Here is a 42473-nt window from a genome sequence, read left to right on the forward strand (position 1 = left end):
CGCGCGGCGCAGCAGCGCGAAGGGGACGTCCGGCGCGCAGGAGTGCACCGCCACCCGCCCCGGGGTGTGGACGCCGATCACCTCGCGCAGGGTGCCCTCGACCAGCTGGCGGTCGACCGCGCGGTGGGTGCGGTAGCCGCTCGCGGTACGCACCTGCCCGCGCAGCACCGCGGTCAGCGAGGGCTCGTCGAGCTGGAGCACCAACTCGGCGCCGGGGACGCGGCGTCGCACCTCCGCGAGGTGGCCGCGCAGCCCCTCGGCGAGGGAGGCCGCGAGGTCCCGGCAGGCGCCGGGGTCGGAGAGCGCCGCCTCGCCGCCGCGCAGCTCCAGGGCGGCGGCCAGCGTCCAGGGCCCGACGGCCTGCACCTTCAGCGGCCCCTGGTAGCCCTGGGTGAACTCCTCCAGGGCGTCGAGGTCCTCGCCGAGCCAGGAGCGGGCCCGGCGGGTGTCGGCGCCGGGGTGGTCACCGATCCGCCAGCCGCTCGGCTCGACCCGGGCGTACAGCTCGACCAGGAGGCCCGCGGTCCGGCCGATCATGTCGGCTCCGGGGCCCCGGGCGGGCAGTTCGGGCAGGTGCGGCATGCCCCGGCCGGACTCGAAACTACCGGTCACGGTCTTGGCCGCCTCCCGGGCGTCGCCGCCGGGCAGGGATCCGATGCCGGTGGCGGGGACCACCGGGAACTCGTTCTTCTCGCTCACGCTCACGCCCGAAGCGTACGTAACCCCGCTCAGCGCCCGGGCCGCACCGTCAGGTCGTTGACCTCGGCGTCGCGCGGCAGGTCGAGGGCGGCGAGCACCGCGGTGGCCACCGACTCGGGGTCGATCCAGCGGGCGGGGTCGTACTCCTTGCCCTCCTGCTGGTGGACCTTGGCCTGCATGGGGCTCGCGGTGCGCCCCGGGTAGACGGAGGTGACGCGCACCCCGTTGCCGTGCTCCTCGCCGCGCAGCGAGTCGGCGAGGGCCTTGAGGCCGTGCTTGGAGGCGGCGTAGGCGGACCAGTCGGGGTGGGCGTTGAGTCCCGCCCCGGAGTTGACGAAGACCACCTGGCCCTGGGCGAGGCGGAGTTGGGGCAGGAAGTGCCGGGTGAGCTCGGCGGGGGCGATGAGGTTGACGTTGAGCTGGTGGCGCCAGGTCCTGGGGGTGAGTTCGCCGACCGGGCCGAGGTCGACGACGCCCGCGACATGCAGCAGGGAGTCGACGCGGTCGGGCAGCGACTGGTGCGAGAAGGCCCAGGACAGCTTGTCGGGGTCGGCCAGGTCCCCGACCAGGGTGCGGGCCCCCGGGTGCGCGGCGGCGAGTTCCTTGGCGCGGCCCGCGTCCCGGGCGAGCAGGACGAGGTCGTCGCCCCGCGCGTGCAGGCGGCGGGCGAGGGCGGCGCCGATGCCGGAACCGGCGCCGGTGATCACATGAGTAGGCATGGGGCCATGCTCGCACCCGGCGCGCGCGGACCCGCCCTCCCTTCCGCCGGGCCCGCGGCGGGGGCAGCCGCCGTCACTGCTGCCCCGCCCCTTCCTCCAGGTAGGCGAGGGCGCCGACCGGTTCCTCGGCGAAGAAGACCAGCTCGGTCAGCGGCCGGTGCAGGAAGCCCTCCTGGTCCATGCGCAGGAACTGCTCGCGCAGCCCGTCGTAGAAGCCCGCGGAGTTGAGCAGGACCACCGGCTTGTCGTGGTGGCCGTGCTTCTTGAGTTCGAGTATGTCGGTGGCCTCGTCGAGGGTGCCCATCCCGCCGACCATGATCACCACGGCGTCGGCCTTGGCCAGCAGCAGCGCCTTGCGCTCGGCGAGGTCGCGGGCGATCACCATCTCGTCCACGCCGGTACGCGCCTTGGCGGAGAGGAATTCGACGCTGACGCCGACCAGGCGGCCGCCCTCGGAGGCGGCCGCGTCGGCGACCACCTTCATCAGGCCGCTGTCGGAGCCGCCCCAGACCAGGGTGTGCCCGCCGCGGGCGAGCAGTTCGCCGAACTCGCGGGCCGGGCCGGTGTACCGCTCGTCGAGGTCGGCGGCGGAGAGGAAGACGCAGATGTTCATGGGCACACCGTACGAGCAGGTGCCGACAGACGGCAGGGACCCCGTACCGCCTGTGGAAAACTCTCCTCGTACCGCCTGTGGACAACTTTCCGCAGCCCCCGCCCGCCCCGCGGAAGGTCAGGAGCAGAAGGTCAGGAAAGCCGCGCCGAGGACAGGAAAAGGTCCGAGGGCCGACAGGCCGGGCCGGAACGGGAAGCTCCGCCGGGTCCCGGGTGCTCTACTGTCCACGAACACCCGACAGCGAAGGGCATCGCCGTGAGCGACGGACATACGATCACCATCGAGCAGGGCACCGAGCACGTCCGCGTGGTGCACGACGGGCAGGTGCTCGCCGAGAGCACCCGTCCGCTGGTGCTGAAGGAGACGGGCTGCCCGCCGCGGTTCTATCTGCCGCCCGAGGATGTGCGCACCGACCTCCTCGAAGCCTCCGACAGCCACTCCGTCTGCCCCTTCAAGGGCACCGCCTCCTACTGGTCGCTGCCGGGCGGCAAGGACGAGGTGTGGGGGTACCCGGAGCCGCTGGCCGAGGTCGCGGCGATCAAGGACCACTACTGCTTCTACGAGGTCCAGGTGGTCTGACCACCGCCCCGGATCCTGGTGCCGGGCGTCCGCGAACTCCTCGCGGGCGCCCGGCACTTGCGTCTCCCCGGGCTCCGGTGCACCCGGGTCGCGTACCGCCTCTTCTGTTACAGCGGTCCGTGCGTCCCGTGTCGCCGTGTTGAGCGATGTTGTCCGTCATATGAACAAGCACGGGGCCAAGGGGACAGGGGATACGAGAGCAGGCAAATGGGGCGTGACATGTGCGCGGCGGAGTGCGAGCGTCCTCGGCAGGCAAGGCACGACACCTTGCCAGGCGGGCGGCCAGGCCGCCCAACTCCCCACACCCCACAGGAGATTCCCCCATGTCTTCGCTCCCCCGGATCCCCGGACGCAGAAACCGGCGGCTGGCCCTCGCGGGCGGTGCGGCCACCGTCGCCGCGGCGCTCCTCGCGGTCGGCGCCGCCTCCACCGCCGGTGCCGCCCCCGAGCAGAACACCGACACCTCGCTGACCGGCACCGCCCGCTCGCTCGGCCTCGGCGCCAAGGAGAAGCTGGTCGTCAAGGACGTCGTCAAGGACAAGGACGGCACCGTCCACACCCGCTACGAGCGCACCTACGCCGGGCTGCCCGTCCTCGGCGGCGACCTGGTCGTGCACCGCGCGAAGGGCGGCAAGGTCGAGGGCGTCACCAAGGCGGCCGAGGCCAGCATCAAGCTCGCCTCGCTGAGCCCGAAGCTCGCCCCGCACACCGCGCGTTCGGCGGCGCTCAAGGCGGCCGCGGCCGCCGAGGCGAAGAAGCCCACCACCGAGCAGGCCCCGCGCAAGGTCGTCTGGGCCGCCTCCGGCAAGCCCGTCCTCGCCTACGAGACGGTCGTCGGCGGCGTCCAGGAGGACGGCACCCCCAGCCGTCTGCACGTCATCACCGACGCCGGCACCGGCAAGAAGCTGTACGAGTTCCAGGACATCAAGAACGGCAGCGGCACCAGCCAGTACAGCGGCAAGGTCGAGGTCGGCAGCACGAAGTCCGACCAGGGCTTCGAGCTGGTGGACGGCGAGCGCGGCGGCCACGAGACCCGCGACCTGGACAACGCCGAGAGCGGCGAGGGCACGATCCTCACCGACGAGGACGACGACTGGGGCGACGGCACGCCCGAGAACAAGCAGACCGCCGGGGTGGACGCCGCCTACGGCTTCGCCCAGACCTCGGACTTCTACAAGGACGTCCTCGGCCGCGACGGCATCCGCGACGACGGCAAGGCGCCCACCTCGCACGTCCACTTCGGCACGGACTACGTCAACGCCTTCTGGGACCCGCAGACCTTCTCCATCTACTACGGCGACGGCGAGGGCGGCAAGAAGCCGCTGAACCAGCTGGACGTGGCCGGCCACGAGTTCAGCCACGGCGTGACCGAGGCGACCGCGGGCCTGGAGTACAGCGGGGAGTCCGGCGGCCTGAACGAGGCCACCTCCGACATCTTCGGCACCGCGATCGAGTTCCACGCGGACAACGCCGAGGACCCGGGCGACTACCTGCTCGGCGAGAAGATCGACATCAACGGCGACGGCACCCCGCTGCGCTACCAGGACAAGCCCAGCAAGGACGGCGCCTCGGCGGACTACTGGGACGAGAACACCGGCGACCTCGACGTGCACTACTCCTCCGGTGTCGCCAACCACTTCTTCTACCTGCTCTCCGAGGGCAGCGGCGCCAAGGAGATCAACGGCGTCGAGTACGACAGCCCGACCGCCGACGGCAGCACGGTCGAGGGCATCGGCAGGGACAAGGCGGTGCAGATCTGGTACAAGGCGCTGACCTCGTACTTCACCTCCACCACCGACTACGCGGGCGCCCGTGAGGGCACGCTGAAGGCCGCCGCCGACCTCTACGGCGAGGGCAGCCCGGAGACCGAGGCCGTGGCCGCCGCCTGGACGGGGGTGAACGTCAAGGGCTGACCCTTGCGATGAGCGCCGTTCCTTGAGTGGGGGTTCGGCGGGGCGGTGTCCGGCGGTGCCGGGCACCGCCCCATCGCGTTCGGCGTCCAGCGCACCCGAACAGCCGCCTCCCGCAGGGGAGTTCGGCTCACTGTCCGGTGAAGGCGCCCACCACCAGGTCCGCGAGCAGGGCGCCCGCGGTGCCCTCCGGGTCCAGGTCGGGGTCGTAGATGGTGACGTTGAGCCCGGCGCAGCGGCCGGAGCGGACCAAGGGGCCGAGCAGGGCGCGCAGTTCGCCCGGGAGCAGGCCGCCGGGGTCGGGGCTGTCGACCGCGGGCATCACCTCGGGGTCGAGGACATCCGCGTCGAGGTGCACCCAGAAGCCGTCCAGGGCGGGCGACTCCAGGGCGGCGAGCGCCTCCGCGGCCGTCCGCGCGCCACCGCGGGCGCGCAGCTCGCCGACCGTGACCGCCGCGATCCCGAGGTCCGCGAGCTCCGCCCGGTCCTCGTCGTAGTCCCGGATGCCGAAGAGCCGTACGTCCTCGTCCCGTACGTACGGCGCGCGGCCCTCCAGATCGCTGAGGTCGCGCTGGCCCCGGCCGGTGGCGAGGGCCAGCTCCTCGCCGCCCGCCGCGCCGACCGCGGCGGAGTTGCCGGGGTGGCGGAAGTCGGCGGAGCCGTCGATCGCGGCGATCCCGTAGCGGCCGATCCGGCGCAGCGCGAGCGAGGCGCCGAGCTGGATGGAGCAGTCGCCGCCGAGCACCAGGGGGAACTCACCGGCGCGTACGTGCCGTTCGATCCGGTCGGCCAGGCGCGGCGTGTAGGCGGCGAGCTGGGCGGCGTGGAAGACCCCGTCGCCCTCCTGCCAGTCGCCGCGGTCGTAGCGGGGCGGCACCACGACGCCGCCCTCGGCCGCCCCGAGCCGGTCGAGGATCCGCTGCTCGCGCAGCGCCCCGGCGAGCTTGTAGCAGCCGGGCACGGTACCCGGGGCCGGAGGCCGAAGGCCGAGGTTGGAGGGGGCGTCGAGCACCACGAGGTCGCGCATGCGGACCATCCTGCGTGCGGCGCTCGCGCCAATCAACTGCCTTTTCGGGAGGGGGCGGGAGGCCGGGGCGGGACGCTCCGGCCTCCGCGATGCCCGGCCGTCCTGTCCCCCGTGGACCGGGCCGCCCGGCCGCTCCCGCCGTCGGCTACGCCGCCGAAGTCGCCCGTACCGTCGAGGCGATGGTGGCCGAGCCGACGACCCGGTTGCCGTCGTAGAGCACGATGGCCTGGCCGGGGGCGACGCCGCGGGCGGGCTCGGTGAAGTCCACCCGCAGCTCGCCGTCGACGAGTTCGGCCCGCACCTCGCACTCGCCGCCGTGCGCGCGCAGCTGGGCGGTGTAGGTGGCGGGCCCGGTGGGGGGCGCCCCGCACCAGCGGGGCTTGACGGCGGTCAGCCCGCCGACGTCGAGGGCGGCGGCGGGGCCGACCGTGACCGTGTTGTCCACCGGCGAGATGTCCAGGACGTAGCGCGGCTTGCCGTCGGCGGCCGGGGTGCCGATCCGCAGGCCCTTGCGCTGGCCGATGGTGAAGCCGTAGGCGCCCTGGTGGCTACCGACCTTGGTCCCGGACTCGTCGACGATGTCGCCCTCCGCGCGGCCGAGGCGGCGGGAGAGGAAGCCCTGGGTGTCCCCGTCGGCGATGAAGCAGATGTCGTGGCTGTCGGGCTTCTTGGCGACCGCAAGCCCGCGCCGCTCGGCCTCCGCGCGGATCTCGTCCTTGGTGGTGAGGGTGTCACCGAGGGGGAACAGCGCGTGCGCGAGCTGGCGCTCGTCGAGCACCCCGAGGACGTACGACTGGTCCTTGGCCATGTCCGAGGCGCGGTGCAGCTCGCGGGAGCCGTCGGGCAGTGTGACGATCTGCGCGTAGTGCCCCGTGCACACCGCGTCGAAGCCGAGGGCGAGCGCCTTGTCGAGGAGCGCGGCGAACTTGATCTTCTCGTTGCAGCGCAGGCAGGGGTTGGGGGTGCGCCCCGCCTCGTACTCGGCGACGAAGTCCTCGACCACGTCCTCGCGGAAGCGCTCGGCGAGGTCCCAGACGTAGAAGGGGATGCCGATCACGTCCGCGGCCCGGCGGGCGTCGCGGGAGTCCTCGATGGTGCAGCAGCCGCGGGCTCCGGTACGGAAGGACTGCGGGTTCGCGGAGAGGGCGAGATGGACTCCGGTCACCTCGTGGCCGGCCTCGGCGGCGCGGGCGGCGGCGACGGCGGAGTCCACGCCGCCGGACATGGCGGCCAGTACGCGAAGGGGGCGGGTGCGCGCGGGGATCTCAGTCATAACCCGTCCAGAGTACGGGCCCGGGGAACTAAATTCGCGCGCGTATCCGTTGGACGATGGCAAACGGGACGAAGAGTGCGCGGGGGGTATCCGAGCGGGGGCGGGACGGAGGAGGGACGTGGGGCGCGAGCCCGGCGGTGGCGGCGAGGCGAAGGCGGGAAGCGACGGCGACCGGCGGATCAGCAGACGGACCCTGCTGATCGGCGGGACCGCGGCGGCCGTCGGCACCGGGCTGCTCGCGCGCGACCAGCTCGGCCGCACCTGGTGGCGGCTGCCCGGCGTGGAGAAGCCGCGCAAGCCCGGCGAGGTCGACTTCGCCGGGGCCGAGTGGATCGGCGCCTCCCCTGCGAACTGGCGGCGCGCGGACCGCCCCGACGACTACGCCATCGACATGGTGGTCGTGCACGTCACCCAGGGCAGCTACCGCTCCACCCTGAAGGTCTTCCGCGACCCGGCGCACCAGGCCGCCACCCACTACGTCGTCCGCGGCGACGGCGAGGTGACCCAGATGATCCGCGAGCTGGACGTCGCCTTCCACGCCGGGAACCGCGCGTACAACGAGCGCAGCGTCGGCATCGAGCACGTCGGCTGGGTGGACCGCCCCGAGTCCTTCACCGAGGAGATGTACCGGGCCTCGGCCCGACTGACCGCCGGGATCTGCGCGCGGTACGACATCCCCGTCGACCGGAAGCACATCATCGGGCATGTGGAGGTGCCGGGCACCGACCACACCGACCCCGGCAGGTTCTGGGACTGGGGGAAGTATCTGCGCCTGGTCCGGGAGGCCGGGGCGGCCGGGGCGGAGAGGAAGTCCGGGAAGGCCGGGAAGGCCGAGAAGGCCGGGAAGGCCGGGAAGGCCGAGAAGGCCGGGAAGGCTGGGGCGGCGAAGGCCGGGGCGGAGAAGGAGACCGGGAAGGCAGCGCGCCCGGAGCGGTAGGGGGCGGGGGGGCCGAGGGGCCGGGGCCGCTGAGAAGCCCCGGGGACCGGGAGTGGCGGCGGGGGCTGATGCGGGAGTGGTGGCGGGGGCTGAGAGCTGAGGGCTGACAGCGACAATTGACAGCTGACGGATAACAGATGACGGATATCACTATCTGTCATCCGTCATCCGTCACATGTCACCTGTCGCCCGCCGGTCGCCCCACACGGCCCGAGTCCGGACTCCCGAGCCCCCACGCCCAGAGGACGCCCAACTCTCCTTCGCCCAGCAGCGGTTGTGGTTCCTGCACCGCCTGGAGGGCGAGAGCTCCACCTATACGCTGCCCCTCGCCTTCCGGCCGCACGGCCCTGACCCGCCCACCCCGCCCCACCTACGGCAGCTTCCCCGCCTGAGCCTTCGCCAGCGGCACCGGAAAGGCGAACCCCTTCCCCGAGACGATCGCGCCGAGGTTCAGCGCGCTGAAGTAGGCGAGCGTCCGGCCCTTGCGCACCACGACGACCTTGAAGGAGGCCTTGTCGTGGCCCTCCTGGCTGACCACCGTGAAGGCGGTCGCCTCCTCGCCGAGGGCCGGGGCCTTGTCGGCCGCCACCGAGACGATCTTCATCTCCTCGCCGTGGGCGCGGGTGGTGAAGCCGCCCTTGCAGGAGTCCACGCCCTTGCGGAGGGCGGCCATCGCGGAGGGGGCGCCGTTCGCCTCGTAGGAGGCCACGGTGATCATGGACTTCGTGGTGTCGAAGGCCGATTCGAGGTCCTTGACGTCCTTCCCGGCGGGCTGGGAGAGCGCCTGGCGCTCCGCGGTCGCCGCGGGGCCGCCGGTGGTGGTGCCGAGCGCGGCGAGGGCGAGCGGTCCGCACGCGTCCCGGGAGGTCTCGACCTCCGACTCCTCGGTGTGGTCGACCTCGGCGCGCTTGTCGATCCGGTGCCCCGGGACATCGCCGTCCGCGACCGCGGCCTTCTCCAGCGCGGCCGCGCTCAGCACCTCGCCCTTCGCCTCCGCGGGGGCCGAGGCGGCGGGTGTGGACGCGCCGCCCTTCTCCTTGCCCCCTTCGGAACCGGACGCCTCCGTACCGTCCGAACTTCCGCAGGCGGCGAGCAGCACGAGCGCCAGAGCGGTCGCGGTACCCGCAGCGGTACGGCGCAGTGCGCGCGAGGTGGTGTCCACGACGTTCCTCCTGTGTGTGCCTGATCCGGCAGGTGCCCGGTACCCGAGGACCGCGACGCGGGCCCCGGCCGCGGTCAGCACACCCTAGAGGAGCGGCCCCTCACCCCCGGCCCCGGGCTCGGCACCCGCAGCCGCTCCCACAGCCACTCCCGCACCCGCACCCGCACCCGCACCAACCCTCCGCGGTCGCCGAACAGACCCCGTACACCCGGCAGTTGACCCTCAGCCCCCGACCCTCGCCCTTCCCCTCACCCCCGACCCTCGTCCCTCACCCCCGCCCCTCGGCCCGCCCCCACAGTGCCCGCAGTGCCGCGTTCACCCGCTCCGGCTGCTGGGTGTGCGGGTAGTAGCCGGGGACGGTGAGATGGTCGCCGCCGATCTCGCGGGCCACGACCCGGGCCGCCGCCCGCAGGGCCTCGCCCGCGTACTTCCGGTAGAGCGGCGGCGCGTCCTCCCAGTCCCCCGCGATCACCAGCTTCGGCCAGGGCGCCGCGGCGAGCGGCGCGAGGTCGCCCGCCGCCTCCCAGACCGGCCGCTCCCGCATCGAGGTCCGTACCGCACGCAGCCTGCGCGGTGTCGGCTCCGGCATCGTCATGCCGAGACCCTCGGTGGAGGCGCGCAGATAGTCCTCGGCCGGGGTGTCCTCGGGTACCGGGACGGCGTCCGCGGTGCGCTCCAGGAGGGCGGCGACGGCCGGTTCCCCGGCGGCCGGCCAGAAGGCGGCGGGCTGGATCAGCGCGAGGGAGCGGACCAGGCCGGGGTGGAGGGCGGCGGCGAGCAGCGCGGCGAGACCGCCGTTGGCGTGGCCCACCAGGTGGGCGCCCGCGGGGAGTTCGGCGAGGACCTCGGCCAGGTCCGCGGCGTCGGTCTCGAAGTCGCTGCGCCGGATGTCCGGGGAGTCGCCGTAGCCGCGCCGGTCGACGAGGTGGAGCGGGCGGTCTGCGGCGAGCGGGCGCTGCGCCCCGAAGCCGTACGCCTCGTCGGTCCCCCAGGTGAAGATGCCGTGCGCGAAGACCGCGGGCGGCGTGCCTTCCGCGGACCCGGCGCCGTCCCAGACCGTCACATGTACCCGCGTCACACCGCTCGCCCTCCTCGGTTCGGGCGCCTCAGTCTGCCGCAGCCGCCTCCGGGCGCCGGACGGCATCCCCTGGGCCGGGGTGTGCGCTCAGGAGAGCCCGGCCGTACGGGCGCGTTCGACGACGGGCCCGATCGCCTTGGCGAGGGCGTCGACATCGGCCTGGCCGGAGGTGTGGCCGAGGGAGAACCGCAGGGTGCCGCGGGCGAGTCGGGGGTCGCTGCCGGTGGCGAGCAGGACGTGGCTGGGCTGGGCGATGCCCGCGGTGCAGGCGGAGCCGGTGGAGCAGGCGATGCCCTGGGCGTCCAGGAGCAGCAGCAGGGAGTCGCCCTCGCAGCCGGGGAAGCTGAAGTGGGCGTTGGCGGGCAGCCGGTCGACCGGGTCGCCGCCGAGGACCGCGTCCGGTACGGCCTCCCGTACCGCCTCGATCAGCCGGTCGCGCAGGGCGCCGATCTCGCGGGCGAACTCCTCGCGGCGTTCGGCGGCGAGCCGGGCGGCGACCGCGAAGGCCGCGGTGGCGGGGACGTCGAGGGTGCCGGAGCGGACCTGCCGCTCCTGGCCGCCGCCGTGCAGTACGGGTACGGGGGTGTGGTCGCGGCCGAGCAGCAGGGCGCCGATGCCGTAGGGGCCGCCGATCTTGTGGGCGGAGACGGTCATCGCGGCGAGCCCGGAGGCGGCGAAGTCGACCGGCAGCTGGCCGACGGCCTGGACCGCGTCGGCGTGCAGCGGGACGCCGAACTGTGCTGCCACGGCGGCGAGTTCGCGGACCGGCTGGACGGTGCCGATCTCGTTGTTGGCCCACATGACGGTGGCCAGGGCGACATCGGAGGGCTCGCGGGCGAGGGCCTCGCGCAGCGCCTCGGGGTGGACGCGCCCGTAGGAGTCGACCGGCAGGTACTCGACGCGGGCGCCCTCGTGGGTGGCGAGCCAGTCGACGGCGTCCAGGACCGCGTGGTGCTCGACGGGGCTGGCCAGGACCCGGGTGCGGGCCGGGTCCTCGGCCTTGCGGGACCAGTACAGGCCCTTCACCGCGAGGTTGTCGGCCTCGGTGCCGCCGGAGGTCAGCACGACCTCGCTCGGCCGGGCGCCCAGGGAGGCGGCGAGCATCTCGCGGGCCTCCTCGACGGTGCGCCGGGCGGTGCGCCCCGCCGCGTGGAGCGAGGAGGCGTTGCCGGTGACGGCGAGGTGGGCGGTCAGCGCCTCGATCGCCTCCGGAAGCATCGGAGTGGTCGCGGCGTGGTCGAGATAGGCCATGGTGCGCACGATTCTACGAGGCCCTCGGGGGGCCGTGTCCGGCGCGGGGGGCGCGAGGACCGCGGGCGTGCGCCCCGGGGCGGTCGGGGTGGCCGGAGCCGGGCGGTGTCAGCCGCCGAAGCTCCAGACCCCGCCGGACTGGACGAGCGTGGCGAGCACGATCAGGTCGGCGACGCCGAGGCCGAGGCCGAGGAGCGCGCGGCCGCGGCGCTGGGTCCCGCGCCACAGGGCGGCTCCGGCCAGCGCGATGGCGATCGGGCCGAGCACGATGTTGAGGACGAGCAGCCCGAGCAGGCCGAGCACGAACGAGGCGACGGCCATGCCGTCGGCGTCGCGGACACCGGGGCGGCGCTGGGGGGTGTCGGTGGTGGCGGTGAGTTCCAGCATGGTGGGCTCCCTGGTCAGGTCGTGACGGGACGGGGTGCGCGGGGCAGGGCCCGGGTGCGGGCGCCCCGCGGGAGGCGGCGGCTCAGGAGTGGCCGCCCTGCGGGGTGCGGGCGGCGGCCGTCCGGCCCGTACGCGTCCGGCGGCCGTGGTACTCGCGGGCCGTGAAGACGGCGAGCCAGACGCCGATGACGGCGGCGGCCACCAGCGAGACGGTCAACGGGGCGTGGACCACCGCCCCCAGGACGATGCCGAGCAGCATCAGCGCGGCGACGAGGAACAACATGGGGCACCTCTCGTGGAAGATTCGGTGAACGCTTGTGGTTACAACTGTTCACTGACTTCAGTGTTCTCCCCAGCCCCCCGGGTTGTCAATTCCAGAGAACAATCGTTAACTGATGTCATGAGTCACACCGTCGGCGTCCGGCAGGCGCAGAAGCAGAAGACGCGGCAGGCGCTGCTCGACGCGGCCCTGGTCCTCCTGGAGGAGCAGAGCCTCAGCAGCCTGGGCATCCGCGAGGTCACCCGCGCCGTGGGAGTGGCACCGACGGCCTTCTACCGGCACTTCCGCAGCACCGCCGACCTCGGCATCGCCCTGGTCGAGGAGGCGCTCGGCAGCCTCCACCCGCTGATCGAGTCGCTGCTCGCCGAGCACGACGACAGCGAGCAGCTCATCGCCCACATGGTCGACCTCATCAGCGCGCATGTGCAGGACCACCCCTCGCACGTCCGCTTCCTGGCCCGCGAGCGCCACGGCGGGGTCCAGCCGGTACGCGCCGCGATGGCCACCCAGCTCCAGCGCTTCGCCGAGGAGGTACGGGTCGGCCTCGCCACCCAGGCCGAGTCCCGCGGCTGGGGCGAGGACGACCTGCTGATGCTCTCCCGCCTGTACGTGGACCACATGGTGATGACGGCCTCGGAGCTGGTGGAGGCGGAGCCGGGCACCGAGGAGGCGCTCAAGGACACGGCCCGCCGCCAGATGCTGGTGATACACCTCGGCCGCGCCCACTGGCTCGACCACCGGGGCTGAGTCCGCTCCCGGTCACCGGGACCGATCCCGCACCGGAGCCTGCCGCGAGCGCCGTACAGCGCCTACGCTCGGGATCATGAGTGACGGCGCCTGGACCACCAGCGGCACACACGACGGGGAACTCGACCGCGAGGTGCTCACCTCGGGCGGCACGGTGCGCTGGGCCCGCTTCGGCCCCGAGGACGCGCCCCCGGTCGTGCTGCTGCACGGCACCCCCTTCTCCTCCTACGTCTGGCGCGGGCCCGCGGCCGCCCTCGCGCAGGAGTTCCGGGTGCACCTCTGGGACATGCCGGGGTACGGGGCCTCCGAGATGCGCAGCGGGCAGGACGTCACGCTGGCCTCCCAGGCGCGGGTCTTCACCGAGCTCCTCGACCACTGGGGCCTGGCCGAACCGGCCGTCGCCGCCCACGACTTCGGCGGCTGCGTCGCCCTGCGCGCCCATCTGCTGCACGGCGCCCGCTACTCCCGCCTCGCCCTGGTCGACCCGGTGGCCCTCGCCCCCTGGGGCTCCGCCACGTACCGGCTGCTCGGGGCCCATGCCGAGGTCTTCGGGGAGCTGCCGCCCGCCCTGCATGAGGCCCTGGTGCGCGCCTACCTCTCCTCGGCGAGCCACCACGGACTGCCCGCGCACACCCTGGACCGCCTCGCCGCCCCCTGGTGCACCGAGGAGGGCCGCGCCGCCTTCTACCGCCAGATCGAGCAGAACGACCAGCGCTTCACCGACGAGATCCAGGGCCGGTACGGGGAGTTGGCGCTGCCGGTGCTGCTGTGCTGGGGCGCCGAGGACACCTGGATCCCGCCGGAGAAGGGCCGGGAGCTGGCCGCGCTGATCCCGGGCTGCACCCTGCTGCCGATCGAGGAGGCCGGACACCTGGTCCAGGAGGACGCGCCGGCCGAACTCACCGCGGCCCTGGGCGCCTTCCTGCGCACCGCTTCCTGAACGCACTCCCCCGGGCACGGCAACGGACCGCGTCCGGAACCCGGTTGGGGTTCCGGACGCGGTCCGGGGCGGATGCGGCGGGGCCCGACCGGAGAGCCCCGCCGCACCGGGTACGTCACCTCACCGGGTACGTCACTTCGCCGGGAGAGCCTTGTCGGCGGTGGAGACGCGGACGTAGTCGACGACCAGCTCCTGCGGGAACTGGGTGCTGCCGTCCGGGTTGCCGGGCCAGTCGCCGCCCACCGCGAGGTTGAGGATGAGGAAGAAGGGCTTGTTGAAGACCCACTGGTTGCCGTTCAGATCGGCGGGGGTGCGGGTCTGGTAGACGTTGCCGTCCACGGACCAGCTGATCTTCTCCGGCGACCAGTCGATCGCGAAGGTGTGGAAGTCGTCGGCGAAGACCTTGCCGTCGGGGAGGGTGTAGCCCGCGCCGATGCCGCCGCCGCCCGAGTAGCCGGGGCCGTGGATCGTGCCGTGGACGGTGCTGGGTTCGAAGCCGACGTTCTCCATGACATCGATTTCCCCGGAGTTCGGCCAGCCCACGTTGCCGATGTCGTCGCCGAGCATCCAGAAGGCGGGCCAGATGCCCTGGCCGCGCGGCATCTTCAGCCGGGTCTCCACGTGGCCGTAGGTGGAGCTGAACTTGCCGGAGGTGTTCAGGCGGGCCGAGGTGTACTCGCAGGTGCCGTACCAGCACTGGTAGTTGTTCGGGTTCTCCTTGCGGGCGGTGATGACCAGGTTGCCCTGGCCGTCGAGGGCCGCGTTGCTGTTGCCCGCCGTGTAGTACTGGCGCTCGTGGTTGTTGCCGCCGTTGTCGCCGGTCTCGATCTGCCACTTGCCGCCGTCGACCGCCGAGCCCGCGGGCCCGTCGAAGTTGTCGGTGAAGGTGTCCGCGGCGAGGGCGCCCCCGGACCGCTCCGGGGCGGGGGCCGCCGAGGCGGGGACGGCGGTCATGGCGCCCGCGACGCAGAGCAGCGAGGTGGCGCAGAGCGCGAGGCGGCTGCGCTTCGAGAGGTGCCTTGGCTTGTGCACAGTCATCACATCTCCTGGGCGAGTGGGGGGCATGTGCATGACAAATGACTCCGAGAGATGAACGCAGGAGCGCCGGACTCGGGGGCCGTTGCTTCAGTTCTTGATTTAAGAGAGCCCCCGGAGTGCCGTCAAGAAGCTGGACCGGAGCAGAAAACGGAAGCCGCCGAGCGGGGGTGCGCGGCACCGGGGCCGACCGCTCCGAACGGGCGGCAGACGGCTCCCGGGCGCTCCGGGCGGGCGGGAGGAGTCGGCAGCAGCCGGACATCCGGACCGTCCGGGCGGCCGTTCGGGGCCCGAACGGGCAGCGTGCTCAGACCGCGGCGAGCAGACGCGCGAGCGGCGCCGGAACCCGGCCGGGGTCCAGGTGCTCCACCAGCGCCCGGGCGTACTGCGCCTTGCGGCCGCTGTGGGTGCCGAGGAAGCGCCGCAGCTGCCGCTCGACGCTCCGGCCGCGCTGCGCGGGCTGCTTCTGGAAGGTGCGGAAGGGGCGCAACTCCCCCTCGTACGCCACCACTTGCTGAACGGCCTCGGCGCCGAGCGCCCGGATCAGCTCGTCCTCCAGATCCGCGACACAGACCTCGAAGCCGAGTTCCGCGAGGCTTTCCCGGCCGCCTTCGGCCGCCAGCCCGGCGCGTTCCAGACTCCGGCGGAAGTACGGCTCCTCGGCGGCGTCGCACAGTCCCGCGAGGCGGAGGCCGAGTCCCTGCGGACCGAGGTGGCCGAGGAAGCGCCCGATGCTGGTGGCTCCGCCGAGCGGCACCAGGCAGACGCCCTCCGCCGCCAGGTTCCGGCCGCTGCGGACGGCCAGTGTCTCGATCGCCGTCCGGTCGCTGACGCCTTCCACCAGCACCGCTGTCCGTACCCCCGTGACGGGCAGCAGCTCGCGCGCTTCCCCGGCCGCCGGCTCGCTCCCGGCCCCGCCCGCGGCCCAGCGCACCACCGCCTCGGTGAAGCGCCGCATCTCGTTCACCCGCTCAGTCTTCCAGCACCGGACTCCGTTCCGGCAAGGCTTTTTCGCCGCGGCGGCCCGCGCCAGGCCGGAAGACGCCAGCGGTTGACCGCGATGGGCCACCCGCGAGGGACGGCGAACCGGGCGGTGGGCCGCCGGACCTCGTGCCCCCGCCGACCCGCTACCCGTACAGCGCCGCGACCGCGGCCGCCGCGCGGGCCAGTTCCTCGCGGGCCTCGGGCGGGGAGAGGATCTCCAGGCGGTCGGTGAAGGCGAGCAGGGAGCGCACCTCCTGGACGACGCCGTAGGCCAGCCGCGCGGTGACCCACTCGCCGGTGCCCTCCTCCCGCGGCAGCTCCCTCAGCGCCGAGCCGTTCATCCGCAGGAACATGTCCAGGCGCTCCCTGCGCACCCGCACGGTGACCGTGAGCGGGGCCTCCCGCTCCTCCACCTGTCTTCTCAACTGCTCCCAGACCTCCGGGAGTTCGACCCCCGGACGGCGCCTGACCGGCTCCGCGGCGAGCCGGGCCTCCTGCATCCGGTCGGCACGGAAGAGCCGGGGCCTGCCCCGCCGGTCCGCGACCAGGTACCAGACCCCCGCCTTGGCGACCAGACCATAGGGATCGACCGTGTACGTACGCGCCTCGGCGTCCCCGCTGTGCCGGTAGCGCAGCCGCAGCCGCCGGTCGGCGAAGACCGCGTCCTGCAGCGCCTCCAAGTCGACCGGCTGCTGCGGGCCGCCCTTCCAGCGGGAGGCGTCCACCAGGATGCGGCGGCTGGTGAGTTCGGCCGCCGGCCGGTGCGGGGCGGGCAGCGCGGCCATCACCTTGCGCAGCGCGGAACCGAGCGCGTCGTCCAGGCCGAGCGCCGCGTGCGCCCCGGGACCGGCGAGCACGAACAGCGCCCGGGACTCCTCGGCGGTCAGCCCCGTGACATCGGTGCGGTAGCCGGGCAGCAGCGAGATCCCGCCATGCCGCCCGCGCTCCGCGTACACCGGCACCCCGGCCGCCGAGAGCGCCTCGACATCGCGGTAGATGGTGCGTACGGAGACCTCCAGGCGGGCGGCGAGGTCCTGGGCGGGCACCCGGTCCCGGGTCTGGAGCAGCAGCAGGATCGACAGGAGCCGGTCGGATTTCACGGCTCAAGCATCCCCCGGGCTCCCGGCGGCGCGCGGTCCGCCCCGGCCGGTCAGCCGGTGAGGCGGACCCGGGCGAGCTGGCGGGACTGGCAGACCAGCCGGTCGGCGGTGTCCCAGACCTCGACGTCCTCCTCCAGGAAGCCGCCCGCGAGGTTGCGGGTGGTGATCGCCACCCGCAGTGGTCCGGGGGCCGGGCGGCAGCGGACGTGCGCGGTCAGCTCGATGGTCGGCACCCAGCCCTTGATGCCGAGTTCGAAGCTGGTGGGCGGCAGTCCGTCGACCGTCATGAGCAGCGAGAGCGGGTCGGCGTCGCGGCCGTCGGCGAGCCCGAACCAGCCGCGCATCTCGCCCTTGCCGGAGGGCGAACCGAGCGCCCAGCCCAGGGTGGCGGGGTCGAGTTTGAGCCAGAGCCGCTCGGTGATCGCGGAGCTGCCGGAGACCGTCCCGCGGCCGTTGTCGGGGGCGTCCTGGGGGCCGAAGCACTGCTCGGGCGGCGGGAAGGAGGGCGGCTCGGCGGAGGTGCGGACGTCGTCCGGCAGCGCGTCCAGGTCCCCGTAGGAGGCGAGCACCCGCAGCCGCTCGACCTCCTCGCCGTTCGCGTCCCGCTGGAAGAGGGAGGCCTGCCCGGTCGACAGGGTGCGGCCGGTGCGCACCACCTCGGTACGGATGACCGCCGGGCCCGGTACGGAGGCGGTGAGGTAGTGGGCGGTGATCGTGAACGGGTCCGGGTGCGGCAGCGCGTCGGCGAGCGCCCGGCCGAGCACGGCGAGGAGGTAGCCGCCGTTGACCGCGGCGATGATGGTCCAGCCCGCGGAGAGTTCGGTGTCATAGACGCCGGGTTCGCGCCGGGTGACCGCGGTGTCGCGGTCGAACTCGCTGGCGCCGATCGCGGCGGCGGGGGCTGCTTCTGTCATGGCGGCACGGTACAACAGATCATTACTGAGCGGTAGCTTTCCTCTGGGGGCGGCCGCTCACCGCAGCCGCTCCGGGGACTCAGCCCTCTTCCCGCTCGGCCACCTCGGAGCGCCGGTTCCAGGCCCGCGGGGCGCGCCAGTGGTAGCGCATGGCGAGCAGCCGGAGGATGAAGACGGTGACCACGGCGAGGGTGGCGGTGGCCCCGTTGAGCATCCCGTGGTCGATGAAGAGGACGACCAGGGTGGCGCCGACCACGGCGGGCACCGCGTACAGGTCCCGGTCCCAGCGCAGCAGCGAGGGCACCTCGTTGGCGAGCACATCGCGCAGCACACCGCCGCCCACCGCGGTGGCGAGGCCGAGCACCGCGGAAGCGGTCAGACCGAGCCCGTAGGCGTACGCCTTCACCGCGCCCGTCACACAGAACAGGCCGAGGCCCGCGGCGTCGAAGATGTTCACGCCGAGCTGGAGCCGCTCCACCTCCGGGTGGAGGAAGAAGACCAGGACCGTGACGACCAGCGGGGTCAGGAAGTAGCCGAGGTCGGTGAAGGCCGCGGGCGGTACGGCGCCGATCATCAGGTCGCGGAAGATGCCGCCGCCGAGCGCGGTGACCTCGGCGAGCACGGCGATGCCGAAGACGTCGAAGTTCTTGCGCACCGCGAGCAGCGCGCCGGAGATGGCGAAGACGAAGATTCCGGCGACGTCGAGCGCGTGCTGGAGGGAGGGCGCGTACAGATCCTGGACCACGCGCTATTCATACCTGGACGGCCCGGTACGGCAAAGCCGGATCAAGGCGGGCACGACGAAGCCGGACGGAGGGGGCGGTGCCCGCGTGGGACCGGTCCCGCGCGCGGGAACCCGCGGGCCGCCCTCCTCCGTCCGGCTCGCCCCGGCGACAACTCCCGGGGGGCTACTTGTCGGTGCCGGGCCGGGACCCGGTTCCGGGGTCCTCGGACGGAGAGTCCACGGAGGCAGCGTCCCCGGACACGGGAGCCTCGGACACCGGGGCCCCGGACTCGGCATCCCGGGACCCGCGGTCCCCGGATACGGAGTCCTTGGACACGGAGTCCGCGGACACGGGATCCGCGGACGCAGCCCCCGCGGGCTCCTCCTCGACCGGCCCGCCGCCCACGGTCACCACGCTGATGGCGTCCACGGCGGCGCGCAGCAGTTCGGTGTCCTGGGGTGCCTGGTCCTCGGCGTTCTCCGGGTGGTGGCAGGCGACCTGCTGGCCCGGGCCGAGCTGGAGCAGCGGCGGCTCCTGGGTGGTGCAGATCTTCGTGGCCTTCCAGCAGCGGGTGTGGAAGCGGCAGCCGCTGGGCGGGGACATCGGCGAGGGCACGTCACCGGTGAGCAGGATGCGCTCGCTCTTGGTGTTGCGCCGCCTGGGGTCCGGGATCGGGACCGCGGAGAGCAGGGCCTTGGTGTACGGGTGCATCGGCTGCGTGTACAGGGCCTGCCGGTCGGCGAGTTCGACGATCTTGCCGAGGTACATCACCGCGATCCGGTCCGAGACATGGCGTACCACCGAGAGGTCGTGCGCGATGATCACGTAGGTCAGGCCGAGTTCGCTCTGCAGGTCGTCGAGGAGGTTGACGACCTGGGCCTGGATGGAGACGTCGAGCGCGGAGACCGGCTCGTCGGCGACCACCAGCTTCGGGTTGAGGGCGAGCGCGCGGGCGATGCCGATGCGCTGGCGCTGGCCGCCGGAGAACTCGTGCGGATAGCGGTTGTAGTGCTCGGGGTTGAGGCCCACCACCGAGAGCAGCCGCTGGACCTCCGCCTTGACCCCGCCCTCGGGCTTCACGCCCTGGAGCTTGAAGGGCGCGCCTACGATGGTGCCGATGGTGTGGCGCGGGTTGAGGGAGGAGTACGGGTCCTGGAAGATCATCTGCACATCGCGGCGCAGCGGGCGCATGCCGCGCACGTTCAGGTGCGTGATGTCCTTGCCCTGGAACTCGACGCTGCCCGCGGTCGGTTCGAGCAGCCGGGTGATCAGGCGGCCCATCGTCGACTTGCCGCAGCCGGACTCGCCGACCACGCCGAGGGTCTCCCCCGCGCGGACCTCGAAGTCGAGTCCGTCCACCGCCTTCACCGCGGCGACCTGGCGCTGGAGCAGCCCCTTGCGGATCGGGAAGTGCTTCTGCAGGCCCCTGACCCTCAGCAGCGTCTCACCCGGCGCGGGGTCCTTCGTCAGGGTGGCGGTGCCGCCCGCGGCCTCGGGCTCCGGGGCGCCGGCGGTGGGTTTCTCCTCGCGCGTCACGGGCGTGTCCTCGCTCACAGCTTGGGCGCAATCTCTTCGGTCCAGATCTGTTCCCGCTGCTCCGGCGAGAGATGGCAGGCGGCCCAGTGCGCGCTGCCGACCTCGGTCAGCTCGGGGCGGACGGTGCGGGTCAGGTTGTCCTTGGGCAGATCCGCGTACGGGCAGCGCGGGTTGAAGGCGCAGCCGGAGGGGATGTTGATGAGCGACGGCGGCGAGCCCTTGACCGGGATGAGCCGGTCGGTCTGGTCCCGGTCCAGGCGCGGCATCGAGCCGAGCAGGCCCCAGGTGTAGGGGTGGCGGGGCTCGTAGAAGACCTTCTCGGCGGGGCCGCGCTCCACGCACCGGCCGCCGTACATCACCAGGAGGTCGTCGGCCAGTTCGGCGACGACGCCGAGGTCGTGGGTGATGACGATGACGGCGGAGCCGAACTCCTTCTGCAGATCGCGGATGAGGTCGAGGATCTGCGCCTGGACGGTCACGTCGAGGGCGGTCGTCGGCTCGTCGGCGATGAGCAGTTCGGGGTTGTTCACCAGCGACATGGCGATCATCGCGCGCTGGCGCATCCCGCCGGAGAACTCGTGCGGGTAGCTGTCGACGCGCTTGTCGGGCTGCGGGATGCCGACCCGGTCGAGCATCTCGATCGCGCGGCGGCGGGCCGTCTTCTTGTCGACGTCGTGGTGGACCCGGTAGGCCTCCACGATCTGCTTGCCGATCGAGTAGTACGGGTGCAGCGCGGACAGCGGGTCCTGGAAGATCATGGACATCTCGCGGCCGCGCAGCTTGCGCACCTCTTCGGGGCGCGCGGTGAGCAGTTCCTTGCCGTCCAGCCAGATCTCGCCGGACAGCCTGGCTTTTCGCTTCCCGTACTGCCCGGTGGTGTGCAGCCCCATGATGCCGAGCGAGGTCACCGACTTGCCGGAGCCGGACTCGCCGACGATGCCGAGGGTCTTGCCCTTCTCCAGCGTGAAGCTGAGCCCGTCGACGGACTTCACCAGGCCGTCGTCGGTCGGGAAGTGCACCTTGAGGTCGCGTACTTCGAGGAAGGCGGTGGGCGCGTGGGAGTCCGGGGTCCCCGGCTCGCCGACTGCCGCGCCGCTCTTGCTGAGTTGGGTCATGACAGCCTCACGCGGGGGTCGATCACGGCGTACATGATGTCCACGACGAGGTTCGCCACCGCGATCGCGAGTGCCGCGATGAGCGTGACGCCGAGGATCACCGGCAGGTCCTTGTTGCTGATGGCGTCCACCGCCTCGAAGCCGAGCCCCTTCAGTCCGAAGGTCTGCTCGGTGAGGACGGCGCCGCCGAGCAGGGCGCCGAGGTCGAGGCCGAAGACGGTGAGGATCGGGGTCATGGCGGAGCGCAGCGCGTGCTTCCTGATCACGCTGGGCTCGCCGAGTCCCTTGGCCCGGGCGGTGCGGATGTAGTCCTCGCCGAGCACTTCGAGCATGGTCGCTCTGGTGAGCCGCGCGTACATCGCCGCGTAGAGGAAGGCGAGGGCGATCCAGGGCAGGATCAGCGACTGCAGCCAGATGTCGATCCCGTCGGCCCCGGAGAGGTCGTCGTCGATCTTGAGCCAGCCGAGGCTGTGCACGAAGATCCCCATCATCACCATGCCGGTGAAGAAGATCGGCATCGAGACGCCGGACAGGGCGCCGACCATGGCGCTGCGGTCCCAGACGCTGCCCCGGCGGAGCGCGGAGAGCACGCCGATGGCGACGCCGCCGACCAGCCACATCACACAGGCACCGGCCGCCAGCGCGCCGGTGACCGGCAGGGCGTCCTTGAGGGTGTCCCAGACCGGCTCCTCGGTACGGAAGGAGTAGCCGAAGCAGGGCGCGTCGCAGCGCGTCACATCGCCGCCGTTGGCGTAGTCCCGGCCCATCGGGATGCCCTTGACGAAGTCCCAGAACTGGACCAGGACCGGCTCGTCGAGGCCGAGCTTCTGGCGGATCCCCTCCAGCTGCTCGGCGCCGGTCGCCTTGCCCGCGAAGAGCACAGCGGTGTCCTGCCCGGCCCATTTCGGCAACAGGAAGAAGATGGAGAAGGTCGTCAGGAGCACGACCAGCACCATCAGGAGGACGGCGCCCAGGCGCCGGATGAGATATGCAAGCACTGTGCGCGGCCTGGTGGCGGCCGGGATCCGGATCACGGATCCCGGCCGCCACCCGGGCCATCACCTGCCCTTCGGACTGGCGGTTACGGCGACGGTGGGGGAACGGGTTCCGCTACTTCTTCACGCCGAGGGCGACGTAGTCGTAGCGGCCGCTGTACGCGGCGGAGGAGTACACGTTGGTCGCGTTCGCCCCGCGCCAGGAGATGTTCTTCTCGTACAGGAACGGCATCCACACCGCCTGGTCGAGGATCTCCTTGTTCATCTGCTGGTAGATCTCGCCGGCCTTGACCGGGTCGGTCTCGGCGATGGCGTCGTCGAAGGCCTTGTCGACCTTCGGGTCGCTCAGCTGGGCCTCGTTGTAGTTGCCGTTCTCCGAGATGAAGCGGCTGTCCCACAGCGGCTGGCCGAAGCCCTGGCCGGTCGGGAAGTCCGGGCCCCAGCCGCTCATGGTCAGGCCGTAGCCGCGCTTCTTCACGACGGTGGGCGAGCCGGTGATGCTGCTGGCCTCGGCGCCGTCCAGCGGGTCGACGGAGAGCTTGATGCCGACGGCCTTCAGCTGCTCCTGCAGGGCGGTGGCCGCCTCGACCTCACCGGGCTGGTTGGTGCGCGCGGTGACCTTGGTGGAGAAGCCGCCGGGCTTGCCGCACTCCTTCAGCTCGGACTTGGCCTTGGCGGTGTCCGGCTTGCCCTTGCGGGCGACGACGCCGTACGGGTCGTAGTCGGAGTGGCCCTTGATCGCCTTGGGCCAGATGCTGTTGGCGATGTCGCCGGCCGCGAGCGGGCCGCCGCGGGTCTTCTGCAGGCTCTCGAAGTCCGTGGCGTAGAAGATCGCCTTGCGGCAGTGCAGGTTGTCGAAGGGCTTGGCCTTCGTGATGATCGCGACGTAGCGGACGAAGTCCGTCGGCATGTTGTCGACGCTGGACTTGTGGTCCGTGATCGCCGTGGTGCGGCCGGAGGCCGACATGCCGGTGCCGTTGAGGTCGATGTCGTAGTCGCCCTCGATGAGGCGCTTGTCGTTCTCCTCGGCGTTCTTGTTGATGGTGACCGTGATCTTGTCCGGCAGCGCGGGACGGATCGGGTCGGACTCCTTCTTCCAGTTCTCGTTGCGCACCAGCGTGGCGTTCTTGCCGGAGTCGTACGAGGCGAACTTGTACGGGCCCGAGGAGAACGGCTTCTGGGTGTACTTCGACTTGGTGTCCTTGGCCGCCTTCACCGGGGCGCCGGAGGGCATCGCGAGCATCTGCTCGAAGTCGCCGTTGGGCTTGGGCAGCTTGAAGACGATGGTCTGGTCGTCCGGCGTCTCGATCGCCTTCAGGCCGAGGCCGCCCGCGGTCTTGTCCTTGTACGGGCCCTTGTACTCGCCCTTGGGGTCGAGCACGTTCTTCAGATACTGCGGACCGCCGGTGATGACGTCGGTGGCCCAGACCCGGGAGATGCCGTACTTGATGTCCTTGGAGGTCAGCTTGGAGCCGTCCTCCCACGTCAGACCGTCCCGCAGCTTGTACGAGTAGGTCTTGCCGCCGTCCGTGATCTTGGCCTTCTCGGTGGCCAGGTCCGGGACGAGGTTGTTCGAGGCGGCGCCCGGCTTGGTGTCGTAGGTGACCAGGGTACGCGTGTAGAACCGCATGAAGTCCCAGGTCATGCCGTAGTAGGCACGCTGCGGGTCGGTCGAGTCGAAGTCCTGCTTGCCGATGAAGCGGAGCGTGCCGCCCTTGGCCTTCGAGGGGTTGGCGACCTTGCCGATGCCGGCGTTGTACTTGCCGCCCGAGGGCTCGTCGTCGTCGCTGGAGCCACTGCAGGCGGCGGTGCCGACGAGCGCGGCTGCGACGAGGGCCGCACCTGCGGTCAGCCTTCGCTTGGAGAAACCGTGGGACATCTTTCTCGCATCCTCCGAGATTCGCGGTCTGAGGCCGGGCTGCCTGAGAACCATGGGGGACCACCTGACTGCTGTGGCTGGGGGGTTGGGCGGGTCAGCGGGAGCCCTTGGGATCCAGGGCGTCGCGCAGCCCGTCGCCGAAGAGGTTGAAGGCCAGTACCGTCACGAAGATCGCGAGGCCGGGGAAGACCATGAACATCGGGTCGTGCTCGTACATCCCGAGCGCGTCGCGCATCATGCCGCCCCAGGAGGCGGTGGGCGGCCGCACGCCCGCGCCGAGGAAGCTCAGGGCGGCCTCGGTGAGGATGTTCGTGGGGATCATCAGGGTCGCGTAGACGGTGATCGGGGCCACGAGGTTCGGCAGCAGTTCGCGGAAGAGGATGTGGCGGCGGCCGCCGCCGAGGCTGCGCGCGGCCTCCACGTACTCGCGCTCGCGCAGCGAGAGGGTCTGGCCGCGCACGATACGGCCGACATAGGGCCAGCCGAAGAAGCCGATGACCCCGATGAGCACGGCGACGCGCACCCCGGAACCGGTCAGCCCGAGCAGGTCGTCGGGGAGCACCGAGACCAGCGAGATGATGAAGAGCAGCTGCGGGAAGGAGAGCAGCAGGTCCATCGCGCGGCTGATGACCGAGTCCACCCAGCCGCCGAAGTAGCCGGCGATGATGCCGAAGAGGGTGCCGAGCACGACGGCGACCACGGCCGCGAGCACCGCGACGAGGAGCGAGATCCGGGCCCCGTAGACCACCCGGCTGAAGATGTCGCGGCCGGTGTTGGGCTCCACGCCGAAGAGGAAGTCCCCGCTGACGCCGCCGAGATCGCCCTTGGGCAGGTTGGTCAGCTCTTCCAGCTGGTCCTGGTGGAACTCGGTCGGCGGGTGGCCGAGAAGACTGACGATCACCGGGGCGAATATCGCGACCAGGACGAGGAAGACGATGGTGAGACCGCCCGCGAGGGCGACCCTGTCCTGTTTGAGGCGGCGCCAGGCGATCTGTTTGAGGGATCTGCCCTCCACCTTCTTCGCGTCGGCGGCGACTGCCGGGTCGACAGGCGCGGTCGGTTCCATTTCCGCCGTCGTGTCGTGCAATGGCGCCGTCATAGTGGCAGGGACCCCTCTCAACCGGCGGTGGCCGGCGCACACTTGCCGCGGTGGCGGCGTGATCAGTCCGTCGTACGCATTCAGGGTGCAAAGCCCCTGGAGCGGGAGTCTTCAGCGTGCCCCGGATCACGTGCCAGGCCTCACGGTGAATGGATGCCTAACCGTGATGCTGTCTGGGGATTTCCGTTATCCGAACAGAGTGGAACGACCCTCGGACGCGGTGCAGTTGGGGGCAAGCGGCTTCCAAGCCGCCGAAGAGCGCCGTTATGCGCACCAGAGGTGACCAGCGGGGAGGAAACGGCGGACAAGCGGAAGAAAGAGTGAACAGGGGGTGAAGGGGACGCGCGTTCCCGGCCATCCGGCCCGGCTCGCGCGACCGGCCGCTCCGGACCCCGGCCAGATGTCCCCGGCCCGTGCACCCGGTTCCGCCCGGAGAGCCGCGGACGCCCCCGGTCAGAACGCCGCGTGCGGCGGCGGGTAGCCGTAGCCGGTGGCCGGGGGCGGCTGGAGGGGGCCCGGGCCCTGCGGCTCGCGGTCGAAGAAGGGGCGGGCGTGGGCGCGCAGCCACATCGCCACCGGGTCGTGCGGGTCCGAGAGCGCGACCGTGGACACCGGCAGCCCCTCGGGCACCGCGCCGATGCACTGGCGCATCATCGCGCGCACCGCCTCGACGGCGGCGGGCGAGGACTCGTAGACGTCGAGCCCGATGGCCAGATAGGGCGCGCCGAGCGCGGGCTGCACCCAGGCCCGGCGCAGCGAGCGGACCACCGGGGTGCGGTGCGCGTGCTGGCCGAGCAGGGCGTAGAACTGCGGGATGTCGATGGCGGGTTCGCTCAGCCGCAGCGGTCCCGCCGGGTGCCGGTCGAGCCCGGCCGCGATCCGGCGCAGATCGGCCCAGGGGATGCCGACCCCGCCGCCGGGGGCGTGCGGGTTGAGCCAGATCCCGTGCCGGTCGGGGAAGAGCGCGCGGGCGATCTCGGCGCCGCCGACGATCTCGTACGCCCGCATCCAGCCGCTCGCGGTGAGTTCCTGTCCCGAGGTGACGCAGGGCGCGTACTCGGAGCCCTCGACCGTCATGCTGCCGTACTGCGCGTCGGGGGAACCGGCCTGGCCGTGCCAGAGCAGCATCCACACCTGGCCCGCCGGGTCGGCGAGGGCGCGCAGCAGCGATTCGTACGCCTCGTAGCGCCCCGGTGTCACCTGGCGCAGCACGTGCTCGACCTGCCCGACCGCAGCCGTGCCCGACGCACTCACTCCTGACCCGCCCCTTCGTGACCCGTTGAGATACCGGTGGCGCGGAGTCCCTCCGCCGCGCCTGCCCCGGTCATGTAACCAGCTTAGGTCCCGGCCGCCCACCGCCCGGGGCGGCCGGTCGCTAAGCGTCCCGCTGGTAGAAGGGCCGCACCGACTCCCGCAGCCAGTCCGCCACCGGGTCCTGGGCGATGTCGAGCAGGACCAGGTTCACCGGCCAGGGCACCGGGTGCAGACCGAGCGCCCGGCCGAGGGCGTCCATCGGCACGTCCCGGGCGGGCTCCGGGTGCCCGTCCACCTCGACGCCGACGAAAAGCACCGGCTCGCCGTCCTCGACCCGGGCCAGGCAGCGGCGCGCGCTGCGCACCAGGCCGGTGGCCGCGAACTCGGTGGCCGCGGCGGACAGGAAGTCCACCGGGTCCTCCTGCCAGTCCGGCTGGAAGAGCTGCACCCGGCCGCCGTGCGCGGGGCCGTCCAGCTCGGTGCGCCCGGCCCGGCACAGCTCGGCCACCGCGGCGGGCGGCAGCGGGACGCCGACCGTGCCGTCCGGGTTCACCGCGATGCCCATCTGCGGCGGCAGCCCGCGGGCGAACTCCACCGCGGGGGCGATGGTGAACGACATGTGCGCCCCCGCCACCGCGCGCAGCTGCTGCTCGGAGCTGAAGACCGGTACATAGGCCTGGCCCTCGATCTCCAGGGCGGGCAGGTCGAGGCTGGTGCTGCCGGGGCCGCCGCCGGAGGGCAGCGGCACCCACAGGTGGCTGCGGCCGAGCACCTCGACGATCCGGCCGCCCGCGGTGGGCACGCCGAGGGAGGCGGCGAGCACCTCCTCCAGCTCGTTGCCCGGCCAGCCGCTGTGCGGGTGGGGCTGGGGACCCGCCGGTATCTCCATCTGTTCCGTCCTGATGATCAAAGCCGCTTGTCTCGGTTCGCACCTTAACGCCTGCGCCGCGGCCGGGGGTTCCTGTCCACAACCCTGTGCGGTGCGCCGGCGCCGGTCACCGCGGCGCGGCCGCCGCGGACGGCGGCCCGGGCAGGCAACTCCCGTACCGGCGAGGGGTGTTCGGCCGCCCGGGCTCACCCCAGGCGGATCACCGTGAGCCGGTCCGCCGCCTCGCGGTCGAGGAGCACGGCCGAGGTGCAGCCGCCCGGCAGGGTGCCCGCGGCGGCCGAGGAGATCAGCCGGGCGGCCGCCCTGCGGTGCCGGGCGAAGGCGTACCGGGAGACCCGCCGCCCGCGGGTGCGCTGACCGGCCAGCGCCCGCTCGGGGTCGACGTCGAGCAGCAGCAGGTGCAGCCCGCGGCCCCGGCGGGCGGCCTCCCGGGCGAGCCAGCGCCGCACCCAGGCCTGGGTGCCGCAGTCGTGCACCACCAGGCCCTGGCCGGTGCGCAGCGCGCGGCGCAGCCCCCGGTAGTGGTCGAGCCGGGCCAGCGGCCGGTAGAGGGCGTACGGCACCCCCGGCAGCCGGGCCGCCCAGTGCTCGCGGGTCTCCTGGGAGTCGGCCCGCGGCCCGGTCACCACCCGCCGCATCAGCGTGGACTTGCCGCTGCCGGGCAGCCCGGAGACGACGACCAGGTCCCCCTCGGCGAAGCCCAGCTCCCGGGGGGTGCGCCCGCCCCGGCCGCGCAGATCGCGCACCGAACGCACCGCGCGTTCGGGCCTGGCCCGCTCCCCGGCCGGGGCCCCGGCGCGTGCGGGCAGCGGGATGGCGGGTGCCGCCGCGTACGCCCTGGTCCTGTCCCTCATGACCGCCCTCCCTGAGCCCGAGACGGACTCCTTCCCCTGGAGTGTAAAGAGGAGGTAATGGGACGACCAGGGGATTCGGACCGGGATCGGGCGGAGCCGGGGACCTGCCGCTCAGGGGGCCGGGCATGCAATGATGACCGGGCCAACTCCATACAGGCCGCTTGAATCCGCGCGGGAGAGCCCTCAGCCGCCGAGCTGGGGCGCCGAAGGAGCAAGTCCCTCCCTTGAATCTCTCAGGCCCAGATACCGCGCGGGCGAGGCACATCTGAAAAGCGGGCACGGCAGCCTCGGGCGCCGCGCCCCACCCAAGGTGCAAGCCGGACCGGATTCCCCCGGGGATCCGCTACCGGCGAACCTCTCAGGTTCCGATGACAGATGGGGAGGACCTACCTCGCCGACCTGTCCCCGGACTTGGAGCCTGCATGAGCACCACCATCCGCCGCACCGCCCTCGACGCCGTGCACCGCGCGCTCGGCGCGACGATGACCGACTTCGCGGGCTGGGACATGCCGCTGCGGTACGCCAGCGAGCGCGAGGAGCACCAGGCCGTACGGACCCGGGCCGGACTCTTCGACCTCTCGCACATGGGCGAGATCACGGTCACCGGGCCCCAGGCCGTCGAGCTGCTCGACTTCGCCCTGGTCGGCAACATCTCCAGCGTCGGCGCCGGCCGCGCCCGCTACACGATGATCTGCCGGGAGGACGGCGGCATCCTCGACGACCTGATCGTCTACCGCCTGGACTCCGGCGAGGGCCCGCGCGAGTACATGGTCGTCGCCAACGCCTCCAACGCTCAGACCGTCCTGGACGCCCTCACCGAGCGCGCCGCCGGCTTCGACGCCGAGGTCCGCGACGACCGCGAGGCCTACGCCCTGCTCGCCGTGCAGGGCCCCGAGTCCCCCGGCATCCTCGCCTCGCTGACCGACGCCGACCTGGACGGCCTCAAGTACTACGCGGGCCTGCCCGGCACCGTCGCCGGGGTCCCCGCCCTGATCGCCCGCACCGGCTACACCGGCGAGGACGGCTTCGAGCTGTTCACCGAACCGCAGCACGCCGAGAAGCTCTGGCAGGCGCTGACCGAGGCGGGCGCGGACAAGGGCCTCGTCCCCTGCGGCCTCTCCTGCCGGGACACCCTGCGCCTGGAGGCGGGCATGCCGCTGTACGGGCACGAGCTGAGCACCGCGCTCACCCCCTTCGACGCCGGTCTCGGCCGGGTCGTGAAGTTCGAGAAGAAGTCCGGCGAGGTGCCCTTCGTCGGCCGCGAGTCCCTGCTCGCCGCCGCCGGGCGCGCCGAGCAGGACCCGCCGCGCCGCCTGGTCGGCCTGATCGCCGAGGGCCGCCGGGTCCCGCGTGCCGGATACCCCGTGGTCGCGGACGGCAAGGTGATCGGCGAGGTCACCTCCGGCGCGCCCTCCCCGACGCTGGGCAAGCCGATCGCCATGGCCTACGTCGACGCCGCGCACGCCGAGCCGGGCACCCCCGGTGTGGGCGTGGACATCCGGGGCAGCCACGAACCGTACGAGGTCGTGGCGCTCCCCTTCTACAAGCGGCAGAAGTAGTTCCCTGGCAGCAGGCCCGCCGGCCGCGCGTTTTCGGCCACGGCGGGTCCGCCCGGGCGCGCGGACGTGACGTACGTCCCTGCCCCCGTCTCGCATCGCAAGACCATCCGTTCCTCAGCACCGCCCCGCGTACAGGAGAATTCAGGTCATGAGCAACCCCCAGCAGCTGCGTTACAGCAAGGAGCACGAGTGGCTCTCGGCGGCCGAGGACGGCGTCTCGACGATCGGTATCACCGAGTTCGCGGCGAACGCGCTCGGCGACGTCGTCTACGCCCAGCTCCCGGAGGTCGGCGACAGCGTCACGGCCGGTGAGACCTGTGGTGAGCTGGAGTCCACCAAGTCGGTCAGCGACCTCTACTCCCCCGTGACGGGCGAGGTGACCGAGATCAACGAGGACGTCGTGAACGACCCGGGCCTCGTCAACACCCAGCCCTTCGAGGGCGGCTGGCTGTTCAAGGTGCGCGTCGGCGAGGAGCCGGGCGACCTGCTCTCCGCCGAGGAGTACGCCGCCTTCTCCGGCTCGTCCGATAACTGAGCCCGTCCGACAGGGAGCCGTGATGTCGCTTCTCAACACCCCTCTGCACGAACTCGACCCGGATGTCGCCGCCGCCGTCGACGCCGAGCTGGACCGCCAGCAGTCCACCCTGGAGATGATCGCCTCGGAGAACTTCGCCCCCGTCGCCGTGATGGAGGCGCAGGGCTCGGTCCTCACCAACAAGTACGCCGAGGGCTACCCCGGCCGCCGCTACTACGGCGGCTGCGAGCACGTCGACGTGGTCGAGCAGATCGCGATCGACCGCGTCAAGGAGCTGTTCGGCGCCGAGCACGCCAATGTGCAGCCCCACTCGGGCGCGCAGGCCAACGCCGCCGCGATGTTCGCGCTGCTGAAGCCGGGCGACACGATCATGGGCCTGAACCTGGCCCACGGCGGTCACCTGACCCACGGCATGAAGATCAACTTCTCCGGCAAGCTCTACAACGTCGTCGCCTACCACGTGGACGACAAGACCGGCCAGGTCGACATGGCCGAGGTCGAGCGCCTCGCCAAGGAGTCCAAGCCGAAGCTGATCGTGGCGGGCTGGTCCGCGTACCCGCGGCAGCTGGACTTCGCCGCCTTCCGCCGGATCGCGGACGAGGTCGGCGCCTATCTGATGGTCGACATGGCCCACTTCGCGGGCCTGGTGGCGGCCGGGCTGCACCCCAACCCGGTGCCGCACGCCCACATCGTGACCACCACCACGCACAAGACCCTCGGCGGACCCCGCGGCGGGGTGATCCTCTCCACTGCCGAGCTGGCCAAGAAGATCAACTCGGCGGTCTTCCCGGGTCAGCAGGGCGGCCCCCTGGAGCATGTGATCGCCGCCAAGGCGGTCTCCTTCAAGGTCGCTGCCTCGGCGGACTTCAAGGAGCGCCAGGAGCGCACCCTGGCCGGTTCCCGGATCATCGCCGAGCGCCTGGTCGCCGAGGACGTCCGCGAGGCCGGGGTCTCGGTGCTGTCCGGCGGCACCGACGTCCACCTGGTCCTGGTCGACCTGCGCGACAGCGAGCTGGACGGCCAGCAGGCCGAGGACCGCCTCCACGAGGTCGGCATCACGGTCAACCGCAACGCCGTCCCGAACGACCCGCGCCCGCCGATGGTCACCTCCGGCCTGCGCATCGGCACCCCGGCCCTGGCCACCCGCGGCTTCGCCGAGGAGGACTTCGCCGAGGTCGCCGACATCATCGCCGAGGTGCTCAAGCCCACCTTCGACAAGGACGCCCTCGCCGCCCGGGTCACCGCCCTGGCCGCGAAGCACCCGCTCTACCCGGGCCTGAAGTAGGCTGCCCGCCCGGGGCCCCGCCCCGGAAGGACAAGCAGTCCGTTCTGACGTAGTACGTACGGAACGTACGATTGTCCGGGTGCCGCCCACCCGGCGGCACCCGGACGCCCCCGGCCGGCCCGTTCCACCACCCCTGCCGGCCGACCCGGGCCCGCACGACCCGCACGCACCACCTCTGCACGCACCCCACGCGACGGACAACGGCGTCCGCCACCCAGGAGGAGTCCCCCGTGGCCATCTCGGTCTTCGACCTGTTCTCGATCGGCATCGGCCCGTCCAGCTCCCACACGGTCGGCCCGATGCGCGCGGCACGGATGTTCGCCGCCCGCCTGAAGAACGAGGGCCTGCTCGCCCACACCACCGCGGTCCGCGCGGAGCTGTACGGCTCCCTCGGCGCCACCGGCCACGGCCACGGCACCCCCAAGGCGGTACTCCTCGGCCTGGAGGGCGAGTCCCCGCGCACCGTGGACGTCGAGAAGGCGGACGCCCGGGTGGAGTCGATCAAATCCACCGGGCGGATCAACCTGCTCGGCGCCCACGAGATCGACTTCAGCTTCGACGGCGACCTGAAGCTGCACCGCCGCAAGGCCCTGCCCTTCCACGCCAACGGCATGACGCTGTGGGCCCGCGACACCGAGGGCGGCGTCCTCCTGGAGAAGACGTACTACTCGGTCGGCGGCGGCTTCGTCGTGGACGAGGAGGCCGTCGGCGCCGACCGCATCAAGCTCGACGACACCCCGCTGACGTACCCCTTCCGGACCGGCGACGAACTGCTCCGGCTCTCCCGCGAGACCGGTCTGTCCATCTCCTCGCTGATGCTGGAGAACGAGAAGGCCTGGCGCGGCGAGGACGAGATCCGCGCCGGGCTCCTGGAGATCTGGGAGGTCATGCGCGCCTGCGTCGCGCGCGGCATGTCCCAGGAGGGCCTGCTCCCGGGCGGCCTCAAGGTCCGCCGCCGCGCCGCCACCTCGGCCCGCCAGCTGCGCGCCGAGGGCGACCCGCTGGCGCACGCCATGGAGTGGATCACCCTCTACGCGATGGCCGTCAACGAGGAGAACGCCGCCGGGGGCCGGGTGGTGACCGCTCCCACCAACGGCGCCGCCGGGATCATCCCCGCAGTCCTGCACTACTACGTGAACTTCGTGCCCAGCGCCGACGAGGACGGGGTGGTGCGCTTCCTGCTCGCCGCGGGCGCCATCGGCATGCTCTTCAAGGAGAACGCCTCCATCTCCGGCGCCGAGGTCGGCTGCCAGGGCGAGGTCGGCTCCGCCTGCTCGATGGCCGCGGGCGCCCTCGCCGAGGTCCTCGGCGGCAGCCCCGGTCAGGTGGAGAACGCCGCCGAGATCGGCATGGAGCACAACCTCGGCCTGACCTGCGACCCGGTGGGCGGCCTGGTCCAGATCCCCTGCATCGAGCGCAACGGCATGGCCGCGGTGAAGGCCGTCACCGCCGCCAAGATGTCCATGCGCGGCGACGGCAGCCACCTCGTCTCCCTCGACAAGGTGATCAAGACCATGAAGGACACCGGCGCCGACATGTCCGTCAAGTACAAGGAGACGGCGCGGGGCGGGCTCGCGGTGAACATCATCGAGTGCTAGGCGATCGGCCCTGACCGGCGCACACGTACCTTTTGGCGCTGTCAGGGCCTTCCCTGCCCACGCGGCGGAAAGTCCCTGGGAGATCTCCCGGGAAGGGGCTTTCGACCTTGGAACAGCGGCTGCCCGCCCTCTCCCCCACGCCGCCGTCTGCGCCGAAGCGGACGCGGCGGGGTCGGCGAACTCCAGCACCTCGCACGCGAGTCGGACGCCCTCTCCGTCGCCCGCCCCGCCGTGGCGGCGGTGCTCGCCCGATGGCCGGCCCCACCCGCGACACCACCGCCGGCCGCGTCCGCGACGACCTGCGCAACCTGGCGCGCCGCACCAGCCGGTCCACGGACGAGGTCTTGGTCGAGTACGTTCTCGAACGGTTCCTCTACCTCCTGCTCACCCTCAACGAGAGGCACCACCAGAGCAGCGAGCAGCGAGCAACACGACCAGACGAGAAGGAGGAACGGGACGCGATGACACAGCAGCCGGTCGTCAGCACCGCGTACGGCTCCGTGCGCGGGACCCTGGCCGAGGGGGAGGTCGCCGCCTTCAAGGGGATCCCCTACGCGGCGCCCCCGGTCGGCGCCCTCCGCTTCCGGCCGCCGGAGCCGCCCGCCCGGTGGGGCGGCGTACGAGAGGCGGGGGCCTACGGGCCGACCGCGCCGAAGGCCCCGTACGCGCCGCCCCTGGACGCGCTGCTGCCCGAGGTCGACATCCCCGGTGACGACTTCCTGAACCTCAATGTCTGGACCCCGGACACCGGTGGGCGGCTGCCGGTGATGGTGTGGGTGCACGGCGGCGGCTTCGTCAACGGCTCCGGGTCGGCACCCGTCTACGACGGCACCCGCTTCGCGCTCCACGGGGTCGTCCTGGTCACCCTCAACTACCGTCTGGGCGCGGACGGTTTCCTGTACCTCGGGGACGGGGCGAGCCCCAACCTCGGGCTCCTGGACCAGATCGCCGCCCTGGAGTGGGTGGCCGGGAACATCGCCGCCTTCGGCGGGGACCCGGGCCAGGTCACCGTCTTCGGGGAGTCCGCCGGTGCCATGAGCATCGGCGCGCTGCTGGCGACGGAGCGCGCCGCCGGTCTCTTCCACCGGGCGGTCCTGCAGAGCGGCGCCGCCCACCATGTGCTCACCCCGGACACCGCCCACCGCCTCGGCCGGCACCTGGCCGAACTCCTCGGGGTGGAGCCCACCCGGCAGGCGCTCGCGGCCGTACCGACCGGTGAACTCGTGCTGGCGCAAAGGGAGTTGCGGGGCCTGACCGTGGCCGACCCGGAGCGCTGGGGCGAGGCGGCGCTCAACCTCATGCCCTTCGAACCGGTCGTCGACGGCGCACTGCTCCCCACCGCGCCGCATGCCGCGATCGCCGCGGGCGCCGGTGCCGGGGTGGACCTCCTGCTCGGCTCCAACAGCGACGAGTTCCGCCTCTTCCTCACCCCGAACGGCGTCCTCGACCAGGTCACCGACGCCGCCCTGCACCGCGCCACCGCCGCCTACGGCCTCGACCCCGAAGAGGCCCTGGCCGTCTACCGCGCCGCCCGCCCCGGTGCCACCCCCGGCGAACTCCTCGCCGCGGTCGCCACCGACTGGTTCTACCGGATCCCCGCCGTCCGCCTCGCCGAGGCCCGCACCGCGCACCGGGCCGCCTCGGCCCACCTGTACGAGTTCGCCTGGCGGCCCCCGACCTACGGCGGCCGCCTGGGCGCCTGCCACGCCGCCGAGATCCCCTTCGTCTTCGACAATCTCCAGGAGGGCTCCTTCGCCGGGATCCTCGGCACCGAGCCGCCGGGGCAGCTCGCCGAGGCCATGCACCGCGCCTGGGTCTCCTTCGCCACCACCGGCGACCCGGGCTGGGCGCCCTACGACACCGCCACCCGCCCGGTGATGCGCTTCGACACCGCGCCGGAGCTCGTCCACGACCCGCGCGGCGCGGAGCGTGCCCTCTGGGAGGGCCGCCGCTGAACGGACAACTGCGCCGGGAAGAGGGGCAGTTCACCCTGGCGGGCTACGGCCACAGCAGGTGGCGTTCCCAGGGGTGGTGGCGGTCGGGGCGTTCGTAGCGCAGGCGCTTGTGGAGGCGGTCCTCGGCCGCCTGCCAGAACTCGATCCGGGCCGGGACGAGGGTGTGCAGCGTCCACTCGGGGCTGACCAGGGCGGGGTCCGCCTCGATGCGGGCCAGCGCCGCGCGGAAGGCGCCCTCGCGTTCCCCGGCGCTCTCCAGGTGCTCGCTCTGGCGGCCCAGGAGCGCTTCGGCGCGGGCCGAGGGCGCGCGGGCGAGCAGATCGGCGGCGCTCTGCTCGGCGGAGGCGGGCGCGACCGTGCCGCGCACCCGTACCTGGCGGGCCCGTTGCGGCCAGTAGAAGGTGAGCGCCGCGCGAGGGTGCTCGGCCAGCTGGCGGCCCTTGGGGCTGTGGGCGTGGGCGGCGAACTGCCAGCCCTCGGCGTCCACGTTCTTGAGGATGAGCACCCGGGCGTCCGGGCCGCCGTCCTCGCCGACCGTCGACAGCGTCATCGCGTGCGCCTCCGGCACCCCCGCGGCGACCGCCTCCCGCAGCCACCCGAGGAACAGCTCGACGGGATCGGCCGGGGCCCGGGAGGGGTCGAAGTCGGCGGGCGGTCCCGCGAACACCGGCAGGCCGCGCAGCCAGTCACGTACCGCGGGGGGCTTCTCCGCGGCGTCCTGCGCGGCGGGGTGGTGGCCGGTCCGGGCGGGGGCGGTCGGGTCGTCTTTCATGGGGCACGGTCTCCTTCACCGGGATGTACGGAAGTCGGTCGAGGTGGATCGAGCGGGTTGCCGCGGCCGGTCCCGCTCACTCGGTCGGGACGCAGTCCACGGCCAGGCGCAGGCTCTCGCCGACCGCCTGGGGGATGTCGTCGACCGGGAACAGGACGTGGCGTACGGTCCGTTCGGCGTCGGCGACCAGGACCAGGCGCTTGTGGCGCAGACGGCCCGCGCCCTGGAACATCGGCAGCCGCAGCGCCGTCGCCCAGCGGTGGCCGGCGTCGGAGAGCAGCGGGTACGGGAGCTGCTCGGCGCGGGCGAACTCCGCCTGTTCGTGGGGTAGTTGGGTGCTGATGCCGCGCAGGGCCAGGCCCGCCCGCCGGACGTCGGGCCAGGCCTCGCGAAAGAGCCGGGTCTGCGCCGTGCAGCCGACGGCGCCGGGTATCGGCGGCTCACCCCAGTCGACGCCGGTGCCGGGGTAGGTGAACAGCACGGTGGCGGCGGCGTCCGGGTCGAGCAGGGGCAGCTCCGGGCCCCGGCTGCCGGGGAGGTGGAGTCCCTCGGGCAGGCGGGTGCCGACCAGGGCGTGCACGCGCGCCCGTTCGGCGCCGTCCCCGGCCGCGGTCGCGGTGAGTGCGCCGTCGCCGAGCACCCACCGGTCGCCCCAGTCCTGCATCGCGGCCAGCACCGGCAGCAGCGCGGCCCCGGCGTCGGTGAGCAGGTACTCGTAGCGCACCGGGCGCCGCTGGTAGAGGCCCCGGCGCAGCACCCCCTGGGCGACGAGCCCGCCGAGCCGCTCGGTGAGCACCTTGCGGGAGAGGCCGAGTTCGGCGGCGAGCGCGTCGAACCGGACCCGCCCGCGGGCGATCTCGCGCAGCACCAGGACGTTCCACCAGTCCCCCAGGACCAGGGCGGACTGGGCGATGCCGCAGTTCTCGTCGGCGTTGTGCATCCTCATGCCCCCATAGTAAGTTCCTTTTCGGGACTCACTATGTTTCTCACTGAAACTTATCGCCTGCCCTCGGGCGGGCCCAGCGTGGGGAGTTGCACCGTGACCGCCATCAGCCGCGTCATCGCCCGGGAGATCATCGACAGCCGGGGCAACCCGACCGTGGAGGTCGACGTGGAGCTCAGGGACGGCTCACTCGGCCGCGCGGCCGTGCCCTCCGGCGCGTCCACCGGCGCGCGGGAGGCCGTCGAACTCCGCGACGGCGACGCGGCACGCTTCCACGGCAAGGGCGTACGGCGGGCCGTGGACGCGGTGAACGAGAGCATCGCGGACGCCGTGATCGGGCTCGACGCGGAGGACCAGGCCGCCGTCGACCACACCATGATCGAACTGGACGGTACGGACACCAAGGCGCGGCTCGGCGCCAACGCCCTGCTCGGTGTCTCCCTGGCCACCGCCAAGGCGGCCGCGGCGGCCCACCGGCTGCCGCTCTACCGCTACCTCGGCGGGGTCGACGCCCGGCTGCTCCCGGTACCGATGATGAACATCGTCAACGGCGGCGCGCACGCCGACAATCCGCTGGACTTCCAGGAGTTCATGATCGCCCCGATCGGCGCGGCGAACTTCGCCGAGGCCGTCCGCATGGGCTCGGAGGTCTTCCACACCCTGCGCCGGGACCTGCTCGACGCGGGCCACAACGTCAACGTCGGCGACGAGGGCGGCTTCGCACCCGAACTGCGCACCGCCGACGAGGCCCTGGAGCACGTGGTGCGCGCCATCGAGCGCTCCGGCTACAAGCCCGGCACCGACCTCACCCTCGTGATGGACCCGGCCGGCTCGGAGTTCTTCCGCGACGGTGTCTACGACTACCGGGGCGAGGGCGTCCGCCGCACCCCCGCCGAGCACGCCGACCACCTCGCCGGACTGGTCGACCGCTATCCCGTCGCCTCCCTGGAGGACCCGATGGCCGAGGACGACCACGAGGGCTGGGCGGCCCTCACCGCCCGCCTGGGCGAGCGCTGCCAGCTCACCGGCGACGACGTCTTCTGCACCAGCGAGACCCTGCTGCGCGCGGGCATCCGCGACGGCATCGCCAACTCCGTGCTGGTGAAGGTGAATCAGATCGGCACCCTGACGGAGACCCTGGCCACCGTGTCCACCGCCCACCGCGCCGGCTACACCGTGGTCATGTCCCACCGCTCCGGCGAGACCGAGGACACCACCATCGCCGACCTGGCCGTCGCCACCGGCTGCGGCCAGATCAAGACCGGCTCGCTCTCCCGCTCCGACCGCACCGCCAAGTACAACCAACTGGTGCGCATCGAAGAGGAGTTGGGCTCCCAGGCGCGTTACGCGGGCCGCGAGGCCCTGGGCCTGCGCCGCTGACACCGGCGCCTCCGCCGAACCGGCACCCGCCTCAACTCCCCCACCGGCACCGGCCCTTCCGCGCGCCCGGTCAGGCCCACGCGGCAGCACCTCACCCGAATCGGCCCCCACCTCGTACAACCTCCCAGGCCGGACAGGGGTCTTGCCCCCGCGGGACGAGCATCCCCCGTCTCCGCGACCGCCTGCCGACCGACCGAGAAGGAACCATGCGCCACCGCCACCACGCCGCCCCCGTCCTCGCCGTCACCCTCGCCGCGGGGCTGCTCACCGCGCTGCCCGCGCACGCCGCGCCCGCCCCCGCCCCGGCTCCCCGCGGCCAGAGCGATGTGAACGGGGACGGCTACGGCGACCTCGTGACCGCTTCCGAAGCCGCGGTGGCCGGGGCCCGGGGGGCCGGGGCGGTCGTCGTGCACACCGGCGGCTCCGGCGGGATCGCGTCCGGCAGAAGACAGATCGTCACCCAGGACTCGCCCGGGGTCCCCGGCGCCCCGGAGGAGGACGACCAGTTCGGCTCGGCGCTCGCCACCGGGGACCTGAACGGGGACGGCTTCACCGATGTCGTCGCCGGGACCCCGCACGAGAAGGTCGGCGAGGACGCGGACGGCGGCACCGTCGCCGTGCTGTGGGGGTCCAAGTCCGGGATCGGCGGCGGTACGACGCTGCCCGACCCGGCTCCCGAGGCGCACGACGCCTACGGCAGCCGCGTGGCCGTCGGCGACTTCGACGGCGACGGGCACCCCGAGCTCGCGGTCGGCTCCGCCGGTGACGATGTGTGGATCTTCGACGGCGTCACCGCGGCGGGAGCCGAGGGGCGCCGGGAGCTCACGACCGATATCGCACCGGACAGTTCGGAGTACTACCGCTCGCTCGCGGTCGGGGACTTCGACGCGGACGGCCGGGACGATCTCGTGGTGGGCGGCCGCTACGACAAGGACGGCACCTACGACGGGGCTTCGCTCGTCTACCCGGGCGCCTTTGGTGCGTACACCGCCCTGCCGGACGAGGCGCACGCGGCCGTGACGGGCGACTTCGACGGCGACGGGCGGGACGACCTGCTCCTCGGCTCCCCCGACGACAACGAGGTGACCGTCTACCCGGGCGGCGCCGGGGGCCTGCGGCCCACCGGGGGCCGGACCCTCACCCAGGACAGCGCCGGGGTCCCCGGTGTCACCGAGCCCGAGGACGCCTTCGGTGAGGCGGTCGCGGCGGGTGACGTGGACGGCGACGGCTACGACGACGCGGCCGTCGGCGTGGAGTTCGAGACCGTCGGCACGGTACCCAACACCGGCGAGGTCGTGCTGCTGCGCGGCTCGGCCGGGGGCCTCACCGGCACCGGGGCGCAGGTCGTGCACCAGGACACCGCGGGCGTCCCGGGCGCAGGCGAGCCCTACGACCGCTTCGGTTCCGCCGTGCGCCTGACCGACACCGACCGGGACGGCCGCGCCGACCTGGCCGCCGCCGCTCCCATGGAGAACACGAGCAACGGGGCGCTGTGGAGCCTGCGGGGCTCCGCGCATGGCGTGGGGACCTCGGGCGCGGTCAGCTTCTCGGCGGCCACCGCGGGGATCTCGAAGGAGCCGTACACCTACTTCGGCCGCTCCATGCCGACGAGCGCACACGGTTCCTGACCGGCCGGCCGCAGGGCGCGTCCGTCCCCGGCCCCGGCTCGTTCACACGGTGGGGGGCGGGTGCGCGGGCATGAGAGGCGGGGGCAGGGGCCGCCGCCTCAGCCCGAGGGCTCGGACTCCGTCTCGGGGGACCGCTGCCGGGGGATCAGGGCCTCGGCGTAGCGGGACACCCCTCGGGAGGTGCGCGGCGCCGGTCCGAAGGTTCCGCTGGCGATCCGCGCCGGGGGCCGGCCGCCGGGCCGCCGGTCGTTCGCGGGTAACTCCCCGGGGGGAGTGGGGGATTCCGTCGCACTGGTCACATGCAGATCTTGGGGGTGCCGGACAGCGTGGTCAAGACCGGATGGGCGGCGGCCGATCCGGTTCGGGACAAGGCCCTGTATTCGTGAGGGACCACCCCAGAAGCAGCTGTTCAGGGCGAAGGGAACCGCGGCGGACGGGCGGTTTCCGGGCCCGGGAGCGGTGGCGGTCTCAGGCGGTACGGGAGCGCTTCTCGGGCTTCGGCGCGGTGCGTTCCGGTACCTGGATCTCGCGTTCGGCGCCCGGGGTGCCCTCGGCCAGCTCCCGGCTGCGCTCCCGCTCGGCGTTGAACTCGGCGCCGAGCAGGACGGCCAGGTTCGTGATCCACAGCCAGACCAGGAAGACGATGACGCCGCCGAGCGCCCCGTAGGTCTTGTTGTACGTACCGAAGTACGCGGCGTAGAAGGTGAAGCCCACGGAGGCCAGGAGCCACAGGACGAGGGCCAGGACGGCGCCCGGCACCACGGACTTCACGCCGCGCAGGCGGGCGTTGGGCGCGGCGTAGTAGAGCACGGTGAACATGAGCACGACGACAAGAAGCAGCACCGGCCACTTCGCCCAGTTCCACACCGTCACCGCGGCGTCGCCCGCGCCGACGGCCGAGCCGACCTCCTCGGCGAGCGGCCCGCTGACCACCAGGGCGAGGAGCACCAGGGCCTGGAGCAGGACGAGGACCAGCGTCACCAGCATCTGGAGCGGGCGGAGCTTGAAGAAGGACCGGCCCTCCTCGACCTCGTAGATGCGGTTGGCGGCGCGGATGAAGGCGCCGATGTAGCCGGAGGCGGTCCACAGCGAGGAGAGGAGGCCGACGACCAGCAGGACGGAGCCGGTGCTGCGGCTCTCGGCGAGCTGGTCGAGGGGGCCCTTGAAGGTGTCGACCGCGGAGTCGGGGCCGATCCTGGCGATGAGGTCGGTGGCCTTCTCGACGAGGGTCTCCGGATCCATGACCACGCTGACGAGGGCCACCAGCGCGATCAGCGCGGGGAAGACGGAGAGCACCGCGTAGTAGGTCAGGGCGGCGGCGGAGTCCGGGAGGTTGTCCTCCTGGAACTCGGCCAGGGTGCGCCTCAAGGTGGCGCCGAGGTCCCCGCGGCGCTTGTGCGGAGGGCCCAGCGGGCTCCGGCCGCTGCGCTTCTGCCCGTCCAGGCGCCCGGCGGCATGCGCGTCCGGCAGCCCGGCGTCGTGCCCGTCCGGCAGCCCGTCCCGCTGCCCGTCCGCGCCGGGCCCGGCCAGCGGCTCACGACCGCGCTCCGGCGGCCCGTCGCCCTCGGCGTGTGCAGCAGACATGGGGACCTCTCTCCTCGGCCGCCCCCTGGTGCTGAGGCCGGCCTTTTCGGCATCGGAGCCCGGGTGCCCCTGAGCGGCGCCGTCATGCCTGCCGAGACGGGAAATCGGTGGCGGCGGCAGAACTCCGCCCGCGAGGGGATCGCGGGCGGAGCCGGTGGTGCGGGGGGGCGGGCCGGTGCCGGACCGTCAGTCCTCGTGGGTGACGCTCACCTCGTGCATCTCGACCTCGCCGTAGTTGTCCTCGCTGCACGGGGAGGAGTTCTCGCAGCGGGCCTGGGTGTAGGCGCCCGCCTTGAAGTAGTTGCTGGAGTCGGAGGATTCGAGGGTGGTCTCCAGCTCACCGTTGTAGTACACCTCGATCTCGCCGTCCTCCACGACATAGCCGAACTCGAAGACCGTGCCCAGCTCGTAGTCGTCGGTGATCAGATGGTGGTGGGTGGTGTCCCCCTCGGTGACGTAGAGCTTGGAGCCCTCCAGGCGCAGGGCGGTGACATCGTCGTCGCCGCCGTGGATCTGGGCGCCGACCACGTGCGGCTTGTCCTCCGGGAGGTGGGTGAAGGCCTCCCGGACGGTCAGGGTGTGCCTGCCGGAGGTCGAGGACCACTCGATCTCGTCCTCGCCGTCGCTCTCCATCTCGCGCAGCTCGGTACGGGGGTTGCTCGAACCCCCGGTGGTGACCCCGTTGACCGGGGCGCGGAAGCGGACCGCGTCCCCGGAGTCGGCGACCTTGAAGTAGGGGTCCTTGACGTAGTCGTCGAGCTCCGGCTGGAAGATCTCGGTGGGGTCCTCCTCCTCACCGATGGGCAGCGTCAGCTTCCAGTTGCCGAGCTCCAGCACCTCGGACGGCAGCGCGGCCCGCTGGCCCCCGGCGCCGGACTGCGTACCGGTGGCCTGGGCGGAGCCCGGCGCGAGGAGCGCCGCCACGACCACAGCGAGCGGGACGGCCGCCGCCAGGGAACGCCGGGCACGGGTGCCGGTACGGGACGAACGGATCTCTGTCACGGGAGTGAACCTCCGTAGGGGAAGGGCGAGTTCACCGGTACCGCCGGGTGCTTCCGCCGGTACCTGCGGCCTGTCGCGGGTGACCGTAGAGGGGGTGCGACGGGGAGGGTCCCGCCGGGTGGGGGCTAGGTGCTGTCCGGCGGATCACTGGCGGAGCCAAAGTCGAATGGCCGCGGCGGTGACGGTGCCGTGGAAGACGTAGGCCCGCTTGTCGTAACGGGTCGCGACCGCGCGGGAGTTCTTGAGTCGGT

General features: G+C 72.6%; 38 protein-coding genes, 2 pseudogenes and 2 riboswitches (1 of these 42 only partly in view). Of the genes and pseudogenes, 12 read left to right on the plus strand and 28 right to left on the minus strand.

Going from position 1 to position 42473, the window contains the following annotated elements; all coding sequences use genetic code 11:
- The 3 genes from HFV08_RS26970 to HFV08_RS26980 form a co-directional block, all read right to left on the minus strand.
- Positions 1 to 699, minus strand: partial view of a methionine synthase gene (locus tag HFV08_RS26970; protein WP_168543100.1) — the 5' portion only. 339 nt of this gene lie to the left of the window's left edge; the window shows 699 of its 1038 coding nt (coding positions 1–699); its start codon is at positions 697 to 699; the stop codon falls past the left edge of the window.
- Between the two features lie 29 nt (positions 700 to 728).
- On the minus strand, positions 729 to 1418 hold the full coding sequence (locus tag HFV08_RS26975) for an SDR family oxidoreductase (RefSeq protein WP_168543062.1): 690 nt from the start codon (positions 1416 to 1418) through the stop codon (positions 729 to 731).
- Between the two features lie 73 nt (positions 1419 to 1491).
- On the minus strand, positions 1492 to 2031 hold the full coding sequence (locus HFV08_RS26980; protein ID WP_168543063.1) for an LOG family protein: 540 nt from the start codon (positions 2029 to 2031) through the stop codon (positions 1492 to 1494).
- Between the two features lie 255 nt (positions 2032 to 2286).
- Between HFV08_RS26980 and HFV08_RS26985 the strand changes: the two genes are divergently transcribed.
- Both HFV08_RS26985 and HFV08_RS26990 read left to right on the plus strand, forming a co-directional pair.
- Positions 2287 to 2610, plus strand: coding sequence for a DUF427 domain-containing protein (locus HFV08_RS26985; protein ID WP_376770734.1), 324 nt, complete (start codon positions 2287 to 2289; stop codon positions 2608 to 2610).
- A 323-nt stretch (positions 2611 to 2933) separates the two neighbouring features.
- Positions 2934 to 4523 carry a M4 family metallopeptidase gene (locus HFV08_RS26990; protein WP_168543064.1) on the plus strand — a complete coding sequence of 530 codons (1590 nt, stop codon included), beginning with the start codon at positions 2934 to 2936 and terminating at the stop codon, positions 4521 to 4523.
- A 127-nt stretch (positions 4524 to 4650) separates the two neighbouring features.
- On the opposite strand, the gene HFV08_RS26995 is transcribed toward HFV08_RS26990, so the two are convergent.
- The gene (locus HFV08_RS26995; RefSeq protein ID WP_168543065.1) at positions 4651 to 5547 is read right to left on the minus strand and encodes an arginase family protein; all 897 of its coding nucleotides are present in this window, start codon (positions 5545 to 5547) and stop codon (positions 4651 to 4653) included.
- Positions 5548 to 5692: 145 nt separating this feature from the next.
- Positions 5693 to 6820: a tRNA 2-thiouridine(34) synthase MnmA gene (gene mnmA / locus HFV08_RS27000; RefSeq protein WP_168543066.1), complete on the minus strand. Its 1128-nt coding sequence runs from the start codon at positions 6818 to 6820 to the stop codon at positions 5693 to 5695.
- Between the two features lie 118 nt (positions 6821 to 6938).
- On the opposite strand from mnmA, the pseudogene HFV08_RS31940 reads away from it, so the two are divergent.
- Positions 6939 to 7616, plus strand: a pseudogene (locus HFV08_RS31940) (N-acetylmuramoyl-L-alanine amidase); the annotation flags it as partial.
- 511 nt (positions 7617 to 8127) lie between these two features.
- Here HFV08_RS31940 and HFV08_RS27010 read toward each other — a convergent pair.
- From HFV08_RS27010 to HFV08_RS27030, 5 genes are all read right to left on the minus strand, one after another.
- Positions 8128 to 8919 carry a hypothetical protein gene (locus tag HFV08_RS27010; RefSeq protein ID WP_168543068.1) on the minus strand — a complete coding sequence of 264 codons (792 nt, stop codon included), beginning with the start codon at positions 8917 to 8919 and terminating at the stop codon, positions 8128 to 8130.
- A gap of 268 nt (positions 8920 to 9187) precedes the next feature.
- Positions 9188 to 9997, minus strand: a complete 810-nt coding sequence (locus HFV08_RS27015; protein ID WP_312885843.1) for an alpha/beta fold hydrolase — start codon at positions 9995 to 9997, stop codon at positions 9188 to 9190.
- Between the two features lie 87 nt (positions 9998 to 10084).
- A complete protein-coding gene (locus HFV08_RS27020; RefSeq protein ID WP_168543070.1) occupies positions 10085 to 11248 on the minus strand; it encodes a cysteine desulfurase family protein in 1164 nt (387 codons plus the stop codon).
- 108 nt (positions 11249 to 11356) lie between these two features.
- Positions 11357 to 11632, minus strand: coding sequence for a DUF4190 domain-containing protein (locus HFV08_RS27025; protein ID WP_168543102.1), 276 nt, complete (start codon positions 11630 to 11632; stop codon positions 11357 to 11359).
- 85 nt (positions 11633 to 11717) lie between these two features.
- The gene (locus HFV08_RS27030; protein ID WP_168543071.1) at positions 11718 to 11918 is read right to left on the minus strand and encodes a hypothetical protein; all 201 of its coding nucleotides are present in this window, start codon (positions 11916 to 11918) and stop codon (positions 11718 to 11720) included.
- Positions 11919 to 12035: 117 nt separating this feature from the next.
- Here HFV08_RS27030 and HFV08_RS27035 point away from each other — a divergent pair, with 117 nt between their 5' ends.
- Together HFV08_RS27035 and HFV08_RS27040 are read left to right on the plus strand one after the other, a co-directional pair.
- Positions 12036 to 12662, plus strand: coding sequence for a TetR family transcriptional regulator (locus tag HFV08_RS27035; RefSeq protein WP_168543072.1), 627 nt, complete (start codon positions 12036 to 12038; stop codon positions 12660 to 12662).
- A 76-nt stretch (positions 12663 to 12738) separates the two neighbouring features.
- Positions 12739 to 13602: an alpha/beta fold hydrolase gene (locus HFV08_RS27040; protein WP_168543073.1), complete on the plus strand. Its 864-nt coding sequence runs from the start codon at positions 12739 to 12741 to the stop codon at positions 13600 to 13602.
- Positions 13603 to 13734: 132 nt separating this feature from the next.
- On the opposite strand, the gene HFV08_RS27045 is transcribed toward HFV08_RS27040, so the two are convergent.
- The 13 genes from HFV08_RS27045 to HFV08_RS27105 all read right to left on the minus strand — a co-directional run bounded on the left by HFV08_RS27045 (position 13735) and on the right by HFV08_RS27105 (position 27981).
- The gene (locus tag HFV08_RS27045; RefSeq protein ID WP_168543074.1) at positions 13735 to 14640 is read right to left on the minus strand and encodes a glycoside hydrolase family 16 protein; all 906 of its coding nucleotides are present in this window, start codon (positions 14638 to 14640) and stop codon (positions 13735 to 13737) included.
- Positions 14641 to 14944: 304 nt separating this feature from the next.
- Positions 14945 to 15604, minus strand: coding sequence for a TOPRIM nucleotidyl transferase/hydrolase domain-containing protein (locus tag HFV08_RS27050; protein ID WP_312885844.1), 660 nt, complete (start codon positions 15602 to 15604; stop codon positions 14945 to 14947).
- A gap of 160 nt (positions 15605 to 15764) precedes the next feature.
- Complete coding sequence (locus tag HFV08_RS27055) at positions 15765 to 16721, minus strand: helix-turn-helix transcriptional regulator (protein WP_168543075.1); 957 nt, start codon at positions 16719 to 16721, stop codon at positions 15765 to 15767.
- A gap of 50 nt (positions 16722 to 16771) precedes the next feature.
- A complete protein-coding gene (locus tag HFV08_RS27060; RefSeq protein ID WP_168543076.1) occupies positions 16772 to 17635 on the minus strand; it encodes a thioesterase family protein in 864 nt (287 codons plus the stop codon).
- 79 nt (positions 17636 to 17714) lie between these two features.
- A complete protein-coding gene (locus HFV08_RS27065; protein ID WP_168543077.1) occupies positions 17715 to 18380 on the minus strand; it encodes a trimeric intracellular cation channel family protein in 666 nt (221 codons plus the stop codon).
- A gap of 163 nt (positions 18381 to 18543) precedes the next feature.
- Positions 18544 to 19896, minus strand: coding sequence for an ABC transporter ATP-binding protein (locus HFV08_RS27070; protein ID WP_312885845.1), 1353 nt, complete (start codon positions 19894 to 19896; stop codon positions 18544 to 18546).
- 14 nt (positions 19897 to 19910) lie between these two features.
- On the minus strand, positions 19911 to 21011 hold the full coding sequence (locus HFV08_RS27075) for an ABC transporter ATP-binding protein (protein ID WP_168543078.1): 1101 nt from the start codon (positions 21009 to 21011) through the stop codon (positions 19911 to 19913).
- Positions 21008 to 22009, minus strand: a complete 1002-nt coding sequence (locus tag HFV08_RS27080) for an ABC transporter permease (protein WP_040256500.1) — start codon at positions 22007 to 22009, stop codon at positions 21008 to 21010. Before HFV08_RS27080 ends, HFV08_RS27075 begins: the two co-directional genes overlap by 4 nt.
- A gap of 112 nt (positions 22010 to 22121) precedes the next feature.
- Positions 22122 to 23885 carry an ABC transporter substrate-binding protein gene (locus tag HFV08_RS27085; RefSeq protein ID WP_168543079.1) on the minus strand — a complete coding sequence of 588 codons (1764 nt, stop codon included), beginning with the start codon at positions 23883 to 23885 and terminating at the stop codon, positions 22122 to 22124.
- 94 nt (positions 23886 to 23979) lie between these two features.
- Positions 23980 to 24984, minus strand: coding sequence for an ABC transporter permease (locus HFV08_RS27090; protein WP_168543080.1), 1005 nt, complete (start codon positions 24982 to 24984; stop codon positions 23980 to 23982).
- Positions 24985 to 25437: 453 nt separating this feature from the next.
- Entirely contained in the window at positions 25438 to 26238 is an 801-nt protein-coding gene (locus HFV08_RS27095) for an enhanced serine sensitivity protein SseB C-terminal domain-containing protein (protein WP_168543081.1), read from the minus strand.
- 121 nt (positions 26239 to 26359) lie between these two features.
- Complete coding sequence (locus HFV08_RS27100) at positions 26360 to 27127, minus strand: enhanced serine sensitivity protein SseB (protein ID WP_168543082.1); 768 nt, start codon at positions 27125 to 27127, stop codon at positions 26360 to 26362.
- Between the two features lie 185 nt (positions 27128 to 27312).
- Entirely contained in the window at positions 27313 to 27981 is a 669-nt protein-coding gene (locus HFV08_RS27105) for an AAA family ATPase (RefSeq protein ID WP_168543083.1), read from the minus strand.
- Between the two features lie 162 nt (positions 27982 to 28143).
- Positions 28144 to 28240: riboswitch (glycine riboswitch) on the plus strand.
- Positions 28241 to 28366, plus strand: a riboswitch (glycine riboswitch). It begins immediately after the preceding riboswitch.
- A gap of 37 nt (positions 28367 to 28403) precedes the next feature.
- On the opposite strand from HFV08_RS27105, the gene gcvT reads away from it, so the two are divergent.
- The 5 genes from gcvT (at position 28404) to HFV08_RS27135 (ending at position 34913) form a co-directional block, all read left to right on the plus strand.
- Positions 28404 to 29540, plus strand: coding sequence for a glycine cleavage system aminomethyltransferase GcvT (gene gcvT / locus HFV08_RS27110; RefSeq protein WP_168543084.1), 1137 nt, complete (start codon positions 28404 to 28406; stop codon positions 29538 to 29540).
- A gap of 148 nt (positions 29541 to 29688) precedes the next feature.
- The gene (gene gcvH / locus HFV08_RS27115) at positions 29689 to 30075 is read left to right on the plus strand and encodes a glycine cleavage system protein GcvH (RefSeq protein WP_168543085.1); all 387 of its coding nucleotides are present in this window, start codon (positions 29689 to 29691) and stop codon (positions 30073 to 30075) included.
- 22 nt (positions 30076 to 30097) lie between these two features.
- Positions 30098 to 31360 (plus strand): serine hydroxymethyltransferase, encoded by a 1263-nt coding sequence (gene glyA, locus HFV08_RS27120; RefSeq protein ID WP_168543086.1) that lies wholly within the window; start codon positions 30098 to 30100, stop codon positions 31358 to 31360.
- Positions 31361 to 31590: 230 nt separating this feature from the next.
- Positions 31591 to 32958: an L-serine ammonia-lyase gene (locus HFV08_RS27125; protein WP_168543087.1), complete on the plus strand. Its 1368-nt coding sequence runs from the start codon at positions 31591 to 31593 to the stop codon at positions 32956 to 32958.
- Between the two features lie 251 nt (positions 32959 to 33209).
- A complete protein-coding gene (locus tag HFV08_RS27135) occupies positions 33210 to 34913 on the plus strand; it encodes a carboxylesterase/lipase family protein (RefSeq protein ID WP_246342106.1) in 1704 nt (567 codons plus the stop codon).
- Between the two features lie 43 nt (positions 34914 to 34956).
- On the opposite strand, the gene HFV08_RS27140 is transcribed toward HFV08_RS27135, so the two are convergent.
- The gene (locus HFV08_RS27140; RefSeq protein WP_168543088.1) at positions 34957 to 35685 is read right to left on the minus strand and encodes a pyridoxine/pyridoxamine 5'-phosphate oxidase; all 729 of its coding nucleotides are present in this window, start codon (positions 35683 to 35685) and stop codon (positions 34957 to 34959) included.
- A gap of 76 nt (positions 35686 to 35761) precedes the next feature.
- Entirely contained in the window at positions 35762 to 36631 is an 870-nt protein-coding gene (locus HFV08_RS27145; protein WP_168543089.1) for a winged helix-turn-helix transcriptional regulator, read from the minus strand.
- A 93-nt stretch (positions 36632 to 36724) separates the two neighbouring features.
- Here HFV08_RS27145 and eno point away from each other — a divergent pair, with 93 nt between their 5' ends.
- Both eno and HFV08_RS27155 read left to right on the plus strand, forming a co-directional pair.
- Entirely contained in the window at positions 36725 to 38008 is a 1284-nt protein-coding gene (gene eno / locus HFV08_RS27150; protein ID WP_168543090.1) for a phosphopyruvate hydratase, read from the plus strand.
- A gap of 206 nt (positions 38009 to 38214) precedes the next feature.
- Positions 38215 to 39636: an FG-GAP repeat domain-containing protein gene (locus HFV08_RS27155; protein WP_168543091.1), complete on the plus strand. Its 1422-nt coding sequence runs from the start codon at positions 38215 to 38217 to the stop codon at positions 39634 to 39636.
- Between the two features lie 468 nt (positions 39637 to 40104).
- Here HFV08_RS27155 and HFV08_RS27160 read toward each other — a convergent pair whose 3' ends face one another.
- From HFV08_RS27160 to HFV08_RS27170, 3 genes and pseudogenes are all read right to left on the minus strand, one after another.
- A complete protein-coding gene (locus HFV08_RS27160; RefSeq protein WP_168543092.1) occupies positions 40105 to 41220 on the minus strand; it encodes a YihY/virulence factor BrkB family protein in 1116 nt (371 codons plus the stop codon).
- Positions 41221 to 41406: 186 nt separating this feature from the next.
- Positions 41407 to 42222 (minus strand): polysaccharide lyase family 7 protein, encoded by an 816-nt coding sequence (locus HFV08_RS27165; protein ID WP_168543093.1) that lies wholly within the window; start codon positions 42220 to 42222, stop codon positions 41407 to 41409.
- A 144-nt stretch (positions 42223 to 42366) separates the two neighbouring features.
- A pseudogene (locus HFV08_RS27170) lies at positions 42367 to 42473 on the minus strand (IS5/IS1182 family transposase); the annotation flags it as partial.

Origin of the sequence: Streptomyces physcomitrii, from assembly GCF_012273655.1 — a bacterium.
Lineage (GTDB): Bacteria > Actinomycetota > Actinomycetes > Streptomycetales > Streptomycetaceae > Streptomyces > Streptomyces physcomitrii.

Excerpts from the sequence above, each read along its gene's own strand:
- HFV08_RS27090 (WP_168543080.1), bottom strand. The coding sequence starts at position 24,984 with ATGACGGCGCCATTGCACGACACGACGGCGGAAATGGAACCGACCGCG.
- HFV08_RS27045 (WP_168543074.1), bottom strand. The coding sequence starts at position 14,640 with ATGACTGTGCACAAGCCAAGGCACCTCTCGAAGCGCAGCCGCCTCGCG.
- HFV08_RS26990 (WP_168543064.1), top strand. The coding sequence starts at position 2,934 with ATGTCTTCGCTCCCCCGGATCCCCGGACGCAGAAACCGGCGGCTGGCC.
- glyA (WP_168543086.1), top strand. The coding sequence starts at position 30,098 with ATGTCGCTTCTCAACACCCCTCTGCACGAACTCGACCCGGATGTCGCC.
- HFV08_RS27040 (WP_168543073.1), top strand. The coding sequence starts at position 12,739 with ATGAGTGACGGCGCCTGGACCACCAGCGGCACACACGACGGGGAACTC.
- HFV08_RS27140 (WP_168543088.1), bottom strand. The coding sequence starts at position 35,685 with ATGAAAGACGACCCGACCGCCCCCGCCCGGACCGGCCACCACCCCGCC.
- HFV08_RS27060 (WP_168543076.1), bottom strand. The coding sequence starts at position 17,635 with ATGACAGAAGCAGCCCCCGCCGCCGCGATCGGCGCCAGCGAGTTCGAC.
- HFV08_RS27020 (WP_168543070.1), bottom strand. The coding sequence starts at position 11,248 with ATGGCCTATCTCGACCACGCCGCGACCACTCCGATGCTTCCGGAGGCG.
- gcvT (WP_168543084.1), top strand. The coding sequence starts at position 28,404 with ATGAGCACCACCATCCGCCGCACCGCCCTCGACGCCGTGCACCGCGCG.
- HFV08_RS27160 (WP_168543092.1), bottom strand. The coding sequence starts at position 41,220 with ATGTCTGCTGCACACGCCGAGGGCGACGGGCCGCCGGAGCGCGGTCGT.
- HFV08_RS26975 (WP_168543062.1), bottom strand. The coding sequence starts at position 1,418 with ATGCCTACTCATGTGATCACCGGCGCCGGTTCCGGCATCGGCGCCGCC.
- HFV08_RS27155 (WP_168543091.1), top strand. The coding sequence starts at position 38,215 with ATGCGCCACCGCCACCACGCCGCCCCCGTCCTCGCCGTCACCCTCGCC.
- HFV08_RS27145 (WP_168543089.1), bottom strand. The coding sequence starts at position 36,631 with ATGAGGATGCACAACGCCGACGAGAACTGCGGCATCGCCCAGTCCGCC.
- gcvH (WP_168543085.1), top strand. The coding sequence starts at position 29,689 with ATGAGCAACCCCCAGCAGCTGCGTTACAGCAAGGAGCACGAGTGGCTC.
- HFV08_RS26980 (WP_168543063.1), bottom strand. The coding sequence starts at position 2,031 with ATGAACATCTGCGTCTTCCTCTCCGCCGCCGACCTCGACGAGCGGTAC.
- HFV08_RS27105 (WP_168543083.1), bottom strand. The coding sequence starts at position 27,981 with ATGAGGGACAGGACCAGGGCGTACGCGGCGGCACCCGCCATCCCGCTG.
- HFV08_RS27085 (WP_168543079.1), bottom strand. The coding sequence starts at position 23,885 with ATGTCCCACGGTTTCTCCAAGCGAAGGCTGACCGCAGGTGCGGCCCTC.
- mnmA (WP_168543066.1), bottom strand. The coding sequence starts at position 6,820 with ATGACTGAGATCCCCGCGCGCACCCGCCCCCTTCGCGTACTGGCCGCC.
- HFV08_RS27075 (WP_168543078.1), bottom strand. The coding sequence starts at position 21,011 with ATGACCCAACTCAGCAAGAGCGGCGCGGCAGTCGGCGAGCCGGGGACC.
- HFV08_RS27135 (WP_246342106.1), top strand. The coding sequence starts at position 33,210 with ATGGCCGGCCCCACCCGCGACACCACCGCCGGCCGCGTCCGCGACGAC.
- HFV08_RS27030 (WP_168543071.1), bottom strand. The coding sequence starts at position 11,918 with ATGTTGTTCCTCGTCGCCGCGCTGATGCTGCTCGGCATCGTCCTGGGG.
- HFV08_RS27100 (WP_168543082.1), bottom strand. The coding sequence starts at position 27,127 with ATGGAGATACCGGCGGGTCCCCAGCCCCACCCGCACAGCGGCTGGCCG.
- HFV08_RS27035 (WP_168543072.1), top strand. The coding sequence starts at position 12,036 with ATGAGTCACACCGTCGGCGTCCGGCAGGCGCAGAAGCAGAAGACGCGG.
- HFV08_RS26995 (WP_168543065.1), bottom strand. The coding sequence starts at position 5,547 with ATGCGCGACCTCGTGGTGCTCGACGCCCCCTCCAACCTCGGCCTTCGG.